The sequence below is a fragment of the Streptomonospora wellingtoniae genome (assembly GCF_031845375.1).
Taxonomy (GTDB): Bacteria; Actinomycetota; Actinomycetes; order Streptosporangiales; family Streptosporangiaceae; genus Streptomonospora; species Streptomonospora wellingtoniae.
In genome coordinates this window covers 225,901-269,246 of sequence record NZ_JAVREK010000005.1, presented here as the reverse complement: position 1 = coordinate 269,246, position 43,346 = coordinate 225,901, and the positions used below count along the sequence as shown (strand labels likewise).

35 protein-coding genes and 1 tRNA gene (1 of these 36 running past the window's edge) are annotated in these 43,346 nt (G+C 70.5%); 15 read left to right on the top strand and 21 right to left on the bottom strand.

Annotated elements, in window-relative coordinates:
* Window positions 1-81 precede the first annotated feature (81 nt).
* Together RM446_RS07760 and RM446_RS07755 are read right to left on the bottom strand one after the other, a co-directional pair.
* Window positions 82-158, bottom strand: a tRNA-Ile gene (locus tag RM446_RS07760).
* A gap of 158 nt (window positions 159-316) precedes the next feature.
* Entirely contained in the window at window positions 317-739 is a 423-nt protein-coding gene (locus tag RM446_RS07755) for a DUF3566 domain-containing protein (RefSeq protein WP_398694673.1), read from the bottom strand.
* Between RM446_RS07755 and RM446_RS07750 the strand changes: the two genes are divergently transcribed.
* Entirely contained in the window at window positions 738-887 is a 150-nt protein-coding gene (locus RM446_RS07750) for a hypothetical protein (RefSeq protein ID WP_311544473.1), read from the top strand. The genes RM446_RS07755 and RM446_RS07750 overlap by 2 nt on opposite strands.
* A gap of 21 nt (window positions 888-908) precedes the next feature.
* Window positions 909-1,976, top strand: coding sequence for a hypothetical protein (locus tag RM446_RS07745; protein WP_311544471.1), 1,068 nt, complete (start codon window positions 909-911; stop codon window positions 1,974-1,976).
* A 380-nt stretch (window positions 1,977-2,356) separates the two neighbouring features.
* Here RM446_RS07745 and gyrA read toward each other — a convergent pair whose 3' ends face one another.
* The 7 genes from gyrA to dnaA form a co-directional block, all read right to left on the bottom strand.
* A complete protein-coding gene (gyrA, locus tag RM446_RS07740) occupies window positions 2,357-4,987 on the bottom strand; it encodes a DNA gyrase subunit A (protein ID WP_311544470.1) in 2,631 nt (876 codons plus the stop codon).
* Window positions 4,988-5,042: 55 nt separating this feature from the next.
* The gene (gene gyrB, locus RM446_RS07735) at window positions 5,043-6,980 is read right to left on the bottom strand and encodes a DNA topoisomerase (ATP-hydrolyzing) subunit B (protein ID WP_311544469.1); all 1,938 of its coding nucleotides are present in this window, start codon (window positions 6,978-6,980) and stop codon (window positions 5,043-5,045) included.
* Window positions 6,981-7,378: 398 nt separating this feature from the next.
* Entirely contained in the window at window positions 7,379-7,870 is a 492-nt protein-coding gene (locus tag RM446_RS07730) for a DUF721 domain-containing protein (protein ID WP_311544468.1), read from the bottom strand.
* Window positions 7,863-8,993: a DNA replication/repair protein RecF gene (gene recF / locus RM446_RS07725; RefSeq protein ID WP_311544467.1), complete on the bottom strand. Its 1,131-nt coding sequence runs from the start codon at window positions 8,991-8,993 to the stop codon at window positions 7,863-7,865. The genes RM446_RS07730 and recF overlap by 8 nt, the downstream gene beginning before the upstream one ends.
* A gap of 206 nt (window positions 8,994-9,199) precedes the next feature.
* Window positions 9,200-10,102 (bottom strand): phosphogluconate dehydrogenase (NAD(+)-dependent, decarboxylating), encoded by a 903-nt coding sequence (gnd, locus tag RM446_RS07720; protein WP_311544466.1) that lies wholly within the window; start codon window positions 10,100-10,102, stop codon window positions 9,200-9,202.
* 52 nt (window positions 10,103-10,154) lie between these two features.
* Window positions 10,155-11,291, bottom strand: coding sequence for a DNA polymerase III subunit beta (gene dnaN, locus RM446_RS07715; protein ID WP_311544465.1), 1,137 nt, complete (start codon window positions 11,289-11,291; stop codon window positions 10,155-10,157).
* Between the two features lie 648 nt (window positions 11,292-11,939).
* The gene (dnaA, locus tag RM446_RS07710) at window positions 11,940-13,973 is read right to left on the bottom strand and encodes a chromosomal replication initiator protein DnaA (RefSeq protein ID WP_311544464.1); all 2,034 of its coding nucleotides are present in this window, start codon (window positions 13,971-13,973) and stop codon (window positions 11,940-11,942) included.
* Window positions 13,974-14,780: 807 nt separating this feature from the next.
* On the opposite strand from dnaA, the gene rpmH reads away from it, so the two are divergent.
* The 8 genes from rpmH (at window position 14,781) to RM446_RS07670 (ending at window position 20,413) form a co-directional block, all read left to right on the top strand.
* The gene (rpmH, locus tag RM446_RS07705) at window positions 14,781-14,924 is read left to right on the top strand and encodes a 50S ribosomal protein L34 (protein ID WP_311544463.1); all 144 of its coding nucleotides are present in this window, start codon (window positions 14,781-14,783) and stop codon (window positions 14,922-14,924) included.
* A 219-nt stretch (window positions 14,925-15,143) separates the two neighbouring features.
* Entirely contained in the window at window positions 15,144-15,584 is a 441-nt protein-coding gene (rnpA, locus tag RM446_RS07700) for a ribonuclease P protein component (protein WP_311544462.1), read from the top strand.
* Window positions 15,581-15,889, top strand: coding sequence for a membrane protein insertion efficiency factor YidD (gene yidD / locus RM446_RS07695; RefSeq protein ID WP_398694668.1), 309 nt, complete (start codon window positions 15,581-15,583; stop codon window positions 15,887-15,889). The genes rnpA and yidD overlap by 4 nt, the downstream gene beginning before the upstream one ends.
* 28 nt (window positions 15,890-15,917) lie before the next feature.
* Window positions 15,918-16,853 carry a membrane protein insertase YidC gene (gene yidC, locus RM446_RS07690; RefSeq protein WP_311544461.1) on the top strand — a complete coding sequence of 312 codons (936 nt, stop codon included), beginning with the start codon at window positions 15,918-15,920 and terminating at the stop codon, window positions 16,851-16,853.
* Window positions 16,854-16,987: 134 nt separating this feature from the next.
* Entirely contained in the window at window positions 16,988-17,488 is a 501-nt protein-coding gene (locus RM446_RS07685) for a Jag family protein (protein ID WP_311544490.1), read from the top strand.
* Window positions 17,489-17,725: 237 nt separating this feature from the next.
* Window positions 17,726-18,445: a 16S rRNA (guanine(527)-N(7))-methyltransferase RsmG gene (rsmG, locus tag RM446_RS07680; protein WP_311544460.1), complete on the top strand. Its 720-nt coding sequence runs from the start codon at window positions 17,726-17,728 to the stop codon at window positions 18,443-18,445.
* A 176-nt stretch (window positions 18,446-18,621) separates the two neighbouring features.
* Entirely contained in the window at window positions 18,622-19,452 is an 831-nt protein-coding gene (locus tag RM446_RS07675) for a ParA family protein (RefSeq protein WP_311544489.1), read from the top strand.
* Between the two features lie 25 nt (window positions 19,453-19,477).
* A complete protein-coding gene (locus RM446_RS07670; protein ID WP_311544459.1) occupies window positions 19,478-20,413 on the top strand; it encodes a ParB/RepB/Spo0J family partition protein in 936 nt (311 codons plus the stop codon).
* A gap of 181 nt (window positions 20,414-20,594) precedes the next feature.
* Here RM446_RS07670 and trxA read toward each other — a convergent pair whose 3' ends face one another.
* The 8 genes from trxA to RM446_RS07630 form a co-directional block, all read right to left on the bottom strand.
* A complete protein-coding gene (gene trxA / locus RM446_RS07665; protein WP_311544458.1) occupies window positions 20,595-20,921 on the bottom strand; it encodes a thioredoxin in 327 nt (108 codons plus the stop codon).
* 67 nt (window positions 20,922-20,988) lie between these two features.
* On the bottom strand, window positions 20,989-21,921 hold the full coding sequence (trxB, locus tag RM446_RS07660; protein WP_311544457.1) for a thioredoxin-disulfide reductase: 933 nt from the start codon (window positions 21,919-21,921) through the stop codon (window positions 20,989-20,991).
* Window positions 21,922-22,215: 294 nt separating this feature from the next.
* Window positions 22,216-23,136 carry a hypothetical protein gene (locus tag RM446_RS07655; protein WP_311544456.1) on the bottom strand — a complete coding sequence of 307 codons (921 nt, stop codon included), beginning with the start codon at window positions 23,134-23,136 and terminating at the stop codon, window positions 22,216-22,218.
* On the bottom strand, window positions 23,133-23,753 hold the full coding sequence (gene sigM / locus RM446_RS07650) for an RNA polymerase sigma factor SigM (RefSeq protein ID WP_311544488.1): 621 nt from the start codon (window positions 23,751-23,753) through the stop codon (window positions 23,133-23,135). The genes RM446_RS07655 and sigM overlap by 4 nt, the downstream gene beginning before the upstream one ends.
* An 8-nt stretch (window positions 23,754-23,761) precedes the next feature.
* Entirely contained in the window at window positions 23,762-25,315 is a 1,554-nt protein-coding gene (locus RM446_RS07645; RefSeq protein WP_311544455.1) for a protein kinase family protein, read from the bottom strand.
* A 248-nt stretch (window positions 25,316-25,563) separates the two neighbouring features.
* Window positions 25,564-27,348: a murein biosynthesis integral membrane protein MurJ gene (gene murJ / locus RM446_RS07640; RefSeq protein WP_311544487.1), complete on the bottom strand. Its 1,785-nt coding sequence runs from the start codon at window positions 27,346-27,348 to the stop codon at window positions 25,564-25,566.
* A 180-nt stretch (window positions 27,349-27,528) separates the two neighbouring features.
* A complete protein-coding gene (murJ, locus tag RM446_RS07635; RefSeq protein WP_311544454.1) occupies window positions 27,529-29,304 on the bottom strand; it encodes a murein biosynthesis integral membrane protein MurJ in 1,776 nt (591 codons plus the stop codon).
* Between the two features lie 58 nt (window positions 29,305-29,362).
* On the bottom strand, window positions 29,363-31,846 hold the full coding sequence (locus RM446_RS07630) for a DUF6049 family protein (protein ID WP_311544453.1): 2,484 nt from the start codon (window positions 31,844-31,846) through the stop codon (window positions 29,363-29,365).
* A 309-nt stretch (window positions 31,847-32,155) separates the two neighbouring features.
* On the opposite strand from RM446_RS07630, the gene RM446_RS07625 reads away from it, so the two are divergent.
* On the top strand, window positions 32,156-33,703 hold the full coding sequence (locus RM446_RS07625) for a CCA tRNA nucleotidyltransferase (RefSeq protein WP_311544452.1): 1,548 nt from the start codon (window positions 32,156-32,158) through the stop codon (window positions 33,701-33,703).
* Window positions 33,704-33,795: 92 nt separating this feature from the next.
* On the opposite strand, the gene RM446_RS07620 is transcribed toward RM446_RS07625, so the two are convergent.
* The 4 genes from RM446_RS07620 to RM446_RS07605 form a co-directional block, all read right to left on the bottom strand.
* Complete coding sequence (locus RM446_RS07620; protein WP_311544451.1) at window positions 33,796-35,076, bottom strand: MFS transporter; 1,281 nt, start codon at window positions 35,074-35,076, stop codon at window positions 33,796-33,798.
* Between the two features lie 169 nt (window positions 35,077-35,245).
* A complete protein-coding gene (locus RM446_RS07615; RefSeq protein ID WP_311544450.1) occupies window positions 35,246-35,929 on the bottom strand; it encodes a hypothetical protein in 684 nt (227 codons plus the stop codon).
* 148 nt (window positions 35,930-36,077) lie between these two features.
* The gene (locus tag RM446_RS07610; RefSeq protein ID WP_311544449.1) at window positions 36,078-37,157 is read right to left on the bottom strand and encodes an inositol-3-phosphate synthase; all 1,080 of its coding nucleotides are present in this window, start codon (window positions 37,155-37,157) and stop codon (window positions 36,078-36,080) included.
* Window positions 37,158-37,244: 87 nt separating this feature from the next.
* Entirely contained in the window at window positions 37,245-37,874 is a 630-nt protein-coding gene (locus tag RM446_RS07605) for a PadR family transcriptional regulator (protein WP_311544448.1), read from the bottom strand.
* An 893-nt stretch (window positions 37,875-38,767) separates the two neighbouring features.
* Here RM446_RS07605 and RM446_RS07600 point away from each other — a divergent pair.
* The 4 genes from RM446_RS07600 to RM446_RS07585 all read left to right on the top strand — a co-directional run.
* Window positions 38,768-41,245 (top strand): transglycosylase domain-containing protein, encoded by a 2,478-nt coding sequence (locus RM446_RS07600; protein WP_311544447.1) that lies wholly within the window; start codon window positions 38,768-38,770, stop codon window positions 41,243-41,245.
* Entirely contained in the window at window positions 41,242-42,570 is a 1,329-nt protein-coding gene (locus tag RM446_RS07595) for a glycosyltransferase family 87 protein (RefSeq protein ID WP_311544446.1), read from the top strand. Before RM446_RS07600 ends, RM446_RS07595 begins: the two co-directional genes overlap by 4 nt.
* A 90-nt stretch (window positions 42,571-42,660) precedes the next feature.
* A complete protein-coding gene (gene rpsF / locus RM446_RS07590) occupies window positions 42,661-42,951 on the top strand; it encodes a 30S ribosomal protein S6 (protein WP_311544445.1) in 291 nt (96 codons plus the stop codon).
* Between the two features lie 92 nt (window positions 42,952-43,043).
* Window positions 43,044-43,346 carry the 5' portion of a single-stranded DNA-binding protein gene (locus RM446_RS07585; protein ID WP_311544444.1) on the top strand. Its footprint extends 264 nt past the window's final position, so 303 of the gene's 567 nt are visible here — the first part of the coding sequence; the start codon lies at window positions 43,044-43,046; its stop codon lies off the right edge, out of view.

Here is a 43,346-nt window from a genome sequence, read left to right as displayed (position 1 = left end):
ACGGCGGAGCGCGGGATTCGCCGTGGCGCACGAGTGGCGCACGGGCACGAAAAAAGGCCCCCCATCGGGGGGCCTTTCTGCTGGTGGGCGTACCAGGACTTGAACCTGGGGCCTCATCCTTATCAGGGATGCGCTCTAACCGACTGAGCTATACGCCCGCGTTCCGCGTGGAACTCTACCGCACCCGGTGTACCTGGGCGAACCCGGTTCCGGTGCCGACGAGAGGGTTCGGCCACCCGGCGGGTGGCCTCTCCTCACTTCGATTCTATCGCCTTGGCAGGGATGCTCGGGACTGCGGGCTGTCGCGGTGCCGGACTTACTCGGACTCGGAGAGGGTGATGTCCACGCCGCCGACGAGGTCGGCCGCGAGGTTGTAGAGCATGGCGCCGATGGTCGACAGCGACGTGATGAGGATGATGTTCAGCGCCCCGATCAGTCCGGTGTAGCCCAGCACGCGTCCCGGCGAGAACCACTCCTGCGGACGCAGGTTGAGCTCATCGCCCTCGCCGCCCTCGGTCAGGGAGCTGATCAGGTCGGTGATCGCGTCGAAGACGCCCAGGCCGGACAGGATGCCGTAGAGCACGATCACGGCGACGAACAGGATGATGAAGCACACCAGGGAGATGACGAAGCTGAACCGCATCACCGACCAGGGCTCCACGCGGCTCACCGCCAGGTGGGCCTTGCGCGTGGACTTGGATGCCTTGACCGTGGTCGCGGGTCCGTTCGGCGCCATCATGGACACTCCCCTTTGCTCGGCCTTCGCCATCGCGGGGGACGTGTTCGCGGCCGAACCGCTGTCGCCGCCCGAATCCGCAGCCGCCGCGCCGCCGGTCCCCGAGCCGCGCGGTGTGCTCGACTTCCTCGGGCCCCCTTGGCCCCCCTGAGGGTCAGTACCCGTTTTCCCGGTGGTGCCGCTGGTCGAGGAGCCGGTGGATGCGGCGGGCGTGCCCGGGGAGGAGCCCGAGGACGTCGACTTGCCGGCGGGACCCCACGCGCCGGAGCCGGAGGACCCGGACGGCTTGCCCGACGCCGCTGTTGCGGACTTCGCCGACGTGTCGCCGGATCCGCTCGCCGAGCCCGCAGACGACGACCCCGTACTCGCGGCGCCCGTCCCGGCGCCCGCGGACTTCGAGGCGCTGGAGAAGGTCGAGCGGGACGAGGGCGCGGACGAACCCGACGAGGTCGTCGAGGCGCGGCTCGCCGACGCCGAGGACGTCGACGGGACCGACGAACCGGTCGAGGACGCGGAGGACGATGACGAGGAGGTGCCGGCCGTGCTTCCGGCGGATGTCGACTTGTCACCGGACTTCGTCGACTTGTCGCCGGTCGCCCCTGATGTGTCGGCGGCCGATCTCGGCTTCGCCGCACCGCCGCCGGCGGACTTCGCTGCGCCGCTCGATCCGATGCCGCCGTCGGCGGCAGGCGTGGTCTTGGAGCTCGACTCGCTCGACGGGCCCGACTCGCCTGACGCGCTCGATCCGCTCGCGGCCGAGCCGCCGACCGCCGTCGAGGACTCGGTGCTCTCCCCAGCCGCCGCCCGGCCCGATCCTGCGGACGGTGCAGCGGAGTCCGCCTTGCTGCCGCTCGCACTGTCCTTGCCGGCCCCGGACCCGCCCCCGGCGGTCCCCGCGCTCACGGGGTCCTTGGCGGCCTTCTGGCCCGCGGACGAGGCCTTGCCGCTCGACACGCCGCCTGCGGCCGCCCCGGAGCCTTCGTCCGCCGCCTTCGGGCTCTCAGCCGCAGTGGAGCGTTCGGCGCCTTCAGCGCTTCCGGTGTCGTCGGCCGCCGCGGCCGGCTCGGTCTCGCCGGAGCCGCCGGCTGCGCCCGTGCGCTCCTTGGACTTGCCCGACGGCTTCGACGCGGCCTCGGAGGAGGGAGCGGATCCCTCGCCCGCTCCGCCGGTGGCGGCCTGTTCCGTCCCCGTCTTCGTCGTTTCCGTACTCAGGGCGCCGTCTGCTGCGGACTCCTCGTGAGCGGCGGACTGCCGTTCGGTGTTATCAGACATAGCCACGTTACCGCTGGACTTCCTTGTGACGGTGGAACAGGTCAAGGGGGAGGATCGATCGCTCCGCGGCCGGAGTCCGCACCGGCGGACGACACTGCCACGGGGGGCAAACTCTATGCCCGATTCGTCGGTCGGCCGAAACCCACGCGGAGGGCGGCCGATACCGCCCTCCGCGATGCTTCTCGGTCCTGCCGTGGAGTCTACGGGTGTCCGGCCACGCGCCGATCTCCCCGCGGTTCCGCATGCCCGGCACCGCCCCGCTCACCCGCGGCTCGGCACGCAACGACCTGCACCGCGGGGCTTGCGGGACGATTCGACCCCGCCGGATCCGGCCCGACTCCGGTCCGGTCAGGCCTGCGTCTCACCCGCTGTGTCGCCCGGCTCGCCGCCGTCGGCGCCCTCGGCCGCCTCCGCGGTTTCGGACTCCGGAACGGCCTCCGCGGACGTGTCGTCGGCACCGGCCCCGTCCGCGCCGACCTCGACGTCGTCGGCCTCGGCGTTGCGCGCGACCGCCACCACGTGGTTTCCCTCGCCCAGGTTCATCAGCCGCACGCCCATGGTGGTGCGCCCCGACCTCTTGATCTCCGAGCAGCGGGTCCGGATGACCCCGCCCGACGACGTGATCGCGAAGACCTCGTCCTTCTCCGGAGAGACCATCTGGGCGCCCACGAGCTTGCCGCGCGCCTCGACCACCTTGGCGGTCAGCACGCCCTTGCCGCCGCGGTTCTGCACCGGGTACTGGTCGGCGGGCGTGCGCTTGGCGTAGCCGCCCTGGGTGGCGACCAGGACGTCGGAGGGGCCGTCGGACTCGCGGACGACGTCCATGCTCAGCAGGTAGTCGCCCTCCAGGAAGCGCATCCCGATGACGCCGCTGGTGGCGCGCCCCATCGGCCGCAGGGACTCGTCGGAGGCCGGGAACCGGATCGCCTGGGCGTCGCTGCTGATCAGCAGCAGGTCGTCGGTGGAGAACACCAGGCGCGCCGCGATCAGCTCGTCCTCGTCGCGCAGGTTGATGGCGATGATCCCCGCCGAGCGAGCGGAGTCGAAGTCCTCCAGCCGCGACTTCTTCACCAGCCCCTGCCGGGTGGCCAGCACCAGGTACGGCGCGTCGTCGTACCCGCGCAGCGCCATCACCTGCGCGATCTCCTCGTCCGGCTGGAACTCCATCAGATTGGCGACGTGCTGCCCGCGGGCGTCGCGCGCCGCCTCGGGCAGCTCGTAGGCCTTGATGCGGTAGACGCGCCCCTTGTTGGTGAAGAACAGGATCCAGTTGTGCGTCGTGGTGACGAAGAAGTGCTGGACGATGTCGTCCTGCCGCAGCTGCGCGCCGCGCACACCCTTGCCGCCGCGCTTCTGCGCGCGGTAGCCGTCGAGGCGGGTGCGCTTGGCGTAGCCGCCGCGGGAGATGGTGACGACAACGTCCTCCTCGGCGATGAAGTCCTCCATACGCATATCGCCCTCGAAGGGGATGATGTGCGTGCGGCGCTCGTCGCCGTACTTCTCGACGATCTCGGCCAGCTCGTCGCTGACGATGCTGCGCTGCCGCTCCGGCGAGCCGAGGATGTCGTTGTAGTCCGCGATCTGGGACATCAGCTCGTCGTACTCGTCGGTGAGCTGCCGGCGCTCCAGCGCCGCGAGCTTGCGCAACTGCATGTCCAGGATCGCCCGCGCCTGGACGTCGTCGATCTCCAGCAGCCCCATCAGGCCGGTCTTGGCCTCGTCGGCGGAGGCGCTGCCGCGGATCAGGGAGATGACCTCGTCGATGCGGTCGATGGCGCGCAGCAGCGCCCGCAGGATGTGGGCGCGCTCCTCGGCCTTGCGCAGCAGGTAGCGCGTGCGCCGGACGACGACCTCGATCTGGTGCTCGACCCAGAAGCGGATCAGCTGGTCCAGCCGCAGCGTCCGCGGCACCCCGTCGACCAGGGCCAGCATGTTCGCGCCGAAGGTCTCCTGGAGCTGGGTGTGCTTGTACAGGTTGTTCAGCACGACCTTGGCGACGGCGTCGCGCTTGAGCACGATGACGAGGCGCTGGCCGGTGCGCCCGCTGCTCTCGTCCTTGACGTCGGCGATGCCGGAGACCTTGCCGTCCTTGACCAGCTCGGCGATCTTCAGCGCGAGGTTGTCCGGATTCACCTGGTAGGGAAGCTCGGTGACCACGAGGGTCTGGCGCCCCCGCGCGTCCTCCTCGACCTCCACGACGGCGCGCATCGTGATCGAGCCGCGCCCGGTGCGGTAGGCCTCCTCGATGCCGCGGCGGCCCACGATCAGCCCGTTCGTAGGGAAGTCGGGGCCCTTGATCCGCGCCATCAGCGCGTCCAGCAGGGCCTCGTCGGAGGTCTCGGGATTGGCCAGGTACCACCTGACGCCGTCGGCGACCTCGCGCAGGTTGTGCGGCGGGATGTTGGTGGCCATGCCCACCGCGATGCCGGCGGAGCCGTTCACCAGCAGGTTGGGGAAGCGCGCGGGCAGTACGACGGGCTCCTGGGAGCGGCCGTCGTAGTTGGGCCGGAAGTCGACGGTCTCCTTGTCGATGTCCCGCAGCATCTCCATGGCCAGAGGCGCGAGCTTGCACTCGGTGTAGCGCATGGCCGCGGCGGGGTCGTTGCCGGCGGAGCCGAAGTTGCCGTTGCCGTCGACCAGAGGCATCCGCATGGACCACGACTGCGCGAGGCGGACGAGGGTGTCGTAGATCGCGCTGTCGCCGTGCGGGTGGTAGTTGCCCATCACGTCGCCGACAACGCGGGCGCACTTGAAGTACCCGCGGTCGGGCCGGTAGCCGCCGTCGTACATCGCGTACAGCACCCGCTGGTGCACGGGCTTCAGGCCGTCGCGGACGTCCGGCAGGGCCCGGCCGACGATGACCGACATCGCGTAGTCGAGGTAGCTGCGCTGCATCTCGACCTGGATGTCGACCGGCTCGACGCGCTGGCCCGGGCCCTCGGCCTCTTCAGGAGCTTCCGGTGTGTTCGCATCCGTCACTGGATGTCGGTCCTTTTCTGGTGAGTCGTTCGCTGCCGTCGGGATGCGGGAGGTATCAGATGTCCAGGAAACGGACGTCCCGGGCGTTGCGCTGGATGAAGGAGCGCCGCGACTCGACGTCCTCGCCCATGAGCACGCTGAACATCTCGTCGGCCTGCGCCGCGTCGTCGAGGTTCACCTGGAGCAGGACCCGGCCCTCGGGGTCCATCGTGGTGTCCCACAGCTCCGTGGCGTTCATCTCGCCGAGGCCCTTGAAGCGCTGCACGAGGTCGCGCGGCCGGGGGTCGCGCTTGCCGGCGGCGATGCCGCCGTTGATCAGTTCGTCGCGCTCGCGGTCGGAGTAGGCGTAGTCGGCGTCCGAGCCGCGCTGGTCCCACTTGATCTTGTACAGCGGCGGCTGCGCGAGGTAGACGTAGCCGGCCTCGATCAGCGGCTTCATGAACCGGAAGAGCAGGGTGAGCAGCAGCGTACGGATGTGCTGGCCGTCGACGTCGGCGTCGGCCATCAGGATGATCTTGTGGTAGCGCAGCTTGGAGGCGTCGAAGTCGTCGTGGATCCCGGTGCCCAGGGCGGTGATGATCGCCTGGACCTCGTTGTTCTTCAGGATCCGGTCGATGCGCGACTTCTCGACGTTGAGGATCTTGCCGCGGATGGGCAGGATCGCCTGGTAATGGGGGTCGCGCCCGCCCTTGGCCGAACCGCCGGCGGAGTCGCCCTCGACGATGTAGACCTCGGACTTCTCCGGCTCGGTGGACTGGCAGTCCGACAGCTTGCCCGGCAGAGAGGTGGACTCCAGCAGGGTCTTGCGGCGGGTCAGGTCGCGCGCCTGGCGCGCGGCGATGCGGGCGCGGGCCGCCTGGCTGGCCTTGGTGACGATGTCCTTGGCCTCGCCGGGGTTGCGCTCGAACCAGTCGCGCAGGTGCTCGTGCGTGACGCGCTGCACGAACGACTTGGCCTCGGTGTTGCCCAGCTTGGTCTTGGTCTGCCCCTCGAACTGGGGGTCGGCCAGCTTGACCGAGATGATCGCGGTCAGGCCCTCGCGGATGTCGTCGCCGGTGAGGTTGTCGTCCTTCTCCCGCAGCAGCTTCTGCTCGCGCGCGTAGCGGTTGACCACCGAGGTCAGCGCGGTGCGGAAGCCCTCCTCGTGCGTGCCGCCCTCAGCGGTGTTGATGGTGTTGGCGAAGGTGTGCACCGAGGAGGTGAAGGACTGGTTCCACTGCATCGAGATCTCGGCGGAGATCCCCTCGCCCTCCTCCTCGAAGCCGATGATGGTGGCGTGGGCGGGGTCCTTCGTCGTGTTGATGTGCGCGACGAAGTCCGAGATGCCGTTCTCGTAGTGGTAGGTGTGCACCAGGGGGGTGTCGCCGGTGAACTCGCGCCGCTCGTCGCGGATGGTGATGGACAGCCCCTTGTTCAGGAACGCCATCTCCTGCATGCGCCGCGCGAGGGTCTCGAAGCTGTAGGTCGTGGTCTCGAAGATCGAGTCGTCGGCCCAGAAGGTGGTCTGGGTGCCGGTCTCCGACGTCTCCTCGTCCCGCGAGAGGGGGGCGACCGGGCGTGCCGCGAGGTAGCTCTGCCGCCAGACGCTGCCGTCCCGGCGGATCTCGACCTCCAGGCGGGACGAGAGCGCGTTGACCACGGTGACGCCGACTCCGTGCAGGCCGCCCGAGACCGCGTAGGACTTGCCGTCGAACTTGCCGCCCGCATGCAGCGTGGTGTGGATGACCTCCACGGCGGGACGCTTCTCGACCGGGTGGAGATCGACGGGCATACCGCGGCCGTTGTCGGCCACACGGACGCCGCCGTCGTCCTGCAGGGTCACCTCGATGGCGGTCGCGTAGCCCGCGAGCGCCTCGTCGACCGAGTTGTCCACAACCTCGGAGACCATGTGGTGGAGACCGCGCTCACCGGTCGACCCGATGTACATGCCGGGGCGTTTGCGTACCGCCTCGAGCCCTTCAAGAATCGTGATCGCTGAAGCGTCGTAGGCCAAGTGGAAACACCCTCCTGCTGGGGACGCGTCCCGTCCGGTGCCCCCGGGACATGGGGAGGCCAACCGGGCAGCCTGCCATGCAGCGCACGCGAGTACCGTCGGTACTTCCCGCGCCTGGACATCGCGTGCCGCCCCGGTTCCCACCGCCCTCTCCTCTTGGGGCGGGCTATACCGGCGGAAGCGTCCGAAGAACTAGCTCCCATGATACCGCGCGCAGAGCCGGAAAGTGGCATCCGCGGCGCTGTGCCGCCCGACAGCGGGTGAACAGACCGGGACCGGACTCCCTCCACGCGGACACCCCCGCTGGCAATTCCCCGCGCCGTTCAGCGCCGCTGAGCGGTACCCGCTTTCCCAACCGCGAGTCAACCCGACGTGTGCGACCCGTGACCCAGGGCCCCTCAGCGGGCCCGCCGGGGCCCGGGGCCGCGGCCGCGCCCGGGCGCCTGCACCTTGATCGAGTGCACGGTCCCGTGCCCCAGCTCCTCGTTGAGCCTGCGCAGCAGGTCGCGCACCATCGCTCGGGCGTGGGCGGCCATGGTCGCCGAGTCCGCAGCGACCACCAGCTCGCCCGCCTCGTAGGAGACCGGGCGCAGGTGCTGGGCGTTGTAGTCGCCGACGATCTCGTTCCACCGCCCGAAGACGCCGCCCACCGCGACCTGCTCCTGCCAGCCGTGCTCGGCCAGCCACGCGCGCACAGCGTCACCGAACAGCTGCGGCTCGTCGCGCGAGCGGACCGGCCTGCGGCGCAGCCGCCGGGGGCGCTGTTCAGGGGAGGCGCCGCGCTCACGCGCCGCGGCCCTGGCCTGGGCCAGCGCCTGGCGTGCGAGGTCGGCACCGGTGGGAGCGGGCGGCTCGCCGGAGGGAGCGGGGGCCGGGGTGTCCTCACTCACGTTCGACGCTCCCTTCGGCGACGCGGAAGCGCGCCCCCTGCAGCTCGGGCGGGATGTCCTCGGCGACGGCGGCGCTGACCAGCACCTGCTCGGCGTGGCGGACGTGCTCGGCCAGGCGACTGCGGCGCTCGGCGTCCAGCTCGGCGAACACGTCGTCGAGCAGCAGGACCGGGTCGTCCCCGTCGGCCCGCAGCAGTTCGAAGCCCGCCAAACGCAGTGCCAGCGCGTAGGACCAGGACTCGCCCTGGCTGGCGTAGCCCTTGGCCGGCAGCTCATCCAGGCGCAGGTGGAGGTCGTCGCGATGGGGGCCGACGAGGCTCACGCCGCGCTGCAGCTCCTGGACGCGGTTCTCTGCCAGCGCCTCGCGCAACATCCCCGCCAGCTGCTCGCGGTCGATCGGCGGATGCTCGTCGGGCCCGGCCGCGGAGGAGCGGTACTGCAGCACCGGCGGTCCGCCGGCGGTGGTCAGCTCGCCGTAGGCCTTGGCGACCAGCGGCTGGAGCTCGGCCACCAGGCCCAGGCGCGCCGTCAGCAGCTCGGCCCCGGCCACGGCGAGGTGCTCGTTCCACACCTCGAGCGTGGACAGGTCCGGCTCACCTCGCTTGAAGAACTGCGCCGATGCGGACTTGAGCAGGGCGTTGCGCTGCTTGAGGACACGCTCGTAGTCGCTGCGGACGCCCGCCAGCCGCGGCGTGCGGGCCACCAGCAGGTCGTCGAGGAAGCGGCGGCGCTCGCCCGGGTCGCCCTTGACGAGCGCGAGGTCCTCAGGCGCGAACAGGACGGTGCGCAGAACACCGAGGACCTCCCGGGGGCGGGTGGCCGGCGCGCGGTTCAGCCGCGCGCGGTTCGCCTTGCCCGGGTTGATCTCCAGCTCGACCACGGCCTGCCGGTCGTCCTTGACGATCGCGGCACGCACGATCGCGCGTTCGGCGCCCTTGCGGACCAGCGGCGAGTCGGTGGCCACCCGGTGGCTGCCCAGGGAGGCGGCGTAGCCGATCGCCTCGACGAGATTGGTCTTGCCCTGGCCGTTGGGGCCGACAAAGGTGCTGATCCCGGGGGCGAGCTGCAAGTGGACCGACTCGTAGGACCGATAGTCGGCCAGTTGCAGGTGCGAAACGTACATCCGAGCTCTCCTGCCTGAACCCCGGGAACGCCGGTGACCGTGCGCAACATCCCGGTTTCACGTGAAACCGCAACACGCCCGGCACTACCGCTCCGATGCGCCGGGCGGACCGGCCGCCGTGTTCTCCAGTCAACCGCGCCCCGGCGACAAGTCCAGTGCCCGCCTCGTCGCGCTGCTCCGGCGGACCGGAGAAGGGCGGGGGGCGGTCAGCTCCGGGGCGTCCGCGCGGGGTCGTCGGCTGCCTTGGTCACCGCGTGCCCGCCGAACTGGTTGCGCAGGGCCGCGACCACCTTCATGGCGGGGCTGTCCTCCTGGCGCGAGGCGAAGCGGGCGAACAGCGCCGCGGAGATCACCGGCGCCGGGACGGCGTGGTCGACTGCCGCCTGCACCGTCCACCGGCCCTCGCCCGAGTCCTGTGCGTAGCCGCGGATGGCTTCGAGCTCGGGGTCGTCGCGCAGGGCGCGCACGAGCAGGTCGAGCAGCCAGGAGCGCACCACGGTACCTTCGCGCCAGCTGTCGAAGGTGCCCGGGACGTCGTCGACGATGTCGGAGGCCGCCATCAGCTCATAGCCCTCGGCGAACGCCTGCATCATGCCGTACTCGATGCCGTTGTGCACCATCTTGACGAAGTGGCCCGCGCCTACGCCGCCGGCGTGGACGTAACCGCCGTCCTCGGGGGTCAGCGCACTGAAGACCGGCTCGGCGCGGGTGACGTCCTTGGGGTCGCCGCCCACCATGATCCCGTAGCCCTCTTCACGGCCCCAGACACCGCCGCTGACACCGGCGTCGACGTAGCCGATGCCCAGCTCGCGCAACTCGTCGGCGCAGCGCCGGTCGTCGACGTAGTGGGAGTTGCCGCCCTCGATGACGAGGTCGCCCGGCTCCAGCACCTCCGTGAGGCTGGTGACGGTCTGCATGGTCGGGGCTCCCGCGGGCACCATAAGCCAGATCGTGCGGGGGGCCTCAAGGCGCTCGGCAAGCTCGGCGAGGCTCGCCACGTCGCGCAACTCGGGGTCGAAGTCGAAGCCCACGACCTCGTGGCCCTTGTCGCGCAGACGGCCGGCCATGTTGCCGCCCATCTTGCCGAGGCCGACCATCCCTAGCTGCATGCTCGTGTCTCCCCCTGTTCGACCTGTGTCGGTGTGTGCGTGCCGGTTTCTCTCACCCCGACAGCCGGACCGGCATGATCAGGTACCGGTAGTCGGCGGCGGCCTCCTCGTCGGCGGGCTTGCCCGTGATGATGGCTGGCTTGGTGGAGGTCGTGAACTGGAGCCGGGCGACGTCGGAGTCGATGGCGGAGAGTCCGTCGAGCAGGAACGCGGAGTTGAAGGCGATCTGGACCTCGTCGCCCTCCATGGAGGCGTCCAGCGCCTCGACCGCCTGCGCCTCGTCGCCGGTGCCGGCCTCCAGCACTACCTGGCCCTCGCTGAAGGCCAGGCGCAGCGGGGTGTTGCGTTCGGCGACCAGGGAGACGCGCTTGACGGCCTCGATGAACTCGGCGCGCTGGACCTCGGCGACGGAGTTGAACGAATCGGGCAGCAGCGCGCGGTACTTGGGGAACTCGCCGTCGAGCAGGCGGCTGGTGGTGCGGCGCCCGCCGCCCTCGAATCCGATCATCCCCTCGCCGCTCTCGGCGTTGGACAGCGCGATGGAGACCTCGGCGCCTCCGGTCAGCGACTTGGCGGTGTCGGCCAGGGTCTTGGCCGGGACCAGGGCGACCGCGGAGACGTCGGGGTTCTCGGGCTTCCAGGCGAGTTCGCGCACCGCGAGGCGGTAGCGGTCGGTCGAGGCCAGCGTGACGGTGTCGCCCTCGATCTCGACCCGCACGCCGGTGAGCATCGGCAGCGTGTCGTCGCGGCCGGCGGCGACGGCCACCTGGCCGACGGCGGCGGCGAACGCGTCGCTGCCGACCGAGCCGGTCAGCTCGGGCATCGCCGGAAGGGACGGGTAGTCCTCCACAGGCAGGGTCAGGAGTGTGAACTTTGCGCTGCCGCAGGAGACCACGACCTTGGCGCCGTCAGTGCTGATCTCCACAGTCTGTGGAGGCAGGTTCCGCGTGATCTCGGCGAGCAGGCGCCCGGAGACCAGGGTGGTGCCCGCCTCTTCGACGTCGATATCCACAGACACCTGCGCGGAGACCTCGTAGTCGAAGCTGGAGAGCTTCAGCCGGCCGCCCTCGTCCGCTGTGGCGTCGAGCAGCATGCCGGCCAGCACCGGCACCGACGGCCGGACCGGCAGGCTGCGGGCGGTCCAGGCGACTGCGTCGGCCAGTACGTCGCGTTCGACCCGGAACTTCACTATCCGACTCACTTTCCTCGAAACCAGGGGGCCCTGTGAGTGCTGGGGGCGGTGTCGCGGCGGTGGCACCGGTCGCGTCACGGGGACGGGTTCACACGGTACCCGGATTCGCCCCCGCTCGCTGCCCACCACACCCGATCGGTGAGGGCCTCGGGAGCCCTCCGGGGCGGAGGGGTCGTCTGTCCACAGTTTGGGGGCACAGCTGATTTACCAAGGCACGAGACATGTATATGGGGCGTCGTAGTAGTAGGGGCTGTGGAAAGTGTGGACAACCATTGTCTCTGCAGGTCATCCCCGCGATTTTTATCCACCGACCCTGTGGGCGGCGCTTGGGGAGAACTCGGCTCGCTGTGGACGTTCTCCGGCCTTGCACACCCCGTCCCCAAGTTGTCCACCGCCGATCCACAGCTTTTCCACCGACCGCCCACAGGGTCGGTGGATGCCCGGGGACGCCGACGCGACCGGCGCCCACAGTCCGTCCCCAGGTTGTCCACCGGATCGGGGTGGTTATCCGCAGGCTTATCCACCGGTTTTCCACAGACAATCCGGACTACTTGGGGATAACTTCGGTGAGATGCCCGCGAAATCGGCACGTAGAAAATTCCGCCGGGGGAGCGGGCCCGCGGCGGTCCGGCAGGGGGCGTCCGGCTATCCGTTTCGCGACTGCTGCTTGATCCGGTTGGTCAACTCGGTCACCTGGTTGTAGATGGACCGGCGCTCGGCCATCAGCGAGCGGATCTTGCGGTCGGCGTGCATCACCGTGGTGTGGTCGCGGCCGAACTGCTGGCCGATCTTCGGCAGCGAGAGGTCGGTGAGCTCGCGGCAGAGGTACATCGCGATCTGCCGGGCGGTGACCAGCACGCGCGATCGAGAGGTACCGCACAGGTCCTCGGTGCTCAGCCCGAAGTACGAGGCGGTCTGGGCCATGATCGCCGACGCCGTGATCTCGGGGCCCTCGTCGTCGGGGATCAGGTCCTTGAGGACGATCCCGGTCAGGTGCAGGTCCACCGACTGGCGGTTGAGGCTTGCGAACGCGGTGACGCGGATCAGCGCCCCCTCCAGTTCGCGGATGTTCGTGGAGATCTTGCTGGCGATGAACTCCAGCACCTCGGGCGGCGCGGCGAGGCCCTCCTGGGCGGCCTTTTTGCGCAGGATCGCGATGCGCGTCTCCAGCTCCGGCGGCTGGACGTCGGTGATCAGGCCCCACTCGAACCGGTTGCGCAGCCGGTCCTCAAGCGTGACCAGCTGCTTGGGCGGCCGGTCGCTGGAGATCACGATCTGCTTGTTGGAGTTGTGCAGCGTGTTGAAGGTGTGGAAGAACTCCTCCTGCGTCTGCTCCTTGTTCTCCAGGAACTGGATGTCGTCGACGAGCAGGACGTCGATGTCGCGGTAGCGCCTGCGGAAGCCGTCGGCCTTGCCGTCGCGGATGGAGTTGATGAACTCGTTGGTGAACTCCTCCGAGCTGACGTAGCGCACCCGGGCGCCGTCGTAGAGCCGCTGGGAGTAGTGGCCGATGGCGTGCAGCAGGTGGGTCTTGCCCAGCCCGGAACCGCCGTAGATGAACAGCGGGTTGTAGGCCTTGGCCGGGGCCTCGGCCACCGCGACCGCCGCCGCGTGGGCGAACCGGTTGGAGGAGCCGATCACGAAGGTGTCGAAGGTGTACTTCGGGTTCAGCCGCGCGGGCTCGGCCGAGGTGTGCGGCTGGTTGCCCCCCGAGGTGTCGGGCGCGGCGGGCGTCGGCGGCGGGGGAGCGGATCCCTGGCCGCCCTCGGGATCGGTGCCGCGGGCCTCGGCGGTCGGCGTGTGCCCGTCGTCGCCGGGCCGGTGCGCAGCAGCCGGGCGTTCCCACCGGTCGCGCTGGCCGCGCTGGTGCCAGTGGGCGGGGGAGTCCGCGGCGGCCGATTGCGGCCACGAGCCCGGGGCCTCGCGGTGCGGGTTCTCCCAAGCAGGGGTCTCCCAGCGGTTGGGCGCGTCCCATTCGGCGGAGGAGGGCTGCTGCGGGCGGCCGCCCGGCCGGTGGTCGGGCGGGGGAGGCGCGGCAGGGTACTCGGGCGCGCCGGGACCGCCCCGCGGCGCAAGAAGGTCGTCGCCGTCGGAGTAGGCGGGAGCGGGGGACTCGGGCGGGGGATGGGCGCCCGGCTGCTGCGACCGCTGCTCACTGCGCGCGGGCTGCGGGGAGTCGCCGGGGTGGCCGTGCTGCGCATGTCGGCCGGAGAGGTCCTGGCCGGGCTGGCCGAACTGGCCGTCGGGGACCTCTTCGGTGGCGGCCGGGGAACCCGGCAGGTCCTCGGGCGCGATGGCCGGCTGCTGCCAGGGCGGCGACGCGTGGACCGGTGCCGGGGCGCCCGCCGCGCCGGTGTCGGGCGCGGGCGGGCCGTAGCCGCCGGCGGGAGGCGCCGCGGGCGGAGCGGGCTGCACGGCGGTGGGGTCGACGGTCACCGCGACTCGGATCTCCCGGCCCAGCTCGCTGGAGAGCGCCTGGCTGATGGCCGGGCGCAGGCGGGTCTCCAGGACCTCCTTGGCGAACTCGTTGGGAGCGGCCAGCAGCGCCGTGTCCTCGATCAGCCCGAGCGGGCGGGTCTGCGGCAGCCAGGCGCGCTGCTGCGGGGGGAGAGTGCTGTTGTCGAGGCTGTTCAGCACGCTCGACCACACCAGTGCGAGGTTGACCTGTGCCTCAGACAAGGCGACCTGCCATGGTTCGTCCCCTTCTCACTGGTCTTCTCAATGCGGCGTAGGGCCGTGTCCGGTGGCTTTCTCCGAGGTGCCCTCAGCCGAGCCCGGCGTCCCATTCTCCCGGTAGTGCCGACGGCGGCGGGACCGGGCCGGTCGGGGGCGCGAGGCGGCGTCCTGTGGGTAACCTGCGGTGGTTCTGTGGATCAGTTGTGTATGGAAGAACGCGGAGCGGCAGGTGCCGGATCGGCCGTGACGCGGTGTGCTTCCACAGCTTCAGGGCAAGATCCACATGTTGTACACGTGCTTTTACACAGCTTCGCAGACGCGGTCCACGCGGGTGGAGTTATCCACATTTCGCAGATCACAGGGGTGGGAGTACGTGCACACAGGTTGTGGACGCCGCTTCGGGGAGGCGCGCCGGCACAGCCGATGCCGCTCGTGCGTTTTCCACAGCTTAGAGGCGGCTCCCCAGGATGCACAGCTTGTGGAGAACGTGTCGGCGCAGTTGTCCACAGGCTCGGGAAAAGTGGACTCCGGACCTGCGCGGGCGTACGTCGTCGCTGGTGGCCGCGGTGATCGATTTGACCGGTGCCGGAGGGCCCCGTATCTTCGATATGCTTAGGTCGCTATCGGTCTGCGCTTGCGGCAGCGTCGCAGTGCATCGATCCGGCGGCCTGCGGCGCCGTCGGCCCGCCCTCGCCGAAGGGCCTTGTGCGGACCTCCGCAACACCCTTCGGCGCCGGAGAGCGCAGACACCGTGCCCCGCTGCCGTGGGGCAGCCGTAGTACTTCGATTACACGCCCCTGGAGCCCTGCAGTGAGCAAGCGTACGTTTCAGCCGAACAACCGGCGCCGCGCCAAGGTTCATGGTTTCCGGCTGCGCATGCGGACCCGTGCCGGACGCGCGATCATCGCAGCGCGCCGCAAGAAGGGGCGCGCGCAGCTGACCGTGCGCCACTAGAGGCCACGGTCGACCGATCGACCTGCGGGCCGGCTGTCCCCTGCGGCAGCCGGCCTTCGTTGTGTGTCAGGGCGTCTTCGACGGGCCCGCCAGGAGTCGGCGGCGCCCCGGTGCACGGCCCGCCCACGCCGCTGCTCGGCGCCTTCGCCGTGCGAGGTGCAGCGCGCAGGACGCGATCGTTGAGACATGCCGTCCGACGCCCGCCGAGGACCCGATCCGATGTTGTCGCCCCAGAACCGAATGCGCCGCAGCTCCGAGTTCACGGCCGTGCTGCGGTCCGGTCGGCGCGCCGGCCGAGAAGCGCTCAGCGTCGCGTACCTGGCGCCCTCGCCCGAGGCCCGGGAGTCGGGAACCCCGCCGCGTGTCGGGTTCGCCGTCGGCAGGCCCGTCGGAAACGCCGTCGTGCGCAAGCGTGTCCAGCGCCGCCTCCGCCACCTGATGCGCGCGCGGCTCGCGCTTCTTCCTGCGGGTAGCCTGCTAGTAGTGCGGGCCAAACCCCTGTCCGCGTCCCTGGGATACGACACGCTGGCCGCGCAGCTCGACGGTGCCATAGCCGCGGCGATGCGCCCCCGCAGGAACGCGACACGCCGTCGCAGGGGGCCTGACGACCCACACGCACCGGAGAAGACGCGCGACGGCGGGGATCTGGCGGAGTCATGACCGAGGAGATACCGAGCCGGGCGGCGAGAGCGCTGGTGGTGCCCATTCGCGGCTACCAGCGGTTCATCAGTCCTCTCCTGCCCCCTGTCTGCCGCTTCTATCCCTCGTGCAGCGCCTATGCCGTGGAAGCGCTGCACATGCACGGTGCGCCGCGCGGGCTGTGGCTCGCTGCGCGCAGGATCGCCCGCTGCCACCCGTTCCACCCCGGCGGCCTCGATCCCGTGCCCCCGCGAAAGGGCACCGCCGAGCAGGAGGACGCACCGATCGTCGAACCGGGCACCGCTCCGGAACCACCGGGGCAGTAGCCGAACCGAAGGAAGAGGGAGTTGGCCGGTGCTGGACTGGCTTTACAACATTGTCGGCTGGGTGCTGATCCAGATCCACTCCGGCCTGACGACTATCGGACTCAACCCCGATAGCGGCTGGGCGTGGGGCCTGTCCATCGTCACGCTGACAGTCCTCATGCGGCTGATCATGGTCCCGCTGTTCGTCAAGCAGATGCAGACGCAGCGCAAGGTCCAGGAGATGCAGCCGCAGCTGATGAAGGTGCGGGAGCGCTACAAGAACGACAAGCAGCGCCTCCAGCAGGAGCAGATGAAGCTCTACCAGGAGAGCGGCACCAACCCGCTGATGGGCTGCCTTCCCCTGCTGCTGCAGATGCCGGTGTTCTTCGCGCTGTTCAACGTGCTGCGCAACGTCGCTCAGGGCAAGGCGCAGTACGGCTTCACCCCCGACCTCGTCGAGTCCGCCCAGAACGCGGCGATCTTCCACGCGCCGCTGGCCGCACAGTTCCTGATGAGCAATCAGGAGCTGGAGGGCTACGGGGCCGACCCCATCATCGCCAAGGCCGTCATCGTCGTCGCCTGCGTGATCATGGGCGGCACGACGTTCCTGACGATGCGCCAGAGCATGAAGCGCAGCACTGTGCAGATGCCCGACAACCCCATGGCGCAGTCGCAGAAGATCATGATGTACCTGGCGCCGGCCTTCGGCCTCTTCGGTCTGGGTATGCCGATCGGTGTGCTGATCTACTGGGTGACCTCAAACCTGTGGACCATGGGCCAGCAGCACTTCCTCTACCGCAAGCCCGCCGAGGGGAGCACCGAGGACTCCGCCGACGCCGCCAAGAACGCTTCGCCCAACGGTTCCGCGAAAGGCCTTCTCGGCAAGCGCAAAGAGAGCGCGCCAGAACCGGTCGAAGAGCCTAAGATCGAGCGTAGGCAGCCGAGGAAGCAGCCGCGGGCCAAGCGCACCGGCGGCAAGAGCTAGGACTATCGGGTGAAGGGTCGCGCAGGCCTGTCAAGCCCTTGAGGCGCGTCTCCTGCACCCGCACAGACGTAAGGAGACAGTTCGCTGTGAGCAACGGCAACGAGGACGGGGCGGACGAGCGCGGCAGTGTCGCCGTGGCGGAGGCGCCGGAGAACGAGGACGAGGCCGTCGTCGACGTCGCCGCCCTGGAGCAAGAGGGCGACGTCGCAGCCGACTACATCGAGGGTCTGCTGGACATCGCGGACTTCGACGGCGACATCGACATGGACGTCGAGGGGGACCGCGCGCTCGTGTCGGTGGTGGGTGCGACGCTCGACGAACTCATCGGCGACAACGGCGAGGTGCTGGAGGCGCTGCAAGAGCTGACGCGCCTGGCCGTGCACCGGTCGACCGGCAACCGCAGCCGCCTGATGCTCGACATCGGCGGCTTCCGCGACTCCCGGCGCAAGGCGCTGTCGCGCGTCGGGGCCGACGCCGTCGAGGCGGTCAAGAAGTCGGGCGAGGTCAAGCCGCTGGAGCCGATGACGCCGTTCGAGCGGAAGGTCGTGCACGACGCCGTCGCGGCGGCGGGACTGCGAAGCGAGTCCGAGGGCGAGGAGCCGAGCCGCTACGTGGTGGTCTACCCGGCCGAGTGACCCTGCCGGTGCGGGGGTCCGCCGTCGAGCGGCGTCTGCTGCGACCGCTCGCGATCCGGCCACGGCGGCGGATACAGATCTCTACCGCTTCGGTTTCACGTGAAACATAACGTCCGCGCAGGCGCCCCTCACGCATAGGATCGTGGGGGGCGCTTCTGTATCTACTTCCTGGATTTCTCTCCATGTCGACCTGTCGATTCATCGCCGACCGGTCTGAAAGGGTCAAGGTGGTGACTGATGGCCTCGGGTGCTGAGGGGATGGTGGCACCGCCCGAACACGCCGCAGCCCTGTTCGGCGACACGCTCCCGCTCGTGGCCCGGTACGCGGATCTGCTCGCTGACGCCGGGGTTGAGCGTGGTCTCATCGGCCCGCGTGAGGTTCCCCGCCTGTGGGAGCGGCATTTGATGAACTGCGCCGTGATCGAGGAGTTGGTCCCCGAGGGGGCCGACGTCGTCGACATCGGTTCGGGTGCCGGCCTTCCCGGAGTGGTTCTGGGTATCCTGCGCCCGGACCTTGCGGTGACCCTCTTGGAGCCGTTGCTGCGAAGGACCGTCTTCCTGCGCGAGTGCATCGACCACCTCGATCTCCCCAACGTGCGGGTGCGCCGCGGGCGGGCCGAGGAGATGCGCTCGGAGATCCGGGCCGACGTCGTCACAGCACGGGCGGTCGCTCCGCTGGCCCGACTCGGGGTGTGGGCGCTGCCGCTGCTTGGCAAAGGCGGCAGCCTGCTCGCCCTCAAAGGGGAGCAGGCGGAGAGTGAGCTTGAGGAAGCACGCAGGGATTTGTCGGCACAACGCCCATGCGTTGCTGATGTGATCAGGGTTGGGCGCGGTAAAGTCGAACCCGCTACCACGGTTGTTCGCGTGACTGTCACATCTGAGAGCGGTCACTCCAGCGCGGCCAAGGCGCGGCGCTCCTCAGGTGGCTCCAGGAAGAAGCGCGGACGGAAGAGGTGAAGTCATTCGTGCCCCAGAACCAGACCGACGGCGCCTATGTTTCACATGAAACGCCTCGCTGGGAGGACCAAGCCATGCCCGCCGATGTTTCACGTGAAACGGATATCGACGTCATCTCCGCGCCTGACGCCGAGGTGGAATACGACACCCCGATAGCGCGTGCGGCCCGTGTCGCGATGTCGGTACGCGGACACGGTGACAACTCCTGGCCGCGCCCCGCTGAATGTCGCGTCATGAGCGTCGCGAACCAGAAGGGCGGCGTCGGCAAGACCACGACGACCGTAAATCTGGCCGCGTCGCTTGCGATGCACGGCAACCGGGTACTCGTCGTCGACCTCGATCCCCAGGGGAACGCCTCCACCGCGTTGTCGATGGACAGGAGTGCCGATTCGCGCTCGATCTACCACTGCCTCGTTGAGGACGAGGAGATCCGCGACCTCGCGCAGCCGGTACCCGACATCGACAACCTCTGGTGTGTCCCCGCCACCATCGACCTCGCCGGCGCTGAGATCGAGCTGGTCTCGCTGGTGGCCCGCGAGTCGCGGCTCAAGCGGGCGTTCTCGGCCTATGACAGCAGCGAGCTGGACTACATCCTCATCGACTGCCCGCCTTCGCTCGGCCTGCTCACGGTGAACGCCATGGTCGCCTGCGAAGAGGTGCTCATCCCCATCCAGTGCGAGTACTACGCCTTGGAGGGGCTCGGGCAGCTGCTGCGCAACGTGGAGCTGGTGAAGTCGCACCTCAATCCCGCGATGGAGATCTCCACCATCCTGCTCACCATGTACGACGGTCGGACGAGGCTGGCATCCCAGGTTGCGGATGAAGTACGCGGACACTTCGGCGATCTGGTACTCAAGACACTGGTGCCCCGAAGTGTGCGCGTCTCGGAAGCCCCGAGCTACGGGCAGTCCGTGATGACCTACGACCCGGGGTCCACCGGCGCGGTCGCCTACATGGAGGCGGCGCGCGAGATCGCCTACCGGGCGAAGACGAGCGCCGGTAACTGATCATGAGACGTGAAGGGAGACGTCGGTGAGCCAGCAGCGGCGCGGTCTGGGCAAGGGCCTTGGCGCGTTGATTCCGCAAGCGCCCGAGACAGCGAGCCTGGACGCTCCGTCCGACCTCGGTGCGGAGCAACAGCACCCCGAGGCCATCGGAGGCGCCTACCTCGAGGAGGTCGAGGTAGGCGCCGTTACACCGAACCCGAGGCAGCCCCGCCAGCACTTCGACGAGGAAGCGCTGGAGGAGCTGCGTGCATCGATCGCCGAGGTCGGCCTGCTGCAGCCGATCGTCGTCCGCAAGCTCGGTCCCGGGCGCTACGAGCTCATCATGGGCGAGCGCCGCTGGCGGGCGAGCAAGGAGGTGGGCCTCGATCGGATCCCGGCGATCGTCCGCGAGACCACCGACGACGAGCTGCTGCGCGACGCCCTACTGGAGAACCTGCACCGACAGCAGCTCAACCCGCTGGAGGAGGCGGCCGCCTATCAGCAGCTCCTGGACGACTTCGGCGCCACCCACGACGAACTCGCCAAGCGCATCGGCCGGTCTCGCCCCCATATCACCAACACGCTGCGCCTGCTGAACCTCTCGCCGTCGGTGCAGCGTCGCGTGGCCGCAGGTGTGCTGAGTGCCGGGCACGCGCGAGCGCTGCTGTCGGTCGAGGACTCCGAGACCCAGGACCGCCTCGCCCGGCGCATCGTCGAGGAAGGGCTGTCGGTCCGGGCGCTGGAGGAGGTCATCACGCTCGGCGAGACCGACGAGAAGCGGCCGGCTCCCCGCCGATCCCCGGCGCGCAGTGGACCGAACCCGGAGATGGAGGAGTGGTCGCGGCGCCTCTCCGACGTGTTCGAGACCCGGGTGAAGATCAATCAGGGACGCAACAAGGGCAAGATCGTCGTCGAGTTCGCGACGCGCGAGGACCTGGAGCGCATCATCGCCGCCATGGCGCCGGGATCGACTCAGGAGTGAGGCGCTCGCCGATCGGAAGCCAGCCTCCGGTCGGCCGCACGCGCCGCGTTGCAGTGACGAGCACGCGAAAGCGCCCCCCGAGACCGGAGGGCGCTTTCGCGTTCGTGGAGCGGGGCGGCCGCCTCCCGACTTCTGCGGTGAGCGTTTCACGTGAAACACGCGGCGGCGGAGCCGGGACGACTCAGCCGATGAAGTCTTCCAGGTCCTGAAGCAGCTTGCGCTTGGGCTTGGCGCCGTGGATCTGCTTGACGACCTCGCCGTTCTGGTAGACGTTCATCATCGGGATCGACAGAATGCCCGCCTCTCGGGCCGTCTCCGGGTTCTCGTCGGTGTTGAGCTTGACGATCTCCAGCTTGTCGCCGTGGTCGGCCGCGATCTCCTCCAGGATCGGGGCGACCTGGCGGCACGGGCCGCACCATTCCGCCCAGAAGTCGACCAGCACCGGCTTGTCGCTCTTCAGTACGTCGGCCTCGAAGGTGCTGTCGGTTACCTTCTTCAGGTCGGCCATGGGGATCTCCTCATCGGTCGCAAGTGGTCGCGTGGTCGTTGTGGTCGAGGGCGGGCCGGCGGCGGGGTCATCGGCCCTGGTCGGCCAGGAAGCGCTCGGCGTCCAGAGCCGCGGCGCAGCCGGTGCCGGCGGCGGTGACGGCCTGACGGTAGTTGTGGTCGACGACGTCGCCGGCGGCGAAGACGCCGGGGATGTTGGTGCGGGTGCTCGGTGCGTCGACGGCCAGGTAGCCCTCGGAGTCGAAGTCCAGTTGGTCCTCGAAGAGCTCCACGCGAGGGTCGTGGCCGATGGCGACGAACAGGCCGGTGACGTCCAGCTTGCTCTCCTCACCCGTGACCGTGTTGCGCAGGTGCACGCCGGAGACCTTGGACTCGCCGACGACTTCGGTGACCTCGGTGTTCCACAGGAAGCTGATCTTGTCGTTCGTGAAGGCCCGCTCCTGCATGATCTTGCTGGCGCGCAGCTCGCCGCGGCGGTGGATGACCGTCACCGAACGGGCGAAGCGCGTGAGGAAGGTCGCCTCCTCCATAGCGGTGTCGCCGCCGCCGACCACGGCGATGTCCTGGTCGCGGAAGAAGAAGCCGTCGCACGTGGCGCACCAGGAGGTGCCGCGTCCGGAGAACTCGGTCTCGCCGGGGACGCCCAGCTCGCGGTAGCCGGAGCCGGTCGCGATGATCACCGTGCGGGCCTTGTGGACGTCCTCGCCGACCTTGACGACCTTGGGCGTCGCGCTCAGGTCGACCTCGGTGACGTCGTCGGCCACGAGTTCGGCGCCGAAACGCTCGGCCTGCTTGCGCAGGTGGTCCATCAGGTCCGGGCCCATGACGCCGTCGGGGAACCCGGGGAAGTTCTCGACGTCGGTCGTGTTCATCAAGGCGCCGCCGGCTGTGATGGAGCCCTCGAAGACCAGGGGCTGCAACTCGGCGCGGGCGGCGTAGACGGCCGCGGTATAGCCCGCGGGTCCCGACCCGATGATGATTACATTGCGGACGTCGCTCACGATCGTCGCCCTCCGGTCGGTCGGCGGGCAGAGCGCTGGCGGCTGCCCGCGGGGAAAGTCGTCTGTCCCAACAGATGGTAGGCGCGTCCAATTCCCACTCGAGCCGAGGGACATGTCGACGTGTCGATCCGTCGGTGAACCCCCCTGGAACTCCCGCGGAGAGCGGCGCCGCGACCGAGCCGCGGCAGGGGGACCGGCGCGGGGTGCCGCGGCCCGGCCGCACGGCGATGCACGTGAAACGGCCCCCGCCGCCGGAGGCGGAGGGGGCCGGAGGCCTGTGCTGCAGGCGGCCGCCTAGGGAGCGGGCACCGCGGTCTCGGCGAGCACGGGGGCGGATCCGCCGCCCGTGCCGCAGTCCGGCGACAGGACGACCACGTCGTAGGAGTCCTGCTCCCCGCTGCCGGGCGTCGAGCCGTAGTACATCACCCAGGCCGGGCTCGGTGCGCCGTCCGAGGAGTACTCGGCGAGGTCGACCAGCATCGGGTTCCTGCCCGAGTCGTTCGCGCGTGCCTGGAGGCAGGAGGAGACGTCGTCAGGGACCTCCGAGGAGTCAGCCCGGCCCTCCTGCGCAGAGCCGCCAGCGTCGCCCTCAGCGCCGTCTGGGGTGGTCGGGTCGCTCTGGCGGAGAACGCCCCCGGCCTGTTCGGTCAGCCGGTCCTCGGTGTAGACGGTCCCGCTTTCGACGACCACCGGATGGTAGGCCAGCCCAGCGTCCTTGTGCGCGCTATGCTCACTCGCGCCGTCGCCGGGCCCGGCGAGCCGGCCGTCCACCGGATCGGAGACGAAACCGCGCATGACTGCGGTCCCACCGCCTACAACCACCACGGCCGCTGCCGCGACGGCGAGGTAGTTGATCCACCGACGGCGCATGGGGACGACGTTCGGCGGAAGCCCAGGAGTCGGGGGCCCGGATCCCGCCGCCGTGGAGCCGTCGCCGGAACCGCCGTCCGAGCCGCCGGAACCGGAGCCGCCGCCTTCGGCACGGCGGGACTCGGTCTCGGCGCGCACCGCGGCTTCGAGCTGCTCGGCCACCGAGTCGGGCAGCGGAGCTGCGGGCACCTCCGCCAAGGCCCGAGTGACATCGGCCAGCTCGGAGCGTTGCGCCGCGCACGCGGCGCAGTCCGCGACATGCTGCTGGACGGTGCTCTCGTCGTCGTCCTCCAGCAGCCCTTCGGCCGACAAGGCGAGAGTCTCCGCGTCCACATGAGACGTCACGATGCCCTGTCACCTCCTCTCGGGGATGTGACGTCCCGCGAGTGCTCAGGGTTCCTGAGGTGGGCCAGATATGGCAGAAGTCTTGCGCGTCCCCGCGCACAGCGGCTTTTCACCGTTCCGGGGGCGACTTCGAGGATCTCGGCGGCCTCGTCGACGCGGTAGCCCATCATGTCGACGAGCACCAGCGCGAGGCGCTGCTCCTCGGGCAGCTTGCCCAGCGCGGCGTGGACGTCCATCGCGGAGTCGCTGCTGCCGGTGGGGTCGGGGGTGCTCGCCTTGGTCCGCTCGTTGGAGATGACGTCGAGCGTGGCGTCCTCGGTGGGGACCGCCGGCCGAACCATCTTGCGGCGCATGCGGTCGTGGCAGGCGTTGATGACGATGCGGTGCAGCCAGGTGCTGACCTGGGCCTCGCCGCGGAAGCGGTGCGCGCCCCGGAACGCGGAGAGGAAGGCGTCCTGCAGGGCGTCGGCGGCCTCCTCGGAGTCGCCGAGGACGCGGATCGCGACAGCCCACATACGCTCGCGGTGGCGCCGGACCAGCTCACCGAAAGCCCGGTCGTCCCCCTGAGTGTGCCTGGACAACAGCTCCTTGTCGGGAAGCTCCTGAACCGCGTCAATCACCGTAGTCACGTTTTCCCGCGCAGCTCGACCTCGTTGACGATGCCCCGATACCTTGCCCCGTCCTGGGGCAGACTAGTGAACCATACGACGACATACTGCGCTTCGGCAGGCTTGGACAGCTTGAGGTCGACTTCGCCCTGCGCGCCGCTTTCGGTCGCCGCCGACGAGTCGCCGACACCGAGAGCGGAGGGGTCGGTGGAGTCTCCGACGAGGATCTCCACGTCGTGGGGGCCGTCGCCGAGGTCGAGCGAGACTTCGTGCACCTCGGCGGACTGGCCGAGGTCGATCCGCAGGCCCACTCCCTGCTTCAGACCGCCGAGGTCGGCGGAGTTGTAGCCCTGGGTGTGCCACTCGGTGGTCGGCTGACCGTCGATGGCCTGGCCGGCGAGCTCGTCGTGCTCGTCGCCGTCGTCGCCGAACGGATCGAAGCCGTCGGCCGACACCGGTTGGAGCGCCGAGAGCGCGGCCGGCTCCTGCCCGCCCCCGGTGGTCTGGCCGTCGGGATCTTCGTCGCCGCCGGAGCCGCTCATGCTGGTGCCGATGTTCCACGCGGCCACGACGACTCCGATGAACACGACCAGGGCGAGCCCGCCGACGAGGACGCGCGTGATACCGGCGGGCATGCCGTCCCCGCTGCGCCGGCGCTGGCCCGGCGCCGGCGCCGGGCGCTGCGGCGGAGCGGGAGCCTGCGCGGCGTGGGAGGAGTGCGGGGTGGCGGGGAACTCGCCGGAGCGGCGCGAGGTGCCGCGGGCGGGCTCGGGAGCCATCGGCGCGTTCGCCGGGGCGACGGGCAGCGGGACCATGCGCGGCACCTGGGCCAGCGCGTCGGCGATCTCGCGGGGCGTGCCCAGGGGACCCCCGTGCAGCGGGGCCAGGAACGCGGAGCGGCAGACGAGGTCGTTGAGATACTGCGAGACCTGGGAGTTGAGCTGCACCGGTTGGCACGGAGCGCCGGCGACCGAGGGCGCAGCCGCAAGTCCGCTTCGGGGCGTGTCGGGCCAGTGGGCGGTCAGACCCGCGTACAGCAGCCGCCCGAGACCCTGGGCGTCGGCCGTGGCGGGGTTGTCGGCGGCGAGGCCGCCCAGCGCGGCGTCCACGCCGATGCCGGTGACCTTGACGGCGCCGCCCAGGCTCCACATCAGCTTGCCGGGGGTCAGGTTCAGGTGGTACAGCCCTGCCGTGTGCGCGGTGGCCAGGGTCTCGGCGGCCTCGGCCACCAGACCGGCGGCGCGCTCGGGTTCGAGCGGGCCCTGGGCGAGGAGGTCGGCCAAGGACTGCCCCGCCACCCACTCCTCGACGACGTATGGGGTGGGGCCGCTGTCATCGGCGTCGAACACCTGGGTGACGCGGGAGTCGGCGACGCGGCTGGTGGCGCGCGCGGCGCGCACGACCTCGCTGGTCCTGGGGAACCCCTCCGCGAAGGTCCACACCGCGACGAGCCGGGCCAGGGTCTCGTCGGTGGCTTTCCACAGGGTGGCCCCTGCGGTGTGGCTTACCTGGCTGTCGAGTCGATAGCGGCCTGCGAGACGGGCGCCGGGCTCAATCATGAAGGTGCTCATGCCGGGAGTGACGGACGTGACGGCCGACTCGGGCCGCTCCCGCTCGTAGCTGCCTGCGGGGCGGGTCCGGCCGTGTCTGTGCCTGTCCCCAACCTCCCTTCGGGCAGCTCAGAAAACTCATGGGCGGCGGCATAGAACTGCCGTTCCATGCTAGGACGCACAGGCACCGCCTTCGGTGGCCAGGTGTGGGCGGGTGGGCGAGCATTTGGGTCCTTTTGTCGACTACGCAGGGTCAGTCGGCCAGGTGATCAGCGGCGCAACAGGCGGCTTCGCACCATTTCCAAGAATGTTGTGACTTCAGTCACACCGAGGCGTTTGGCGACCAGGATGAACACCAGCGCGCCCGCTGTGCCGCCGGTCGCCATGGCCAGCAGAGACGGAAGAACGGTCCCCGGAACCAGACTGAAGGCCGCCACCATGGCGATTCCGAAGAGCGCACTGGGGGCCGCCGCCGCATAGAGCAGCGCCAGCGTCCGCAGGATCCGCCGGCCGTCCAGCCCGTTGATCCGCCGGCGCAGCCCGCGCCAGGCCAGCACGGAGCCGACCACGTAGTAGGTGCCGTAGGCGACCGGCAATAGCACCACGACCAGTCGCGGCGGCGCGGTGACCAGCAGCGTTACGGCGAGTGCGGCGTGCGCGGCCTCGGCCGGCAGCGCGATCAGCGACGGCGTCCGGGTGTCGCCCAGCGCGTAGTAGACCCGCATCTGCAGTTGGAACAGCGTGAAGGGGATGAGCATCGCGGCGAACACCATGAGGATCCGCCCGATGGCCGCGGCGTCCTCGGCCGAGGTGCTCCCGTTGGCGTAGATCAGCACGCAGAACGGCACCGCGAAGACGATCATCGCCACAGACAGCGGCACGATCAGCACCGCCGAAAGCCGCAGTCCGCGGGAGAAGTCCGAGCGGACCAGGTCCTTGCGGCCGTCGGCGACGTGCGCGCTCATCCGCGGCAGAAGGGCGGTGATCACCGATACCGCGATGATGGCGTACGGCAACTGGAAGAGCATGGACGCGTACTGGTAGGCGGTGATGCCGGCGCCCCCCGCGGCCTCGCCCTCCTGCGCCGCGCGGACGCCCGCGCGCGTGGCGACGTTGGTCGTCACCAGCAGGCCCGCCTGGGCGACACCGACATAGAGCATCATCCACGCGGCGGTGCGGACGGCCTCGCCCAGACCGGAGCCGCGCAGGTCGAGGCGCGGGCGCCAGCGGAAGCCCGCGGCGAACAGCGCCCACACCAGGACCAGCGCCTGCAGCACCTGCCCGCCCGTGGTGCCCAGTCCCAGCAGGGTCAGCTCGCTGTCCGTGACCGAACCCGGCGTGGTGCCCGGCCCGGTGGTCACCAGGAACATCGCGCCGACACCGATGATGACGAGGTTGTTGAGCACCGGCGCCCACATCGGGGCGCCGAACCGGTTGCGGCTGTTGAGCATGGCACTGGCGATGCCGCTCGCGCCGATGAAGAAGATCTGGCCCAGCAGGAACCGCGCCAGCAGCGTGGCGGCTTCGTGCTGGGAAGCGGTGAACTCGCCGGCGTAGATGCGGATCAGCCAATCGGCCAGCGCGATCGCCGCGATCGTGATCACGGCCAGCACCAGCAGGATCACGGTGAACAGGCGCTGCTCGGTGGCCGCGCCGCCGTCGGCGTCGCGCTTCTTGCGTTTGACCAGGAACGGAACGAAGACGCTGGCCAGCAGGCCGCCGATGAGGAGGTCGTAGACGGCGAAGGGAACCATGTTCGCCGTCTGGTAGGCGTCGCCGAGCAGCTGCGTTCCCAGGGCCGCGGCGAGCACGATCGTGCGGACGAATCCCGTCGCCCGCGAGACCACGGTGCCGGCGGCCATGATCGCGCTGGAGCGCAGCAGGTTGCCCGGTGCGCTGTGTGCAGCGCCGCCGATCTCGTTGCCCTCCTCGCCCGGGCGGTCCGCGGTTCCCAGGTCGCCGTAGTCGGAGGGGTCGTGTTCGGGGTGCAGCCCGGGTTCGGGATCGGTGTCGGGTTCGGCCCGCTCGACCGCCTCCAGGACCTCGTCGGGCATGGGGATGCGCCGCTTGCGGGCCGCGTCCCCGGCGTTTGCTGAGCCGCCACCGGGCCGCTCGTCGGGCTGGCCGTCCGCCACCGGTTGCGTCATGGGTCCTGGTGCTTCCTCGTAAGGGGGGATGCGCGAAGGGGGTGGCGCCGTCGGCCGCGGTGGCAGGGGGCCGCGTGTACCGGTGTCCTAGCGCCGCAGGCGTGCGCGCACGAGGGCCGCCGCGTCGGACAGCTCCGGAACCAGCAGCCGGGCGCAGAGGAGGAAGAGCAGGGCCCCCGCGAGGCAGCCGACGACCGGCGCCCCGAGGTTGGTCGCGATGCCGTCGCCGAAGCGCGCGGTGGAGAACCACAGCACTCCGATACCGACGGTTGCGCTGGGGAGCGCGGCCGCGTGCAGCCGCAACAATGTGCCACCGATGTGCCGCCCGTCAAGCCCGCCGAGGCGGCGGCTGAGGATGAAGCCGGCGATGGTCAGTCCCGAGACGAACGACAGCATGAAACCGGCGGCCACGCCCACCACGACGAGGTTCGGGGGAAGCACGAGGAAGGCGGTGTAGGCCAGCACGCCGTGCACGGTGACGTTGGCCATGCTGATCAGCGCGGGCGTGCGGGTGTCGCTCATCGCGTAGAAGACCCGCAGCATCAGCTGGAAGACGGTGAACGGCACCAGGCCCAGCGCCATCGCGCACAGCACGGCGCCGATGTTCGCCGCGTCGCCGGCGGAGGTGTTGCCGCGCGCGAAGATGAGGGTGGCCAGCGGCACGGAGTAGATCGCCAGTGCCAGGCCCAGCGGAACCAGCACAAGCGCCGAGATCCGCAGGGTCCGGGAGAACCCGCCGCGGACGTCCTCCCAGCGCCGTGCCTCGGCGTCGGCGCTCATCCGCGGCAGGAGCACGGTGATCAGGGAGACCGCGATGACGGCGTAGGGCAGCTGGAAGAGGGTGTAGGCGAAGTTGTAGGCGGTCAGTCCGGCGCCGACCTCGTAGCCCCCGCGAACGCTCGCGGCTCCGGCGCGGTTCACGACGTTGGCGGTGATCAGCAGGCCGAGCTGGGTCATCAGGGTGTAGACGAACATCCAGCCCGCGCTGCGCAGCGCTTCGCCCAGGCCCGAGCCGCGCAGGTCCAGCCGGGGGCGCCACCGGAATCCGGCCCGCCATACTGCGACGACCAGCACGACCGCCTGCACGGCCATACCCGAGGACGTGCCCGCGCCCAGCAGCACCAGCTCGCCCTGGGTCACGGTGTCCACCGTGCGCCCCGCGCCGGCCACCCACAGGAACAGCCCGCCCACGGCGATGATGACCAGGTTGTTGAGCACCGGCGCCCACACCGGCGCGCCGAACCGGTTGCGGCTGTTGAGCATCCCGCTGATCAGGCCGCTCAGCCCGACGAAGAAGATCTGGGCCAGCAGGAAGCGCGCCAGGTAGACCGATACCTGCACCTGCTCCGGAGAGGAGTCGCCCAGGTAGAGACCGATGATCGGCTCGGCGGCGGCGATCGCGAGCGCGGTCACGGCCAGGAGCACCAGCACTGCGGCGGTGAACAGGCGGCTCTCCGTATTCACGCCGCCGTCGGCGTCGCGCATGCGCCGCTTGACCAGCAGGGGAACCAGGACGCTGGCGATCAGCCCGCCGATCAGCAGGTCGTTGATGATGAAGGGGATGGTCTGCGCGGTCTGGTAGGCGTCGCCGAGTAGCTGCGTGCCCAGCGCCGCGGCTATGACCAGCGACTTAACGAAACCGGTGACACGCGAGACCATCGTGCCGGAGGCCATGATGGCGCTGGAGCGCATCATGCCTCCGGAGCCGCCGCCCTCGGTCGGCTTCTCCGGCTCCTGCGCGGCGGCCGGAGCCGCCTCCTCGGCCGCTGCGGCGGGATCGGCGCCGCTGCGGGCGGCCTCGGCCGCCGCCCCCCCGTTCGAGGAGGAGGGGTCGTCGCTGCCGTTGGTGGTCTCGGTGGCCACAGACGGGTCCCTTCGAAATACGTGGCATTGCCGGGCGCGCCCTCGGCGGAGCGCGCTGCTACCGCCCGGTCGGTGTGCCGCCGGGTCCGCTCTCGTCGTCGTCCTCGCCCTCGTCCTCGCCAGTCTGCGCGGAAGAGGCGGAACCGGTGTCGGAGCCGGCCGGCGCGGGACGCGCGGACTCGTCCTCATTGTCCTGCACGCCGGAGCCGTCCGCGGACGCTTCGCCGTCGCCGCCGGTCTCCTCGCCGGCGCTCGCGGCGTCCGCGGCCGCGTAGCGGCGGGCGCGGTTGCGCGCCCACTTGCGCAGCGCGCGCGGCGCGAGCGCCACCACGAGCACCAGGGCGCCGAGGCCGCTGATGACCAGCGCCTGGCTGCCCATGCCGGTCGCGTTGACCGCCAGCACCTGCTCCTCGGAGACCGGTTCGCCGCTGAGGTTGTGCAGGTTCATCTGGATCATGGTGCGGCCGTTGACCCGCGTCGACAGCTCGACGTAGACGGTCGTCTTCTGGCCCGGCCCGATCTCGATGGCGTCCTCGTAGTTGCCGATGGACAGCCGCTCGGGGTTCTCCGAGAGCAGCGAAAGGTTCACTCTGACCGTGTGGTCGTCCAGGTCGTTGGCGATCAGCACGCCGATCGTGCCGGTCGCGCTGGCCAGCGTCACCGGCTCGGTGGGCAGAAGGTGGACCTTGTCCATGTCCCGCTCGACCGCCTGCTCGACCAGCGCGTGCGCCGGACGTGCCAGCTCGCGCTCGTGGCGCCAGGCGGCCGACTCCAGGCGCAGCACGGCCGGGCGGAACGGGTCCTCGCCGTCGACCAGGATGCTGTTGAACAGCCGCACCCTGCCCCGCAGGTCCTTGATCTCGCTCAGGTAGCCCTTACCGAGCTCGGCGCGGGTGCCCCGCTTGGGGTAGGTGAGGTTCTCGCGCTCATCGCCGGCTTCGGGGCCCGACGGCTTGACGTCGGACAGGTCCACGGCCTGCAGCCAGGGCAGCGAGCCGCTGGCCTCCAGCATGCCGGCGGCGTACTCGGAGCCGGGGTTCCAGCCGGAGGCCGGGTAGGCGACGAGGGTGCGCTTGGTAGCGGCGTCCTCGCCGGCGATCATCGCCGTCTCCGCGGCGAAGCGCTGCTGTGCCAGCGCGGCCTCGCCGGGGCCCGAGGCGTCCCGGCTCACCACGTCGGTCAAACTGCTGTCGGCGACCAGCGCGGTGCCCTCCTCGCCCTTGCCGAGCGACAGCGGTGCCTGGGCGGTCGGCGTGTGCTCCACCCAGGACTGGGCGGGCATGGCGTCGTCGCGCAGCAGGAACGTGCCGGCGCCCTGCCGCTGGTAGAACTCCCGGGTCGCGGTGTTCATCAGCCCGCCCTCGGGCAGCGCGACGGTCTCGTCGGTGGAGCGCTCCAGCACTCGTTCGACGGTCTCGCGGCCCAGTGAGACCGAGGCGTCGGCGTCCTCGGAGAGGCCGTGGCGCAGTAGCGCGGCGATGTCGGCCGACGCGTAGGGCGTGGACACCACGGAGTCGTCGGCCAGCGCGGCGCGGGCCTGCTCCAGCCAGAGCCGGGCTTCGGGGCTGGGCTCCTTGGAGGTGGTGGCGGTGTCGCTTTCGGACGTGCCCCCGCCGGTCGCGGCCTCGGCGACGGCCTGGGGATCGTCGGTCACCCGGTACGGCGAGGTCAGGCGCTCGATGTCGGCCAGCAGCCCCGGGTCGACGGCCCAGGTGACCGGCACGTCGGAGCCGGAGTCCTCTGCGGAGTCCCGCCCCCCTCCTGCGGCGTCGGCGGCCGAGTCCGGCCCGTCGGCGGAGGCGGACGGGGTCGCGGCGGTCGAGGGCGAAGGCGCGGTCTCCTCGGCGGGGGCCCCGGGTTCCAGGGTCACGTCGTCGCTCTGAGCGCCGGTGGTGAGCAGTTGGCCGAGCCGCCCGTCCGAGCCCAGGCTCTGTACCAGCGAGGTGTCCAGGTAGGTGTCGTCGTCGGCGCGCTGGGGCCGGTCCATCAGCGGCCACACCCAGGCGATCCGGACCGACTCGGGCGCGCCGTCGCCGCTGCGGTAGGGCAGGAACGTGCGCTCGGCGCCGATGCTGTCGCCGGAGCCGTCGAAGGCCTGCACGGCAGCGGGATAGACGCCCCAGGAAGAGAGCGAGAGATCGGAGGCGTCGGCGCGCAGGGTGTAGCCGGCGGACTCGCCGGGTTCGAGCGTGCCGTCCAGCGCGACCTCGGCCGCCTCGGTGTCGGGCGGTTCGCCCTCGCCGGAGGAGAAGGAGTCGAGCTCGGACCGCTCGGTGACGGGGCTGCTCGCGTAGCTGAACCGCACGCTGACGTCGCGAAGCGCGCTGCCGGTGGTGTTGACGACCTGGCCGGTGATCCGGACCGTGCTGCCGCGGCCGATGGATTTCGGCGTGATCTCCTCGACGATCAGCGGAGCGGTCGCGGAGCCTCCCCCGCCAGGGTCGGCTGGAGCCGGGGCCTGGGCAGGGTTGAAGGCGGCCAGGGCCGGGATGACGGCTGCGGTCGTGGCCACGACCGCGCCGATGTGGACGATTCGACGCACGCCAGAAGGTCTTCCGTGTCAGGTTGACAATGGCCCGCGGGGGATTGGGTACGAAAGCGCTGGACGCCGCAATCTCGCGACCCGCGCGTGCACCCCCGTCGGGCGCGCGGGAGTCGCGGCGGACTGCTGAGAACGATACCCCCTACCCGGCCGCGCTCCGTTGCAATACGGCCCGGGTGGAATGTAAGGCGGCGCTGTCCCAGACCCGCCCGAGGGGTCGCGCAGGCGGTCGGCGCGTCGGCCGAGCCCTGTCCACAGCGGCTCCGGCCGATTCGCATGACCGGGGGAGGCCCCCTAGTCTCTGGTGGTGTGCCGAACACAGCGTTTCCCGGTGAGTCCCCACGCGAACCCGCGGGCGGGACTGCGCCGACCGTCCCGGGCGACCTCACCGACAAGCAGCGCGCGGCGATAACCGCGCTCTTCGGCTCCATCGACTCTGTCGTCCAGGAGCTGGGCGAGCGGTTCTCCGCGGGCGGGCACGAGCTCGCGATGGTGGGCGGACCCGTCCGCGACGCGGTGCTCGGCCGCGAGGTCCACGACTTCGACCTCACCACCGACGCCGTGCCGCAGACCATCCTGTCGCTGGTCGAGGGCTGGGCCGACGCCGTGTGGACGGTGGGCATCGACTTCGGCACCGTCGGCCTGCGCAAGGGCGGCCTGCAACTGGAGATCACCACCTACCGCAGTGAGTCCTACCAGCCCAAGTCCCGCAAGCCCGAGGTCCACTACGGCTCCTCCCTGCACGACGACCTGCTCCGGCGCGACTTCACCGTCAACGCCATGGCGGTCCGACTGCCCGAGCGGGAGTTCGTCGACCCCTTCGGCGGCCTGGCCGATCTCAAGGCCGCCCGGCTGCGCACACCGGGCCTGCCCGAGGACTCCTTCAGCGACGACCCGCTGCGCGTCATGCGCGCCGTGCGCTTCGCCGCGCAGCTCGGCATGACCCCGGCACCCGAGGTCCGCGAGGCCGCCTCGGCCATGGCCGACCGGCTGGCCATCGTCTCCGCCGAGCGTGTCCGCGACGAGCTCACCAAGCTGATGCTCAGCGGCGATCCGCGCACGGGCGTCGAGCTGATGGTCGACTTCGGCATCGCCGACCACGTGCTGCCGGAGATCCCCCGCATGCGGCTGGAGATCGACGAGCACCACCGGCACAAGGACGTCTACGACCACTCGCTGACCGTGCTCGACCAGGCGATCGAGCTGGAGCGAAAGCGCGGCATGCAGCCCGACCTCGTGCTGCGCCTCGCCGCCCTGCTGCACGACATCGGAAAGCCCAAGACCCGTGCGTTCGAGTCCGGCGGCCGGGTCACCTTCCACCACCACGAGGTGGTGGGCGCGTCCATGAGCAAGAGCCGGCTCAGCGCGCTTCGGTTCCCCAAGGACGTCACCGCAGCCGTCGGCAAGCTGGTGGCACTGCACCTGCGCTTCCACGGCTACGGCAAGGGCGAGTGGACCGACTCCGCGGTGCGGCGCTACGCACGCGACGCCGGCGACCAACTGCAGCGGCTGCACGTGCTCACGCGCGCCGACTGCACGACCCGCAACCGGCGCAAGGCCGCAGCGCTCGCCCGCGCCTACGACGACATCGAGCGCCGCATCGACCGCCTCGCCGAGGAGGAGGAGCTCAACAAGGTCCGCCCCGACCTCGACGGCAACGAGATCCAGCAGATCCTCGACATCGGGCCGGGACCGATGATCGGCAAGGCCTGGCGGTTCCTGTTGGAGCTGCGCTTGGAGAACGGCCCGATGGACAAGGAGGCCGCCGCCGAGGAGCTGCGCTCCTGGGCGAGGCGCCATCTGGAGGAGTCCGGCGGCGCGGGCGGCGCCGAGCAGCACGCGGAGCGATCCGAGTAGCGCCGACGCGCCCGGCGCGGTCGGAGGCCTGTCGAACGGGCGGATCCGCCCGTCGATGTGTCGACGTAGCGACGTGTCGGCGAAACCGCATGTCACCCCCTGCCGCGCAGAGCGTGGGCGCGCACCGCCCAGCAGGCCGCCATCAGCGCGTACCCCGCCGCCAGGGCGACGACCGCCGCGACACTGGTGCCCGAGCGCGGCACGGCCGCCGCCGCGAGCCCCGCACCCGCCACGAAGGCCGCGTTGAACAGCATGTCGTAGACCGAGAACACGCGTCCCCGGAAGGCGTCGTCGACATGTCGCTGAACCAGCGTGTCGACGCTGACCTTCACCCCTTGGGACACCAGCCCGAGGGCGAAGCCTGCGGCCGGGAACAGAGCGGGTGCGAACGGCAGCCCGAACACCAGTAGCGCTGCGCCCCCGGCTCCCAGCAGCAGCGCGATCCAGGCGTCGGCGGAGATGCGCGCGGTGGCCCACGGGGTCGCCGCGGCCCCGGCGAAGTACCCGGCGGCCGAGGCCGCCAGAGCCACCGAGAACCCGGCGAATCCGGCGACGCCACCGGAGGTGAAGGTGTTGTTGTACAGCAGGAGGGTCACCAGCGTCGCGACCCCGTAACCGGCCCTGTGCCCGGCGATGGTGGCCAGCCCGTAGCGGGCGGGGCGCCGGCTCCAGATGTGGCGTGCGCCGTCGGCGAGTCCGGCGGCCACGGTGCGCACGGCGGCGCGGACGCGGTCCGCCTGCTCGTCGAAGTCGGGACCGAGCTCGGCGCGGCCGAGCGTGAGCGCGGCGGGGGCGGCCAGCGCCATCGCCGCTCCGGCACCCAGCAGGATCAGCGCCGTCCCCGCGGCGCCGTCGCCGCCGAGCAGGCGGAGTCCGGCCCCGGCGCCCGCTCCGGCGAAGGCGGCGAAGGTGCCGCACGTCGGTGTGACCGCGTTGGCCATCATCAGCTTGTGCCGGGGGACGACGTGCGGCAGCGCGGCCGACAGCGCGGCGAGGAGGAAGCGGTTGACGCTGAGCAGCACGAGCGCGGTCGCGAAGAACACGGCGCCGTCCGAGCCCGACCACACGAGTGCGGCGGTGGCGGCCGCCACCGCACCTTTGGCCAGGGCGGAGAGTACGAGGACTTGTCGACGTGACCACCTGTCGATGAGGACGCCCGCGAAGGGCCCCACGGCCGAGAACGGCAGCAGCAGGACGGCGAAGGCGGTGGCCACCTGGCCGGCGGTGGTGTGCTGCTCGGGTGAGAAGAAGATGTATCCGGCCAGGCCCGCCTGGTACACGCCGTCGCCGAACTGCGAGACCAGCCGGGTGGTGAACAGGCGGCGGAACCGCGGTCCCCGCAGTACGTCGCGCAGATCGCGGTAGAAGGACACCGGCCAAGCCTATGGCGGGCGCCGCAGGACACGGCTGCGGGTGCGCGCCGGGACGGATGTTCCACGTGAAACCCGCGCACGGCACGGCCGACCGGGCGGACGCAGGCCCCCGGGGTTCGGGGGCCGCGGCGGCCCGGCGGCCGCCCCGTTGCACGCGGACCGCCGGGGGCTACTGCCGCTGCAGGGTGCCTTCGGACTCGCTTTCGCTACCGTCCTCGAGGACGCTGGTGACCGTCACGTCGAGCGCGTCGCCGCCGGCAGGCTCCAGGGTGACCTGGCCGTTGTCCACGCAGTCGGGGTCGTTCGCGACCGAGTAGGTGAACGTGAGCGAGGACTCGGTGCCCTGGGCGTCGGCGATCTCCCAGGCGCAGCGGCCGTCGTCGGTGCTGCCGAGGCCGTACTCCTCGGCCGAGATCTTGTCGTCGCTGATCTCGACGGTCAGCGACCAGGTGCCCATGGTTTCGCCTGAGCCGTCGTACTGGTCGAGGGTGCCGTCCCAGGTGCCTTCGTAGGTCGCCTGGACGCTGCCTCCCGACCCCTGACCGCCGGAGCCGCCCGGAGTGCTCAGCAGGACCAACGCGATCCCGCCCACGACGACGAGCAGGGCCACGCAGACGGAGATGATCACGAGGATGAGTCCGACGTTGCCTCCGCCTCCGGGCGGGCGGCCGCCCGGAGGCGGAGGATAGGGACTACCGCCGCCCGGCAGCGGGCCCGGGGGCGGCCCGTAGCCCGGCCCGGGACCGCCCGGCGGGCCGGGGTGGTAGGGGCCGCCGGGCCCCGGCGCCGGCTGCTGCCACGGTCCCTGCGGCCCCGGCTGCGGGGGCCGGCCGGGGTCCTGGGGGTAGCTCATGAGGCTCCTTGCCCTGCGCGGGCGAATCGCCCGGGTCGGCTTCAGGTGGGAAGCACCATTATGGCCCGACCGGGGAGCCGGACATCGCGGACGGCCGACCCCGGCCGGTCCGCGCACGGACCGGCGCTGGCGGCACCGCGGCCGGGCCTCAGCGGTCGATCTCGCCCGCGATGAACCGCTCGACCAGGGTGTGGCCGTCGCTGTCGCTGTGCTGTTCGGGCGGCGACTTCATGAAGTAGGAGGAGGCGGAGAGGAGGGGGCCGCCGATACCGCGGTCCTTGGCGATCTTGGCGGCGCGGATCGCGTCGATGATGATGCCGGCGGAGTTGGGGGAGTCCCACACCTCCAGCTTGTACTCCAGGCTCAGCGGTGCGTCGCCGAAGGCGCGCCCCTCCAGGCGGATGTAAGCCCACTTGCGGTCGTCCAGCCACGGCACGTGGTCGGAGGGGCCGATGTGCACCGAGCCGGCCTTGAGCTCGTGGGGGATCTGGGACGTGACCGACCGCGTCTTGGAGACCTTCTTGGACTCCAGCCGCTCCCGCTCCAGCATGTTCATGAAGTCCATGTTCCCGCCGAAGTTGAGCTGATAGGTGCGGTCTACGACCACACCGCGATCCTCGAACAGCTTCGACAGGACGCGGTGCGTTATGGTCGCCCCGACCTGGGACTTGATGTCGTCGCCCACGATCGGCACTCCGGCCCGGGTGAACTTGTCGGCCCACTCGGGGTCCGAGGCGATGAAGACTGGGAGGGCGTTGACGAAGGCCACCCCGGCGTCGAGGGCGCACTGGGCGTAGAAGTGGTCGGCCTCCTCCGAGCCCACCGGCAGATAGGACACCAGCACGTCGGTGCCGGCCGCCTTGATCGCGGCGACCACGTCGACCGCGTCATCGGTGGACTCCTCGATGGTCTCGCGGTAGTAGCGACCCAGCCCGTCGAAGGTGGGGCCGCGCTGCACCGTCACGCCGGTGGGCGGCACGTCGCAGATCTTGAGCGTGTTGTTCTCGCTCGCGCTGATGGCGTCGGCGAGGTCGTGGCCGACCTTCTTGGCGTCGACGTCGAACGCGGCGACGAACTCGACGTCGCCCACGTGGTAGGAGCCGAACTGCACATGCATGAGGCCGGGCACCCGGGCCTCGGGGTCGGCATCAGAGTAGTAGTGGACGCCCTGGACGAGCGACGCCGCGCAGTTTCCAACACCGACGACGGCTACACGTACCGAACCCATTGGTCCTTGCTCCTTCTTCGTTGCTGACTGGGAATTGTCGCGGCGCGCCGGAAGAACGCGCCGAGCGGCGGCTCGTGCCGCCTCCGGCTAGCGCCGGTTGCCGGTGTGTGGCGGAGTCGCCCCGTCGGGCGGGGCGCTCCCGCCGATGCTCGCATCGGCCCCCGCCGTCCTTTCAGCGCAGCGCCGCTCCTGGCGGATGAGGGTGTCGAGCCAGTCGACCTCGCTCTCGATGGCCGCTGCCCGATGGCGGTGCAGTTCGACGGTGTAGGGGTCCTGCGACCGCTCGCCCAGGCGGTCCCGCAGCGCGGACAGCCGTTCCAGCAGCCGTGCGCGCCGACCGTCGAGGATACGCAGCCGCACCTCGGAGCGGGTGCGGCCGAACAGGGTGAAATGCACCCCGAAGCACTCGTCGTCGGTGGCCGCGGGGATGCAGTCGGAGAGGAGCTCGTGCAGCCGGTCGCGGCCCTGGTCGGTCAGCCGGTAGACGATCCGCGAGCGCCGTCCGCGCGCCGCGCCGGGCTCGCCCGGGTCGGACTCGGCCACCAGGTCCCGGCGCAGCATCGACTTCAGGCAGGGGTAGAGGGACCCGTAGGAGAAGGCGTGGAAGGCGCCGAGCTCGGAGTTGAGGCGTTTGCGCAGTTCGTAGCCGTGCATAGGGGTCGCGGCGAGGTGTCCGAGGACGGCGAGCTCCAGCACCCGTGCCCGTCCCTTGCTCATCCCTCGCACCTCCTGGTTCGTCGCGCCTATGGGAGTCAGCCGTACATGGGCCGGATCTGTTCCCGCTCCCGCGCGGTCGATCGGTGCGAGGCGGCCGGCACCGGGCCGGGCCGCCCCTTGCCGGTCGCGGACTGTTCCGGAGCGATGGGGCCAATGTGTGGTTTATATACGTATGACTATATCGCTTCGATATAACGCAACCCTATGTTGGCTATCTAACACCTGCCGGCGAACGCCTTCCATCGCGCCGTGTCCGAAAGAAAAGGGTGGCGAGCTGCGGGTTCGTACCGCGGGGACCTCCGCCGGTGCCCGAATCGGCGGGCCGCGGTGTGCGCCCTGCGTATTCGGGTGCGGACAAGCCGTATCGCCTTCGGGGTACGGCGATCGCTCCGGCCCGGTACGCTCCCGCCCGGGTTGTGCTATACGGCGGCATCGCTCTACCGTGACGGGTGCTTTACCCGTGAGGCCCGTTGCGCCTGTGGCCCGCCCCCGATGGGCCCGGGAAAGCAGGGTCCGGGTCGGCCACGGCGGTACGTATCGCCGCCCCGGCCGTGTTCCGCCACGGGATGCCTGCCTAGAGGTCGCCGACAGGAGGAAGCAGAGGACGAGGTTTCCGGAGGATCGAAAACCAACCGCGCCGATCGCGCGTCCAATAGTGCGGACGTGTGAACCCCCGAATCGACTGGTGCGGTTCGATCCACAGGCCGGATTCTCCTTCGCGCGGGGCCCATCCCCTTCCCTTACCCGAGTCGCAAGGCCGATCGGCCGCTGACAGCAATCGAGGACGCGTGAGTACCGAAAGACGACGGAATGCCGGCGGGCGCCGCCGGGCCTCGAACGGCCCGGCGGAAGGCGCACGCGGCAACGGCGGCAGGCGCCGGGCCGGCGGCCCGGTGGGGGACGAACGCGCCGGTGGTCGGCGCAGCCCGGCGAACGATGACGCCGGCCACTGGGACGGCGGCGGACGAGGCCGCGGCGGTGGAGACGGAGACGGCTTCTGGGACGACGACCGCCCTGCGCGGCGCGGGCGCGGCGCGGGCGCCGACGACGGCCGCAGGCGCCGTGCCGAGCCCGGCAGGCAGAGCGGCGGCAGGCGCGCCGCCGGCGCCCGCTCGGAGTCCGGGCCCGGGCGCAGGGCGGCGCACGGCAGTGGAGGCGGGGGCGGCCGCCGCCGGCCGGCCAACGACGACTACGACGAGTACGACGAGCGCGGCCCCGTCAAACGCTTCTTCGCCAAGGCGTGGAAGCCCGCGCTGATCGCCTGCGCGCTGATGTTCGTCACCGGGGTCGCGGTGCTCGGGATCGCCTATGCCAACACCCCCGACCCGCGCACGCTCGACCAGCAGGACAGCGCGACCCTCGCGGCCACGAGCATCAACTACGGCAACGGCCAAGAGGCCGTGACGACCGGGGAGATCAACCGGGTCATGGTCCAGCGCGAGGACATCCCGCAGACCGTTGTCAACGGCGTCCTCGCGGCCGAGCAGCGCAACTTCTACGAGGAGCCGGGGATCTCGATCTCCGGCACCATGCGGGCCGTGCTGACCGCCGGCTCCGCAGGCGGCGGTTCGACCATCACCCAGCAGATGGCGCGCAACTACTTCGACACCCTCTCCCAGGAGCGCAGCTACACCCGAAAGCTGCGGGAGATCCTGATCGCCATCAAGGCGGGCCAGGTCATGGACCCCGACACCATCCTGGAGAAGTACCTCAACACCATCTACTTCGGCCGGCAGGCCTACGGTGTGCAGGCCGCCGCCCAGGCCTACTTCGGCAAGGACGTGCAGGACCTCACCGCCGCCGAGGGCGTGTTCATCGGCACCATCATCCAGCAGCCGGGCAACTTCGAGAACATCGAAAAGGGCTCGGAGATGGACGAGATCCTCAGGGAGCGCTGGGACTACGCGCGCGACGGCCTCGTCGAGATGCACGCGGACAACCCCGAACTGGGGATGACCAAAGCCGAAGCCAACAAGCTGGAGTTTCCCGAGGTCAAGAAGTACTCGGTGGGCCAGGGCATCGAAGGCCAGGAGGGCTACATCCGCCAGGCCGTGATCAACGAGCTCGCCAACCGGTACGGGCTGGAGCCCAGCCAGGTGACCACCGGCGGCTACACGGTCGAGACCTCGCTGAATCCCAAGCTGATGAAGCGCGCCGGCGAGGCCTTCAGCGGGACCCTGCCCGACATGCCCAAGGAGACCGTGCAGCACCTGGTCTCGATCGAGCCGCAGACCGGCGAGATCAAGGCGTTTTACGGCGGCACCGACTTCACCGAGGATCCGAACAACTCGCTCGTCCTCGACGCCCAGGCCGGTTCGGCCTTCAAGCCCTACGTGCTGGCGACCGGCCTGGAACAGGGGATCGGGTTGAAGAGCACCTTCAACGGCGACTCACCCCAGGAGTTCCCGGGGATCGGCGAACCGATCCAGAACGACAGCAACCGGTCCTGGGGCGAGGTCGACCTCGTCGAGTCGACGGCCCACTCGATCAACACCAGCTTCGTGCAGTTGGCGATCGAGGCCACACCGGCCGCGGTCACCGAGACCGCCGGCGACGCCGGGGTCTCCGAGGACCAGTTCGAGACCGCCGAGATGGGGCCCAACATCGCGCTGGGCACCTACCGGGTCTCCGCGCTGGACCAGGCCGCCGGGTTCGCCACCTTCGCCAACGGGGGCGTGCACGTTCCCCAGCACATGATCACCGAGGTGACCAACGCCGAGGGCGAGGTCGTCGAGCCCAACGACCAGGCCAAGCTGGAGTCGGGCACTCGGGCGTTCAGCGAGGAGACCGCGGCCGACGCCACCTACGCGATGACGCAGGTCGTCGAGAACGGCGGCGGCGACGCCGCGGCGCTGCCCGACGGCCGGCCCGTGGCGGGCAAGACCGGTACCTCCAACAGCGCCAAGTCGGCCTGGTTCGTCGGCTTCACTCCGCAGCTCGCCACATCGGTGGGCCTGAGCCGCGATGACGGGAAGGAACTCGTCATCCCCGGCGTGAGCGCGATCTACGGCGGTACCACCTCCGCCAAGATCTGGAAGGCGTTCATGACCGAGGCGATGAAGGGCAAGGAGGTCAAGGAGTTCCCGGAGCCCGTCTACGGAGGGTCCTCCAAGCGCTACGGGCCCACACCCACACCCACGCCCACGCCGACGCCGACGCAGACCGAGGAGTCGGAGGAGCCGGAGCCCACCGAGACGCCGTCCTCGCCGACTCCGGACGTCCCGGAGACCACTCCGCCGGGGGGCGCCACCGAGCAGCCCTGCCGTCCCGTGTGGGAGTGCGAGACGACGGAGACGCCGACCGAGACCCCCACCGATGATGACGGCGGCGACGACGGAGGCGGCGGCGGCATCTTCTCCAACGACCGATGACGATGGCTCCCGGCCCGCGGCGTGTATCCCAGGAGTCAGGGCGGAGCGGACTCTGGCTGGTCGCCCTCGGCGCAGTCGGCGCGGTCCTCGCCTACCTCGCGAAGTGGCCGTGCCGGTTCGGCGGCGCATGGACCGACGGCGGCCAGTACACCTACGCCTGCTACAGCGACGTGTTCCCGCTGTACTACCGCGACGGGCTGGGCGGCGGCCAGGTCCCCTACCTCGACGTGCCCACCGAGTACCCCGTGCTGACCGGCGGTCTGATGTACGCCGCCTCCCGCGCGGTGTCCTGGCTACCGGAGGGCGTCGGCCGCGCCTTCGCCTACTTCGACCTGACCGCGGTGGTGCTCGGCTGCTGCCTGATCGCCGCGGTGGTGGCAACCGGCCGCATCGCGGGCCGCGGCGGGCTGGATCCCGCGGACACCGCCTACCGGCCGCGCGCGGCGCTGCTCGCCGGCGGTCTCGTCGCGCTGGCCCCGTCGGCGGTGCTGGCGGGGCTGATCAACTGGGACCTGCTCGCGGTCGCGCTGCTGGCGGGCGGGCTCGCGTTCTACTCCCGCGGGCGCATGTGGACCGCGGGCGCGCTGATCGGCCTGGCCACTGCTGCGAAGTTCTACCCGTTCCTGGTCTTCGGGCCGATGTTCGTGCTGATGGTGCGCGAGCTGTGGCGCAAGGAGGGCGGGCCGCCGGCGGCGGACTTCCTGCGCACCCTCGCCGGAGCCGTCCTCGCCTGGGCGGCCGTGAACCTGCCCGTCTACCTGGCGGCGCCGCACAACTGGGCCACCTTCTTCACGTTCAGCCGGGAGCGCGGCACCGACTGGGGTTCGGTCTACTACTTCCTGGGCGGCTACGGGCTCTTCGACTCCGGCGACCTGGATCTGGTCAACGCCACGGGAACGGGCGCGCTCGTGCTCGCCTGCGCCGCGATCGCCCTGCTCGGGCTCCTCGCCCGCCGCAGGCCGCCGCTGGAGCAGCTGGTGCTCCTGGTGGTCGCCGCGTTCCTGATGACCAACAAGGTGTGGTCGCCGCAGTTCGTGCTGTGGCTGCTGCCGCTGGCGGCCCTGGCCTGGCCGCGTACGGTGCGCCCGGGTACCGCGCTGGCGGTCTTCGGCCTCTGGCAGCTGGCCGAGGTCTGCTACTTCTTCGGCATCTGGCAGCACCTGCTCCACGTGTCCCAGCAGAGCGACCCCGCGAGCGCGGGTGCGCCCGCCGGCCTGCCCTTCACGGGCTATGCGCTCGTGCTGCTGGGGCGGCTGGCCGCGGTCGCAGCGCTGTGCGCGCTGACGGTTGTGGATTGCCTGCGTAAGGGCGATCAGCGGGCTTGACTGCTGGTAGCCTTGGCTCTCGTCTGGCTCAATGCCCTCCTGCCATGGAGAGACCATGGCCGCGACAGTCCAGAGGAGGTACGAACGCCCATGCGTCGTTACGAAGTTATGGTCATCCTCGACCCCAGCCTCGACGAGCGTACGGTTTCCCCGTCGCTGGAGCAGTTCCTCGGGGTCGTCCGCAACGACGGCGGAACGGTCGAGAAGGTCGACGTCTGGGGCAAGCGGCGCCTGTCCTACGACATCGCCAAGAACACCGACGGCATCTACGCGGTGATCGACCTGCAGGCCGAGCCCGCGACGGTCAAGGAGCTGGACCGCCAGCTCAACCTGACCGAGGCCGTGCTGCGCACGAAGATCCTGCGCCCCGCGGCGCACTAGGCGCAGCCGAACCCCAGCGGCCACCGGCGCCCGACCGCCCGGCGTTCCCCGCCCGCACGCCTGATCCGAACTAGTCGAACCGGAGCCGATCCATGGCAGGCGAAACCCAGATCACGCTCGTCGGCAACCTCGTCGACGACCCGGAGCTGCGATTCACCCCCAGCGGTGCCGCGGTCGCCAACTTCCGCGTGGCCTCGACCCCGCGCATCTTCGACCGGCAGAGCAGTGAGTGGCGCGACGGCGAGTCGATGTTCCTCACCTGCTCGGTATGGCGGCAGTACGCGGAGAACGTGGCCGAGAGCCTGCAGCGAGGCATGCGCGTCATCGTGCAGGGCCGCCTCAAGCAGCGCTCCTTCGAGACCAAGGAAGGCGAGAAGCGCACCGTCTTCGAGATC

What these genes read in the sequence shown, in the direction of transcription:
- RM446_RS07595 (WP_311544446.1), top strand. Translation starts at nt 41,242, where the DNA reads ATGACGATGGCTCCCGGCCCGCGGCGTGTATCCCAGGAGTCAGGGCGG.
- trxA (WP_311544458.1), bottom strand. Translation starts at nt 20,921, where the DNA reads ATGGCCGACCTGAAGAAGGTAACCGACAGCACCTTCGAGGCCGACGTA.
- RM446_RS07755 (WP_398694673.1), bottom strand. Translation starts at nt 739, where the DNA reads ATGATGGCGCCGAACGGACCCGCGACCACGGTCAAGGCATCCAAGTCC.
- rpsF (WP_311544445.1), top strand. Translation starts at nt 42,661, where the DNA reads ATGCGTCGTTACGAAGTTATGGTCATCCTCGACCCCAGCCTCGACGAG.
- rnpA (WP_311544462.1), top strand. Translation starts at nt 15,144, where the DNA reads ATGTTGTCGCCCCAGAACCGAATGCGCCGCAGCTCCGAGTTCACGGCC.
- RM446_RS07615 (WP_311544450.1), bottom strand. Translation starts at nt 35,929, where the DNA reads ATGAGCTACCCCCAGGACCCCGGCCGGCCCCCGCAGCCGGGGCCGCAG.
- RM446_RS07605 (WP_311544448.1), bottom strand. Translation starts at nt 37,874, where the DNA reads ATGAGCAAGGGACGGGCACGGGTGCTGGAGCTCGCCGTCCTCGGACAC.
- rsmG (WP_311544460.1), top strand. Translation starts at nt 17,726, where the DNA reads ATGGCCTCGGGTGCTGAGGGGATGGTGGCACCGCCCGAACACGCCGCA.
- murJ (WP_311544487.1), bottom strand. Translation starts at nt 27,348, where the DNA reads ATGCCCGACGAGGTCCTGGAGGCGGTCGAGCGGGCCGAACCCGACACC.
- RM446_RS07750 (WP_311544473.1), top strand. Translation starts at nt 738, where the DNA reads ATGGACACTCCCCTTTGCTCGGCCTTCGCCATCGCGGGGGACGTGTTC.
- recF (WP_311544467.1), bottom strand. Translation starts at nt 8,993, where the DNA reads ATGTACGTTTCGCACCTGCAACTGGCCGACTATCGGTCCTACGAGTCG.
- RM446_RS07675 (WP_311544489.1), top strand. Translation starts at nt 18,622, where the DNA reads ATGTCGGTACGCGGACACGGTGACAACTCCTGGCCGCGCCCCGCTGAA.
- gnd (WP_311544466.1), bottom strand. Translation starts at nt 10,102, where the DNA reads ATGCAGCTAGGGATGGTCGGCCTCGGCAAGATGGGCGGCAACATGGCC.
- RM446_RS07610 (WP_311544449.1), bottom strand. Translation starts at nt 37,157, where the DNA reads ATGGGTTCGGTACGTGTAGCCGTCGTCGGTGTTGGAAACTGCGCGGCG.
- yidD (WP_398694668.1), top strand. Translation starts at nt 15,581, where the DNA reads ATGACCGAGGAGATACCGAGCCGGGCGGCGAGAGCGCTGGTGGTGCCC.
- RM446_RS07645 (WP_311544455.1), bottom strand. Translation starts at nt 25,315, where the DNA reads ATGAGCACCTTCATGATTGAGCCCGGCGCCCGTCTCGCAGGCCGCTAT.